Genomic DNA, 57,671 nt, shown 5'->3' on the forward strand with positions numbered 1-57,671 from the left:
AAAACCTCATGTCCATCAATCATAAGAACATCAGAGACCTGTATCCACAGAACTATAAGAAACTAATTGAGGCTGGCAAGCTGTAGTTCGTCGGGTGGATACGCGCATATCGCAGTACCCTTGATAAAGATAGTACTGGTGCGAGGAGTTCAGGCTGAACATTAATACAGATGAATGAGCCGGGAGAGAGTCCCTGGATCGGATGAGGAGACTTTAAGCCGAACGCCGTTGGGGTAAGTGATTTCTATTTCGCTTGCTGGATCTCTTTGTCCCGGACATAGTGGAACAAATCCAGTCTTGCTTTCTTCTTTGTTTCGCGATACCCAGTAGGCAAATGTGGCTACCTTTATTCCCAGCTGCTGGCTGAACTCTTTTTGCGTTAGTCCACTCTGGCGCCAACGCTCTACTTCTGCTTTCATGCGTGTTCTTTGATCCATTACTCTGTCTTTCCCGCAAAGTAAGTTCATTCAAGATGATCAATCAATACGCGGTTGGTCGGCCGGTTACGCATTTAAAGCCAAAGTGGCTTTGGAAGCCATTAAGAACGAGCAAACTTTAGCCGAATTGGGTAAGAAGTTTGATGTTAGTCCGATCGTTATTTCGAAGTGGAAGTCAGAGCTTCTAGAAAAGCGGGCATTTTGATCGTCCAGGATCTTCCGCTGAAGCGAGCGAAACAGTCGATACGGAGAAACTCTACGCACAGATCGAGCAGCTGAAGTGGAGAATGACTTTTTAAAAAAAGTCTCCGCCAAAATGGGAATATGAGGCAGCGTTCGGGATATATCCGTCCGGGCTTGCGGCGTCTATCGGTCCGTCGGCAATGTGATCTACTCTTCCCACAACATTGATGGGTTTACCTATTCTATTTGCCACATTTTGTATCCTTGCTAATTCTGCAGCATTTAACACCTTGCTAGCAAGCCTTCCAGCCTTTCCTAAATCTCCCTCATAGGGCAATATCCTTATTGCACTAATACCGGCATTTCCCCATTGCCCTCTACCTGCATAGATAGTAGCATTCGCCAAATCCGCAAGGCCTGTAGGATCGGCAATGCCGGCAACATCCAAGGTTGTTTGCAGGTTGTCCAGCCAATCTCCCCACTTGTTGTCTTATTCAAACATTATAGCCTTTATCACTGAATATTCTTTAAATAAAGACTCTACAATTGAATAAGATTTATTTTGGTTACAAATCATAATTGATTCACTTAACTGATTTTTCAACCTAAAGTGATCTAAATTTATTTTATAAAGCTCTCTACTAAGGACGATTTTATCTCCACTATAACTAATAATCTCAATATAGTCATTCGTTTGATTTATAACTGCTACAATCGATTGATATCTATTGATTGCTTTAAGAGGAAAAAAAATAGTAAAAAAAGAACTTATGATACTTAGAGGAATAAAAACTAGCCAGAATGCAGTATTGGCGATACTTACAGAGTCATATACGACCCTATAAGCAATCAAATAGTTAACTAAAATAAATAATGGCGTAACTAAAAATATGCTTCGCTTAAACGAAGAAATAGATTTTTGAATTACTTTTTTTCCTTCATCTGTTATCGTGAAGGTTCTACTATTTTCTAATTGCATCTAAAACAGATTTTGAATTATTATAAGTTCCATAAGTCCCACCGTAATACGATCCACCTAAGCCAATGAGATTATAAGGAGATGGATTACTCAGTACACTCTTCCATGCGCCTGCATTTCCTATAGGAGTTATCATTAATGCTACATCATTTCCTAATCCAAAAGATGACTGTGCTATTCCAATTTTTTGCATAGGAACACCATTAATCCTATCTATTCCTTTACCTAAAAGCGCTCCAATATTTGTAGGCATTGAATTAGCTCCGCGACTATCTCCTTGCATAGCAGCCATTAATTTAGAGCCATTTAAACCAATTCTTATTGCCCCATCTATCACTAAGGCAGTACTTAGGCCTCCTGTAAATACTTCTCCTCCTAATCCTAGAGCCACTTCTCCTACTCCTCCTAAAATTCCTAGTCCAGCATCTATTGCATTTGCTACATCTATTCCCCCCTTGTTAGCCACCCTAGCCGTAACTGTAACTTCCTTTAACTTGATACTGTTTTTATATGCTTCTGCAAAACCTTTCAATTCAGGATGGGCAGTCAAAATTACTTTCACAGCCTCCGACTTACCCCATAAAGCGTTATCATCCAAAAATTTTATTAAGCTAATATATGCATCTTCTTCGGTCTTTTCATGCCATCCCTTGTCCGCATTGTAACTATAGCCGTATTTGGATTCATTCAACATTTCAGTTAAGTAATCCTCTAGTGTCCGCCCCTCCAACTGTTCGTCCAATGGACGACTATCCTCCGGTGCTGCGCCTGTTGGGTCGTTGAGATTGACCGGGTTATTAAAAGAATAATTGTATGGATTCCAGGAAGCATAAGCATCTGCCAACGGGTCAACGCCATTCATCCTGCCGAGCACAGGGTCGTAGTCCCGGTAGGGCATGCTATACCAGTTGGGTTCGTCCGCGAAATCATCCTGTAGTTCACTTTCGCCATTGTACCGGCTTTTGTTTGGCGAGGTTGGCTGGGCGATACTGATGGCCATCCCCTTCATACTTAAACCAAATGGATAATAATGGTTCTCTTGAACAAGCCTGGCTACCGTAGTGCCGCCATTATTCCAGGCATCGAATGATACCCTAACGTTGCCCTGGTGATCCCGGATATAATATTCATAAACAAATAACCCACCATCTGTACGCACGCGGCCTTCTGGCATTGAAAAATAAGCCAGAGCACCGCCTTCGTACACAAAGTTGCCGAGATAATCAACTACCTTAAAGGCGGTATTGTTGCCTGCTGCATACACCTTCTTTTTAATGCGGGAACCAAAACCATCATAGCTATACTCTATCTTCCGACCATCGGTAAAATGAATGGTTTCGGCCTTGCCCAAGTCGTTATAGATTATTTGTGAAATTCCTTTGTTATTATCGCGGGTCAGGCTTCCCTCATCATTGTAACCATATTCATCCTGCGAATTGGCTCCATCCTTAAAACCTTCCTGGTTGCTGCTGACGTCTTCCACCTTTTTAAGCCAGTTACCGGAGCCACTGGCATAATGATAAATCAAATCGTCTATTAAAGTACGTTGCGAGCTTTGGTTGCTCAACTGATATCGTTTCAAAGACAAAATATTGCCATTATGATCATACGTGGCAGATTCATCGTAGCCGCCTACTTCCTCCGTCCAGCCGGTGCCTGAAAATCCCTGATAAAAAGCCGATACTAATCTGTTTACTTTATCATAGCGAAACTTGTAGCTGCGCTCTCTCACCGGATTTCCAGAACTTGTGGCGTAAGTACCGCTTGATTGTACTTTCCATTTAACAGCAGAAAGCGCTCCATTCCAGTTAAGCTTGTCTCCGCTCTGATCGTTAAGGCCCGCCTCAACCCGATTGTAGAGGAACTCCATGCCAAACAGGTCATTCGTATCATCGTTATTGTCATCCTCATGTAGTTTACTATTGTTGATGTGCGTTAACCAACCGCGGATGTGATACCGGTAATCTATAGATTGCAAAAAACCTGCAGCAATTGCATGCAATTTTTTGTCTACCACTTGCCCCAGCTCATTATAGTCATACTGTGCTACTAATTGGTCTGCTGAGCCATTATTGCTTTGATAAACTTTCTTTAACCGTCCATAATGTTCATACTCCAGTTTGTTCACCACGTTCACAACAGAACTGCCACTACTTCTGACGGTTTTTTTAGCAACTGTTGTCTGGCCTACAAAATTATAAATCGTTGTGTGAACATTATCCACTGTTGCAGAAAGATGGTTATTGGCCCGCACTTGTATCGGTCTGCCATCAGAATCATAAAAGGTGTACTTTACCGTCCAGTTGCTGGTACCTATAGTTCGCTTTTTTACACCTGTAGGTAAATCGAACGCAGAGCCTGCCGGATTAATCTTCTCGCCTGGCAAACTTTGTGCGGTATAAGAATAATCGTCATCTCCGTCTGCATTAAAATCATACCCATCGTAATAGTAAACCCTTAGATCTGATATGCCCGTCGTTGGAAAAACACGGTTTGAATATCCATGTTCTGTAGCAGCCTGCGTTTTTTCATAATAATGCGTTGTACTATAATTGATGCCGTCCAGATAGTCCTGTAGCTTTGCCTGCGGGGTGTTACCGGTGGTTCCGGGATCAGTATAGCTATAAACCCCTTCGCTTGTAACGCGTCCTTTGCTATCGTATTTAGAATAGAACCATTTATTTGAAGCCCTGAGTTGAGCGTTCTGAACCAAGACGGGTTGATCAAGCGTGTTATAGCAAATATAAACAGGGCCCGCGTCTGGTAGGTTTTTAGCAACAAGCCTGCCTTTAGCATCATACTTATATTCAAAAAGCCATTCATCGATAAAACCGGCATTCCAGGTAGCACCAGCTCTCAGTTTAGCAGTAGCTTTGGGAGGCACTTGGTAAATCAACCGGCTATAATCATCATAGACATAATATGTTTCCAGGTAGGCGACGTTGTTTGTTTGACCATTCTCAGTTATCGTTCCATCCAACTGCACTTTCTTCAACAGCAAACGCCCCTTATTATCATAAAACTGCAACACATGGTGCCCATTTTCGTCTGTTGTTTTATTAACGCCAAGAGCACCGGCCGCATACGTGCCGTTAAAGCCACTAGCTGTAGCTATCAACACACCGTCAGAACCTTTGTTCAGAGCCAGGTCAACCTTAAGGGTATGCCCGCTTCCAAGTTGCCAGTCGGCACCCGGTCCTCCTTGCTCTAACAATCGCGCAATCGGAGAATCATTGTACATGGCCGTAGAATACGGCTTGGCGTCATTGGCAATCTTATCGCCATTCCGGCTATAAAACTCCAATTGTTGCCCCCCTGCGTCTGCCTGGTAGGCTCCATTTCTGGTGTTGCTAACATAAGGCAAAAACTGAGCAGACTGATCCCCATATTGATCATAGGCAACATGCTGCACCATATCAAACCCAGAAGGGCTCGCGCCTGCATTCACTTGTTGAATTGGCCTTCCAAACCCATCTTCATATACGTAGGTTACTAGTTTATCGCTTAAAGGAGTGAGGATGATATCACTCGCCGTTTTTTTACCATCTTTTAATAAGATGGTGGTCTTGGTATAATTTAGTTGACTTAAATTAACTGGGGCCGGAGCTGACGGATTGTCTATAGTAGCGGTAAATGTAGCACCAGCTAGTACTTCAAAGCCATCCGTAAGGACGATCGAATTCAAAGCTTTTAATGACTTGCCATCGTACGCATCTTTATAAATATTGGTTCCATACTCCCAGGTAACCTGAGCGAAACTCTGAGTCAGGTTTACTAACAAAAATGTTAGTAACAGATAAATTCTGTTGGTTCTCATTTTATTTAGGTCTGTGATAGGTTTATGATTGATCAAGGTGTTATTGTACATTCAGTGAAGACAATGCCTAGCTTGTTGGAATAACCTCTTATATCATCTTGTCCAGATCCATTGGAAACCTCACAATACACCTTGTAGCTAAACGGGTAACTCAAAATAATGGAACTACCTGTTTGCGCCCAATTGGTCAATGCAATTTTTTCATTAGGATTGCTATCTTTCACGTAGTACCATTTATAGGTTAGTGTACCTAGTGATGTACCCGCAATAACCTGGGCATTAAAAGTTCTGTTCGCATTATTAAAGTTATCCTCATAATCACACCTTCTAATAATATTTGAGCCGGTAGTGGTTACAGCTACTATAATAGTTGTCGGTAATACTTGCTTTGTTACTTCAGTAGTCATTTCCCCGTAAACAGGATGGTTGGTTTTGTGCTTGAAGATGTAAGTACCAGCTGTTGTAAACTTATATTGCAGTGTGCTTGCGGAGCCCATAAGCGCATTGTTAATATACCAGGAATGGCTTACATCTGGTATACAAATATTAGTCGGGGAAAATAGCCAGGTATCTTCGGTATACATCTTACTATCTTCCTTTGTCATCCAGTCAGCATTTTCTGCAATCATTGAAGCATTGAATTCAGAAGAATACACCCAAGGAGTGTCATATTTATTTTTATACTCCATCTCCTTAAGTATATTTTTGTCCTTATCTTTTACATACTTAATTCTTCCTAAGTTGTCATATTCATAAAAGAAAGTAGATCCTCTCGAATCGGTTTCTGATGTTTTACCCAATACCGGGCTATAGTCGTAAGTTTTAATGGATGCATCGGCTGGGTATATCGCAAGGTCATCAATGCTGATGTAGTCTCCGGGATAAAGCGTGATAAGCAAAGAGCCGCTGAAGTCACTTAAATCCACAACGGTATCAAAACGATGCCATTTTTGATCGCCGCTATATTCGTGTATAATAAATTTAGACCCTCCGGTGGTTCCGTTTAGTGATATCACTAGTTGGCCAAGATCGTCTGACCAAATCCAGAAAGAAATCCGCACTTTCTTGTAAGCAGGTAGCGGAATTGTCTTTTCCAACCAGTAATCTTCTGTAAGCCCGACCCCGGAAGATCCAATGAAACCATGATAGGAGTGCCTGATGCCATCAGTCAAGTCAATCTCATTGCTTGACGCCATCTGTTCGCCAGCATTATAAACAACGTCTGCCCAGGATGCATTAGTAATTTCGGCCACGGGCAAACGTTTGTCATATCCCCAATGAAAAGAACGCTTAAACTTTTTACCATCAGATATGGTCAGAGGATTACCCACTTCATCATACTCTTCGATCTTCTTTACTAAAACATAATTTGGGTCGGCTGAGAAGCTTTGCATTGAACCCAAAGTTGTGATGCCTGAAGCCGTGAAACTTTGAACTACCGGTAATTCATAGATTGCGTCCAGCAAACCGGGTAATGAGGTACCGATGAACTTAAATTTGAAGAGCGTTGCCTGGGTGACCTTCTCCAATCCTGAACGGGTAACGGATTCAATGGTTTCAACCGGGATATTTATAAAGTTAGCTTGCATTCTTTGAAGCGCTTTGGTGGCATCATCGTTCGCGTTTACAATCGGATAATCCTGCACGTATTTAATCTTGGTTTGCGTGACAGACCCGTCGCTATTCTGCTGCGTTTTTCGGCTTATATGCTTATGATAAGGACTTTCATAGAAGTACGCTGTTTTACGTTCCGACTTTAGAGTGATATCTGTAGGATCGTAGGTGATTGTTTTCTCAGATTTGATTACGCGATCGGTGTTGGCTAAATGATAATACTCCGCCAAATACATATCATCAGAGTAAGTAAACCCTGCCCGTATCGCTTTTACTTTTATTGGGGTACCGGGTAATCGTTGATACTCATAATGTTGTTCCACCTCAATCTTACCCGATTCATTGTATATGATTTTCTTTTGTAGCAATGGATAATTGAAATCATAATTAGGATTCGGGGCGAAAGGATATTGATAAAGGCCATCACCGTAGAAACTTCTTTCTTCACACACATTAAAGCGTTGATGTCTCACCGGCCTTGACTTGGTTGCGCTCCACTGGTAGTCTGGTGTATTGGAGTCCAAATAGTAGTCAGACTGTGGAGACACTGGGGGAGACAGATATTCATATACTGTTTTTCCCCGGCCGCTTTCTTTGACGGTAGCTCGCTGATAAACTACATTTTCCTCTCCACCAAGGTTATTGGCGGTACGTAACATACCCAGAGAGGTATTTATTGTAAAGATGGTAGGATAAGACACGTGGCCGCTAGTCTGGCCATTTGCCATCTGATAATCGTATTCTACGGTTTTATTATTGACGTTAGTAACATCATCATAATAGATCATCTTTTTTATCCTCACTCCTGGACCATATACAGAGGTCGAACCATTCCAATAAGTATTTGGTTCATATTGAAATGCAACAGAGCCACCAGGAGGGAACACAACTTTTGCCAAACTCCCCGCGTTTACCGTATTTGGATTTACACTTCGGTCTATGCCCACTAAAGTTTGACCATTTATTATTAATTGTGGTGTAGGGTTAAAGGGGCTATCATAAAAATAGTCATTAAAGTAGTTCCAATAGTCCATCTTCACCGATGACGTCTTTGGAAAAACCGATTGGGTTCCATATACGCCATAATATTCAAACTGATAGGGTGGAAAGCTGTTACATTGTGCAGATGACTCTTGCACCGATTTAAGGAAAGTTCGTCTTGAAGGATTATTTTCTGTAGGGTCGCTAGTGACAAAGTAATCCAGAGCAAAGGTTTTGGATAGCTCCTGTTTAGCGGGGCCCGCACCTTTATAAAAGCTAATACGTCGACATACCCAGTTTAATTTTCGTTGCCCCTGCTCATTCGGATTATCGTGTTGGTCATCTTTGTAAAAATCGAAATAAATCAGGTCGCCACTTTCTGCAGAAATCTCCCTTACCCGCTTGCGAAGCGTACTTTCGCGGGTCACGATATTGGCGTCATGATCCGAAACACCGTCATGATCCCATAACTTGAGTGCATGAAAAACAGTATCCTTAATTTCAGGACCAAATCCGGAGTAAGGGGGCCTCGGATATGAATATTGAACATTATCGTAACTAAGAGATATCTTGCCTTTTTGCGGTGATATGATTTCTGTAAGGTACCAAGCCGATACAAAATGCACTCCTCGAAGTGATGGTTTGTAAGAATTGTTTGTTTCCGGGACTTCTCTATAAAAATAGTAATCTCTTTTAAATAGCCCTGAATAATCATTCAAGGTATAATCCGACTCAGTAACAAAACCATCTAAGTCGACAAAATATTTGGACCCTTTTAGTGTATATTGCCGTTCCTCGAAAACATACTTTTTCCCGTCATTAGTGATCACTTCAAACTTTGAAATCTGTGAGTTACCTCCGCTGTGCATGTAGTAAGGTATAATCTTAATGTCATCACAAGGCATCGTTCTAATAATTTTGTCCTGATCAAAAACGAATTTTATGGACTTCCCCGGCAGTTGGATAGTAAATTCATCTGGCTCTGTATCAACCAATAGGAATCCTGTTGGAGAGTTGAATTTGTCCCAATCTCCTGCTTCATCGGTACAGGTTGTTTGCGAATGGTCGGAGGTTATCACGTAGTCAGTAACTGCTTTCGCCGTATTATCGATAAGCCAGCCCTTTTTGCTTGCGGACATATAATCGTCCGGAAGACCGTTAACCTTACGGCTGACGCTGCCACCGGCATTAATATTCCAGTTGATGCCAACAAAGTCGGGCCCAGATTCCAAATCGGTTACCCTAACACCTTTTGAATTATAGCTTAGGGATATAGGGAGGGAAAGCCCACGGTCCGTAATTGTAGCAAGAGGAATATTTACATTAGTTGTACCGCTGTTCAGCTTAACTGGTATCTCAGGCTGACCATAAAGCACATTGGTAAAAAAGATGAATAGTGGTAAAATAATGTATTTGAGTTCCATTATTGAATTTTGTAGTTAATTATAAACTTGGTTTAGTATGCAATTCAGATAATTTGTCAAGCTGGCATCTCGGCTTCCAAGGGATTTTTTATTTATTCACGGTTTTATGCATAAGAGGTTATATCTAAGTAAGATTTAAAGTTCCAGACCAACACTAGCTAACTTCTAAGCTGAATCCACCTAAACAAGTTAACTAGTCGTAATAGGTTAGGTATTACTACTTGGAATTGGTGATAAAGCAATATTAAAAGACTTCACTGCAAACACACTGCAGTAAAGATATTTTTAGAATTTTTTTGAAATTTGTGGCTTTACATAATGGGATTCTGTTGATCCTGCTCTTCACAAGCCAGATTGGAGATGACATGATGTCTCCCCTAGATGCTGTTCCCCATCTATGACCACCCTAGGAAGTTAAAGGCTGGCCATCTACCGAGGCCTCAGAACGGTTAACAAGGTTGAGGTTAGATATGATTTCATGCTCAGGTTCTCACACAGGCAAGTTCGGAACTGTTTTATTGTTAAAAACCTTTTAATTGAATCATATAAATTTCAGGATAAAACAGGCTTTTTTTCTTGATATGTAAAGCTGGCTATGGGACACCAGATAAGAGAATACTTCATTACCAGTTAATTCTCGAATTATACGCTTTGAGTTATAGTTGTCTTCTTAATCACCTATTTTATCTGAATGCTGTTGTAATTAACCAGGTTACAGCGAAAGGCCGGCATTCGTTTCGGTCAGCGTGATTTTCCTAAAATGAGGCCGTTTAGTTATCTTCCGCAGGTAGAATTTTTCAGGTATATAAACGCAATAAAACTAACGAAAATCCCACAGTGAAGTTGTTATAAGAGTTTTCCTCACTTATCAAACAATTTAGCCCCATTCCTTACTCGATCATCGCTTAGATGACCGCCTGAATAAATCAAAACCTTAAACCTAAAACTCACCATCTGCCCCTTGGCTACCTTCAAATTAAGCTCCCTCGCTCCCTTACTAAACGCCTTCTGCCCTAGGGGATTCGCAGCAAACAAACCGTAGCCTCTCGCATGCCAATATGTGGGGTACCCCGGATTATCCTTATAATCAAGTATAGCCACCGAAATAGCTTCACCGGATATGGTCCCATCCACACGCACCCAATGCCCTCTGGTTCCCCATACATCATTCCCGATCTTCCCCTCACTACTCGTGTAAACCCCCGTAATCCCTTCATTATGGACAGCCGCCTTCTTGTTTACCCTTCCCAAAGAATCCGTAAAAACCCAGGGCTCTTCAGACCGGTGCTCCAGCTCCCGCGACAAGCGAATCCCGAACAACCCTTCCTTATCATCGGCAAAGGACACGTCCTCCCCAACAGCCCTTAACTTCGTCAGACGCTCTATAGTCCGCATATCTCCCTCTCCGGAAAATACAAACCGCGTATTTTCCTTCAACAGTACCTTCCCGTCAGGCTTCTCCCAATCAAGCTCAACCTCCAGCTCTGCATGTTCATCGCTACTCTTCATACTAACAACCCGACGGTGCCGGATAACACCATAAGCACTTCTTTTCTCCGCAGGCATATTCGGAACACTGTTCCAAAAATCCAGCCCGTTCACGTTCCCATAGTTGAACCACATCCCAACATGGTGCGGATGATCAACGCGTTCTCCCGGTCGCGGATCCATCGGCCATCCCCTGGTGATCAACGTACCGCGGGATGTACGTATTGGATACAAAACTGGTTTAGTCAGCACATCCGGATATATGTAGGATGTAAAAGGCTTATCATCTACGAATATGTCAATACGCTTTTCTGCGCTATTCTCTGAAATAGCAAAGCGTTTTTTTGAAGCTTGTTGAGCGACGGAAGTAATCATTAAAGAACAGCTGGCAAAGAGCAAAACGACTGACTTAATGTAGGTTTTCATAAGCAATAACTGGTTACAGAAGCAATTTTGCAGGATCCTGACGGTTGTCCCAGAATACCAAAAGCTCAATATAGTTAGTTTTCACCCTGTAAAGCAAACTCACTTGCCTTACTAAAACACATCGATGCGTATCGCTTTCTTTTGAATAAGGATATAGCAGGGGATTATCGCAGATATAGTTTATTACTTCTTCTGTACGGTTTATAAAAGCTTCTATCTCTTTTGCCGTCCATTTTTCATCGAGGTATTCGAGAATATAATTGTAGGAAACCCTAGCTGTGGGAGACCAGGTAACAGAATAATCCATTATCTGTTAAGATAACGTGCCTTCATTTCTGCCATAACTTGGTCATGGGGAACGCCCTCCCCCCGATCCAACTCTGCTTTTGCCTTATTTACAGCTTTTTGTACTTCCACAGGCAGATCGCCCCAAAAGTCTCCCTCTGAAAGACCAACCAATGACTTAATTTCATTAAGCAGGGTATCATCGTTGCTCTGAATGATCTTTTCTACTATTCTGTATTTTAATTCAATATCCATAATAACAACTTCCATAAAGTTAGCATTTATTATTTTCAATCTGTTCATTGCAAAAGTTGCAGACTTACTTTTCATTTACCCTCGACTGCTCCTGCTGGTTAGAGCTCTTATTATTTCCCACCTTCAAATCCTTTCCCCCACTGAAATTATACCTAACAGACAGCGATACCACCTGCGAATTCGAGAACTGCAGCGATTCACTCAGATACCCGTTATAAGCGGTTGTTTCTCTGAAATCGTTCAGCAAACCTGTTATATCTTCCATACTCAGCGAGACATTCAACTTCTTTTTATAAAAATCCCTGGAAATCCCGGCATCCAACATAAAGCCTCCCTGCTGTTTAATCATTGGTCCGGCTAAGGGACTGCTCATCACTGTTCCCGTGACCTCTAGATCCACATCAGCAGGTAACGAAAAAGAATGACCGGACCTCAACATCACCATCCGGTTCTTTGAAAAAAGCAAATATTCCTGGTCTTCAAAACGCTTATACCGGTAAAGCACATTGGTAAAGCTCTCCCACCATTCAAAAAGAACTAACGGAACACTCAGGTTTACGCTCAGAATCTGCCCCTCTTCAATATTCGCGTTTCTCCCATGCCGGATACCGGTCGCCGGATCGTACTCCGACAAATAATAGATATTATCAGAGATCTCATCGTAATTAAATGACAAAAAACACGACGAGTAGCCCATGTTGAAGCCGAAAGCGTGCACAATCGAAGGTTTTAGTCCCGGATTGCCCTCCTGAATAAAAAACGGCGTCGAGAAGGAAAAATAGGGGACCAGCGAACGGTAAGGCGCACGGTTAATCCGCTTTCCGTAATTGGCAGACAGATAGAACTTCTCACTGGCATTGTATTTCAACAAAAGTGTAGGAAACAAGGCCATACTATCATCTCCTTTCCCAACCGCATCACGGTGGTCATACTCAGCACGCAGTCCCATACTTCCTTCCCATTGCTTACTCTTATAATCCACGCTGAAGTAACCGGCCGCCAGATCCTCCTTGTACCGGTAAGAATAACGATATGCATCAAAAACTTCATCTATTGTGGCCTTCAGAATCGAATACTTCGCTCCCACGGAAAACTTAAAACTGTTACCAAGCGGTTGTATAAAATCTAATTGTGAGCTGAAAATATAATAGTCGTTGTCCGAGATCTGTTCTTTCCGCACATTATACTCACCGCTCCCGGAATACTCATAATAGTTAACCGGAGAATTCTTCACCGTGGTATAATCACTCAGGAAGGTTAGGCTACGACCCCTTGCATCCTTATACCGGTAGTTTAGGCTATAAGAAGCTGTCGCCTTCTCCTGTTCTCTATCGGAACTTAAAATCAGCACTGAATCAACCTGAGGCGAGCGGACACGCACCGAAGAGTAACCGTCGGATTGACTTCTTCCCAAATTACCGTAAGCCTCCAGACTGAACGTATGTTCCGTCGACGGCGAGAACTGCACACCGCCGCGATAATTATAGGTATTTCCCAAAGACTTATTTCTTTCAGCCGAAGACTGGGTTTCAAAAGCCAAAGGATAACTGACCTCCTCACTCTGCCTGGTAAAATCCCTGTCGCGACGATAGGCCAGTGAACCGTAAAAAGTCCATTGATCCCGACCGTAACTCAGTGATGTTCCTACAGACGGCGACAGATAGTGCGCCTGGTCCTGAGTACTGTAAATGCTTCCGCTGATTCCTCTTCGCACACTTTTCTTCAGGTAAATATCAATAACCCCTCCCTGACCTTCCGAGTCGTACTGAGCGCCCGGTGCTGATATCACCTCTATCCGTTCGATATCGTCACCACGCAAGCCACCAAGAAAAGAGGAAACATCACTCTGCGTCATATTCATTTTCCTACCGTTCAGCATTACCACCACGTTATCCTTTCCATTCAGCGTAATGATGTTGTTTCTGCCCACAATGACGCCTGGAGAATAGTTCAATGCCTGAAGCGCATTTTTATTTTTAGCTACTATGGTATTTTGCATGTCGACGATATACCTGTCCGCTCCCCGCCGGATGCCAGGCATACGAGTTGATACGACTACCTCTTCCAAACCTGTGGCTGATTGCGTAAACCGAAGCGGTTTCAGCATTATCGATTCTTTTAAGCTGATGGCCTGACTGATGCTTTCGTATCCGAGGTATGAAGCTGTTATCGTGTAAGATCCTGCAGACAAACTGCCGAACTCGTATTGTCCTAAAGAATCTGTGATACAAACTCTTTTAACTAGCGAATCCTGATAAAGCGAAATGGTTGAATAAGGCAGGGCTACTTCATCCGGGTCGTTCACAGCTCCCTTTATCGAAAAGGACTGCCCGTAGCCCTGACTTACATAAAAAAGTAGCGATAAAAACCAAACCAAAACCCTATTCATCAAATAGTTATGAAAAGATTTACGATGTCAATGTATAAAAAACAAACGATGGTCTATACAACGCTTTGTCATTCGAAACAATGACGTATATCATAAACAAAGTAATGCCTGGTAAGAATATAATGAAAGTTTAGAGCTTATCCCTGTGCGTATCCTGGAATCGACGAATGGAAAGAACTGAAAAAGCAATACCGGAATTTGGAATCTCTCTAATATGAGAAGAGCCTACCAAAGGACAGATATTACAGGAACTCAAAGAAGGAGTTCCTGAACTTAAATTAATAGAACAGGGAAAGCTTAAGGCTCGACCCGCGAAAGATCTACTGAATGAGCTATAATGTTTCGTCAATCCCGCTTTTTGACAAACAGGCTAAAAGGTTGGCCAAAAAATATCCATCGCTTAAAAAGGATTTGGCGGAACTGATCGAAAGCCTTGCTGATAATCCCGAGAAGGGAATAGCTCTAGACAACGGCTTCTATAAAATACGACTCGCTATCGCTTCCAAAGGCAAAGGTAAAACGGGCCGGGCAAGGGTAATCACTTACGTGAAAAGCTTGTATCAATGATACAAGCTCTCATTTATCTTATTCGATAATCGCGAATCTGTTCGCTGTATGAATATCCTTAGTTTCCTCTATATGTGGAATAACCATACGCAGAAAGCGTTATCGGCACATGATAGTGATCACCATCTTTAATCTGGAACACAACCTCGATAAAGGGGTAAAAGCTCTCTGTATTGCTACGTTTAAAGTAGTCGCTTGTATAATAGGTAAGTTTGTAAATCCCCCTGTTTTTCTTTTCAGCGCTTAGAAATTTCGTGATTCTCCCGTTCTTGTCGGTAATTTTCTCATCTACAAAAGACCACTTATTTTTCTGCTTACAATATTGCTCCAATCTGATTTTCACTCCACTTGCCGGAGAACCCTTCGAAACGTCCAGTATATGACTAGATAGCTGATAACTGGTATTCTGAGCGAATGTCATCAGAGAGAACATGGCCAGAATGGCTGTAAACATTAGTTTTTTCATCTGTTTTTTGTTTTATTTTGTTGAAGTAATACCCAATTCAGTTAGACCGGCAGATTTCGCGATGAGGTCATCATTTTCCGGACTCCCACCCCCAGCTACACCAATGCTCCCTATCACATTTCCTTTGTACCAAAGAGGCACTCCGCCGCTTAGCAATAACAGCTCGGGCAGACTGTTTAGGTTTTTTGTATCAACGTTTGATTCCGCCTTTCGTAGCAATACAAGTGTGGGCGTTTTAGTCGACAAAGCGGTAAATGCCTTTCTCCTGGCCGCTTCGGTATTATGAGGACCAACACCATCACCTTTCATCAGTAAGAGCGTTGTTCCTGAAGCATCCAGAACGGCAATAGAAACGTTCTTATCTAATGAAGATGCAGATTGAGTCGCACGTGCGGCTATTTCGAATGCCGCTTTCAATGTTAAGTTGTCCGACGTCTTCACATAGCTGTCGGCGGTAATCGGAGTCAACGGCTTCTCAGGGCGCTGTTGCCCCAAACACACTGTTGAAGATAATAAAAGAGCGAGCAGAATTTTCATAGAAGATTTTTAACAAAGCTAATGGTGTTAAGATTAGCAATGCTTGTCCTATGTCAACGTTTTAGAGTTTTGCTTTTATTCTGCTTAAGGTAGAAGGGGAAATGCCGAGGTAAGAAGCGGCCAGCTTATTGGATACTCTGACTAATATTTTAGGTTGGTTTTGAATGATCCATCTAACCTTTTGCATGGCATCAGATCCTTGAAATCCGTAAATCCTCTTTTGAGCCACGATAAATCCGAGTTCTAATATTTCGGTATATATTTTAGTGAAGCCGGGCATGGTATCAACCAAGTGATAAAAATCTTCCCTGGAGATGCGAAGCAGTTCGGAACTTTCAATAGCCTGCATGAACTCTTCCGCAGGTTGCTGATCAATAAAGCTGGGCAGAGCTGTGACGAAATTACCTTCAAATGCAAAATATCTCGAGATCTCATGCCCCTCCTGAGTATTGGTAAACAACCGGATACTGCCCTTGTTAATAAAGTAGTAATGCCGGGACACCTGATTGTAATTCAGGAGGATTTCATTTCTCTTCGCTTTGAATGGCTTGAAATAGGAACAAACCGCATCAAGCGTTTGGCTGTCGATCTCCATCTTACTTTCAAGAAACTTTCTTAGTATTAAATACATACCTATCAACCGGCCAAAATCAAACGTCGATAAATCTAGCAAAAAGGCTTGAGGTTTATGCAGCTTTAGCAAGCTGGACACGTGGCTTTGGACAACTTTTGGTCAGCTTCTCCTTCCAACCACATCTCTCCCAGCTTGCTCCCACGGTGAGGCCACGTTTTTCCGCGAAAAGGTGGCCTCACTGTGGCCTCACTGCGGCCTCACTCTGGCTTTACCCACTCCCTGCCCCCAATTTGGTCACCATGCCTCCACTAACTAAATTTTCATTTATAATAACTTTTTGAAACCAGATTATGTTTCTTATTAAATAAACCAACCTAAACTTATCATGGCCATTCGAGACAAAGACGGATTTTGGCGCGGCAAAAAAGGCGACAGCATTTTACGTCGGGTCAATAACCAGCAAGTCTTATCACAAGCGACTAAAAGCCAGACGCAAACCGGACCATCTATAGCTTCGAGTTCCGAATTCGGTTTAGCCAGTAACACGGCCAGAGCGATGCGCATGGCGCTCGCCACATACCACACTGGACTGGACGGCAGTTTGAACAATCGTTTTAACGGAGCTGTGATCGCAGCGCTCTGCCAGTCTCCTGAGGCCGAATCCGGGCGGCGCGACATACACGATGCGAGCACCCAGCCGCTGATCGGGCTTCAATTCAACCAGCATGCACCATTGAATAAGCTACTGAAAGTGCGTCCCCTGGTTACCATTCTTGATAACAACATGCTGAATGTCACCCTACCAGGGTTCCAGGTTAGAAAAGAACTCAGCTATCCCAAGTCGGGCTTCAACATCGGTTGCACCGTCAGGATAACACAATACGCTTTCGACTTCCGGAATGAATTCTATATACCACTGGGGTTCAGGGAAGTGGAGATCAGGCAGCCGCAATTCGAGGGTTTTGACTGGAATTTCGATGAATGCCTTCCTCCCGGTTCACTCGCAATCGCCTGCATGTCGCTTCACTATTATATTCAGGGCGCGGCGGGAGAATACAAAGTACTTAATATCAAAGAGTTTTCACCCGCAGAATTGATCGCCGCGTACCATATTCCGCCTGATCCCAGCCAGCCAGCGACAGCGTACCAAGACAACTACCTGCCCCTCGACGGCTACCGGGGTAATGAAATGCTCAGAAATAAAGATCCACGTTGGGCGTGGTAAACGAATCAGAATCAAGAAAATACAACGATGGCAATTTTAAAAGGCGGACCAAATGGTCCATATAGTGGCAAGGTGGGCAGCGTAATAGGTAGTAACTGGCGGGATATTGACTATATAAAGGGATTGACGCTGGTTAAAAAACGAAAGCCTTCTGAGGCGCAGATCATCCAGAGACAACGCTTTCCGGATTTAACGACCTTCCTTTATCAGGTTCAGGATGCACTAAACAAAGGCTGGGATAAAAAAAAGAAAACCAGAGGAACCATCACGAACGAGGCCATAAGTTATAATTCACGGTATGCGCTTCATCCAGGATGCGGAGGAATTATCTTTTCGCGTATCAAACTTAGTGACGGGGCCTTACCGAAGCCGTCGGACGCCAGAGTACAGCGCCTGAGCCCTGACTCGGTACGAATAAGCTGGAATCCTGAGGTACGCTCCTTCAGTTCCTCTCCGGAAGATGAGGCAACTATCGTGATCTTCTGTCCGAAAAAATGGCTCCCGCTGGTGTTGGTAGGGCAATACCTGCGCAGGGATGCACAGGCGGAAATTAGCTCATCCGCGATTGGCGAGGAGGAAATCTGCCATGCGTATATTTTCTTCACTTCACCCAGGGGCATCAGCTCTCCAACCTTCTATATGAAGGTTTGTGCGAAGACGGAATCAGAAAACGAGATCGAAAAGTTTGGGTAACAGAATTACAGCGGATACAACAATGGCAAATATTGCAGCTACCAGAACGGCTCCGGCAGCGACGTCCTTGATGACCTTGATCCTGGGGTCATAGTTTTTGTTCAGATAGTCCATGATCCGCTCTATGCAGGTATTGAACATCTCCGTAACGATCACCAGGGTAAGGGAAAGAAGAATGAAGAGCCACTCCAGCGCATTTAATCCGCAGAGAAATGATAGGGAGATAGCGATCAGCGCCAGGATCAGGTGAAGCCTGCCATGCACTTCCTTGCTGAAAAACGTTCGGATTCCAGCCACCGCAAAGAGGATACTTTTATACCGGGCCATCCAATACCGGCTCATGACTAGTACAGGGCGCTAATGGTTTTCCACATCGTACGTACACTGGAAATAATAACCAACACACCTACGCTGATCAGCATGGTTTTTGTCTTAAGCTTTCCGGCTAGTCGCGCTGCCAGAGGCGCCGCAAGAAGTCCGCCGATGATCAGTCCTGCTATAGTTTCGATGTGACTGGTACCCAGAATAATGAAGAAGGTAAGCGCACTTCCGAAAGTAACAAAGAACTCCGTAAGGCTGACCGTTCCGATGATATAGCGCGGGGTTTTTCCCTTGGATATCAGGGTACTGGTAACGAGCGGTCCCCAGCCTCCTCCTCCGAAGGAATCCAGAAAACCACCTGCTCCTGCTAACCAGCCGGCGTTTTTAACTTTTTGTGATTCTCTGCGCTTCTTGAAGGCGTTCACCAGGATGCGTAAACCGAGTAAGAGGGTGTACAGAGATAGAACGGGACGAAGCCATTCGCCGTACTCTTCGCCCAGGTAGGCGAGTAAGGTGGCTCCTATTACAGCTCCTAATACGCCTGGAAGAACCAGAGCTTTAAAGAGCTTTTTATTGATATTGCCGAAGCGGTAATGGCTATAACCTGATGCGCCGCTGGAAAACATCTCAGCGGTATGTATACTCCCGCTAATAGCTGCGGGGTTAAGTCCTGTCGAAAGCAATACCGTTGTGGATATTACGCCGTAACCCATCCCTAAGGCTCCATCGACCATCTGCGCTACGAAACCGGCAAGCACCATCCAGCCGAAGGCTGCATCGAGATCGAGGTTCTGAACAAATATTCTGAAGTCGCCCGCAAAATTGTGCAGCGGGTAGTAGGATGAAACTACATGGCCAAGCAGAATGAATGCCAGTGCAAAGAGGCATCTGTTGGCAATCTTGCGCCAATAGTTTTCTTCTTTATTTCGTGCAGCTACGGCCTCTTTTTGATGTGTATTTACTGCTGCGGTGTTAGCTGAGGGTGCGGGTGCGTTAAGTGTCGATACCATTACGCCGGCGTCGCTGGCGTCTTTTAATATGGTTCTGACCAATGCTGTATCGGCGTACTGCAAAACGATCAGGTCGTAATACGTTATGAGATCATCCGTGTAGGCGTTGTGAAAAGCGCGAATTTCCGGTGCGAGGTTCTCAGCGTCCAAAGCAAAGTCTTCACCCTCTACCTTCAGGAGGTCGACGACGATGTCTTTGTTTTTATAAGCTAAGGCAGAGATGGCTTTCGAGACTTCAGAGCTCTCTCCGACTGCTAAGATCTCAAAACTCTTATTTTCTACACCATTGAGCTTTGATATCTCCGGAACTTGCTGCATCTGGTAAATTTTAGTCAAAAAAAAGAGGGACACATGCCCTCTTCACAAAAGTATATAAATTCTACCATAATGATAGATTGAAATTTTATTTATTTCTTTACCCTACTTTCCAGGTCTGAAACAGAGATCGTCATCATCCTTCCAATCGGTTTTTTATCTCTGTAGGTAATGACCCGCATGGTCGATGCGTCTTTTGGAACGACCAACGGTGCGGCATATTTCGGATAAAAATGATCGGGAAAAGAGTTGTCGAAACTGGTGTAAATATCGAGTCCTTCAATCTGGGGCGTGAGGCTTACTACCAGCTCTCTGTTCTTGTTGCGACTTGCACTCACGATTGGATCGTACATGGAGGGGGCGTATTTTACTTCGGCAATGTCCATCCGTTCGAAGTGCTTTTCTACGCGGCCAATAAAATCGTTCCAGTTTCTTTTCCTGGTCGGCGACCACAGTGCTTCGGAAATTGCCCATCCGCGTGGCCAGGCCATGTATTCAGCCTGCCGCATATTATAGACTTGTTCGGTCCACAGGTTGGCTTGCCCCCCTTTTATCAGTTTGGGATCTACACCGTCTGGTAGTGCTTCCAGCTGGTAGGACTGACTGAGTAATACAGTAGCGTAATTTCTGGGCTCTATCGCCGGGTCTCCCTGCATCAGATCGATATAGGCGTTTTGCATAGGGGTCATCACCACTTCATGACCTGCCTTCGCCGCCTCTATTCCGTTCTTCACCCCTCTCCAGCTCATTACCGCTGCACTCGAAGGTACTCCCCCGGGTACTATTTCGTCCCATCCGATAAACTTTTTACCTTTCGACGCGACAATTTTTTCTACTCTCCTGGTGAAATAGCCCTGTACTTGTTCCATGGTTTTCAAGTTTTCGCGCTGCATGAGGGCTTTCACCTGCGGGTTTTTCGCCCAGAAATTGTGGGCTGCTTCATCGCCTCCCATGTGAATGTATTCAAATGGGAAAAGCTCTGCCAGTTCGGTCACGACTTTATCGACAAACTCGTATACTTTCTCGTTTGCCGGGCATAGCGCATTGTCGACCAGGGCAATCGGAGGTGCACCGCGTGACCAGTCCATAATTTGTTCTCCTGAGCGTACTACGTAGTTCTTTGCTTCCGGAGTGCAGGATAGTTCAGGATATGAAGCAATTGCGGCCAGACTATGTCCGGGTACATCAATCTCAGGCATGATGTCTACAAAGCGGGCCTTGGCATATTCTACGAGCTCTTTTATGTCTTCGTGGGTGTAGAAGCCTCCGTAGTTACGGGGCTCATTGGCTGTGGGGGGACTGAACTTTCCGAAATACCCTACTTTCTTGACGCTCCATGCACCTACTTCTGTTAGCTTGGGCAGGCTTTTGATTTGGATTCTCCAGCCTTCGTCATCAGACAGGTGCAGATGCAGCAGGTTGTATTTATAGCGTACCATGTTGTCGATAAAGCGCTTTACCTCTTCCTTGGTAAAGAAGTGGCGCGACACGTCGAACATCATCCCTCTCCATCCGAAGCGCGGATAATCGGTCACTTCCATACAAGGGATCTCCCAATTGACTTTCTGCATTTCTTTCGCGCTTTCAATCTCTTTGGGAAGAAGCTGTATCAGGGTTTGGGACGCGTAAAACAGTCCGGCCGCCTTATTTGCCTTGATCATGATCTGTTTCGGGCCCACTTCAAGGCGATAACCTTCGTCGCCGATCAGCGTATCGGGTTCTCTGTTGATCTGGAAATAGATGGTTGCGGAGTGGTTCTGCGGACTAAGGGTGATGTGTGATCCGGTAGGCACTCTCAGTCGCTCCTTGAGGAAATCGGCTACATGCTGCAAACCGGGGCTGGTACCGATCCTGATAATCACGTGTTCGGGAAGTGTGAACGTTCCGGTGTGTTTGATGATTTCCACCGGCTCGGGGATGATGGCTACGTCTCTGGTTCGCTGCTGGGCGGAGGCCGTAAAGGCGCAGCACAGTAGTGCGATAATCAGTTTCTTCTTCATATTCTTTTGGATGTGTTTCTGTATTTAGTTATTCCTTGTACCGTTTAACCATACCTGCTGTACCTTAAAGTCTTCGTCGAAGATCAGCAGATCTGCCTTGGCGCCTGCTGAGATGCTTCCCAGATCGGGCCTTCCGAGGATCTGCGCGGGATACAGGCTGGCCATTCGAAGTGCCTCCTCGAGGCTAATGCCCACGTGTTTCACTGCGTTTTCAACAGCTTTCAGCAGCGTAAGACCAGATCCTGATAAGGTTCCGTCGGGGAGCGTGAAGCGATCAGACTGCCTGATGTGGATATATGGACCTTCTAAGGATTCTTCTATGGCATCGGTAATAAAAAACAGACGCTCTTGCATGATCTTTTTGGCAATGGACACCGCCTGGTAGTCGACGTGAATACCATCGACGATAATACTGGCTCTTACCTTGTCTGACTGGAAGGTTGCACCGGGCAAGCCCGTATCGCGATGGTGCAGAGGCGACATCGCATTAAAGAGATGCGTGGTGCAGCTGATCCCCTGCCTGAACCCTGCCGCTGCCTGCTCGTAGGTTGCAGAGCTGTGACCTGCGGAAACGATAACCTGGTTTCGGCTAAGCAAGCGGATGATTTCCTGACTGCATACCTCTGGAGCAAGTGTCATCATTTTGATAACTCCTTCTGCTTCCTGAAGGAGCGCTTCTACTTCTTTTATTTCGGGCGGTTTTACATACTCCCGGATATGTGCTCCACGTTTCTCCGGATTGATATAAGGACCTTCCAGATGGAGTCCCAGTACCGCCGGATGCGGGTTATCTCTCACTACCCGGATCGCCTCCATAAATACCTCCATGGAGTTTGTAGCCAGGGTAATCAGGAAGCCGGTCGTTCCCTTGGCGACAAGTGCATCGGCTATCGCGTGAAGCGCCTCGGCTGTGGGCTTGGCGGAAAACAGGTATCCGCCTCCTCCGTAGATCTGCAGATCGAGAAGTCCCGGGGCAATGATGGCGCCTTGACAGTCGGTCACCTTTGCTTGTTGGGGAATGCCGGCGGTATCAATCAGGCCCTGGATAATGCCATCTTTTATCAGAATGGATTTATCTTTTACCAGCGTTTGGCCAGTATATATACGTCCATTACTTAATACTTCTATCATGCTATAGTTTTAAACGCACTCTTCTTTTTTCCAAAAGAGCCGCTATTTGTATGATTAACAACGAAAATAAGAAAGATTTAGTGAGCCCTATCGCCCCTGTACGAAGTTCGACCGGCAGGCGGTAGTCTATTGTCTGAAGAAAAGCAGAGTGAATATAGGGCAGCAGAAAACAGGTTAAGGTGCTGACTCCTGCCGGTTTTATCCATTTATACCACGCCGTAATTCCTTTCAGATCGGTGAGGTAGACAAAAAAAGCAAAGGCCAGGATACTGATGCCTATACAAATAGCTGTCCAGGACGGAGTGGCAAGAATCTTTGAAATTCCCCAAAGTGGTCTGGTAACGAGTCCGAAACCGATCATAAGGATAGCAGCCAACGGCACAAAGATCCAGAACTTTTTGGCGGACTGACGACTATCTGCGTAGACCATCGAGGTGATGACCCCCGCCATGACTAAGGCGGGTAAAGAGCCGCTTTCCACCATCCAAACGTAGCTCCTGATCCCATCCAGAGCATGCAGCCAGCCTGAATGGTTCGCTATGCTGAAGAACAGGAAAAAAGTAAAGGCCAGAAGTTGTCTCTTGAATTTCCCTTTGGAAATTAAGAACACCATACTGCTCAAGAGGTATGACCATCCGATTAAGCCGAGAATTCCCCACCAGCGCGGACGCATCCAGATGTGGCCATCCGGCGCGTCGCCTTTATAGATAATGAGCAGGATACTGAGAAGGATGATGCCAGTAATCTGAAGCACCAGGGGCCTTTTACTTCCGCTATCTTTGCTATAGTCGAGCCAAATGAGGAAGAAGGAAATCGTAATGAGGAACTCCCACAGCGGCTTGGGAAGTAGTGCTTCGCTACTGTAGTTTCCGAGGTTCACATGGCAGAAACCGATAATCAGGAGGGCTAAAGACCTCATCAGGATGTGGCCGCCCGTGGCCATAAGTGAGGAGCCTTTCTTCAGCCGGTTTTGAATAGCAACAGGAATGGAAAGCCCCACAATGAAGAGAAACGCAGGAAAGATGACATCTGAAAAACCCATTGCGTCCTCGTCTGCCCGGGAATGCCCCAACCATGCGGGAATCTCCTTCAGAGTCCAGAAGTCGTTTACAAAAATCATCAGTAGCAACGTAACTGCCCTGAAGGCGTCAATTGAAATCAATCGGTTTGAATTTGGGTTCTCTATCATACCTTTAGTCCAATAGCTTATTGATTTTTACGAAAGTATACTGCTTGGCTTTCAACTCCGTCAGAAGCTGATCAAGCTTATCGTAGAATTTATCCTTGCGCCGCGGATCAGTTCCGATGTGGACCAGCAGAATAAATCCGTTTAGTCCATGAGGGTCGCCCTTCTCGAAATCGAGAATCGAATCATAGATCTCCGCGGAGCTTCTGTAGCTTTTACCCATCTCCGGATAGGTATAGTCGGCAGTAGAGCTGGTGCCCGGAGAGAAGTTAACGACCTGCAGGCCGAGATCTTCCGTCCAACTAACGATTTGCTTATTGTACCACTCATAGGGTGGTATAAAATAGGGCGCATCTTTGCTTCCTACACCAAAAGGCAACATCTTGCTATAGTTTGCGAGCAGATCCTTTTTGAATTCATCTTCTGTAACCAGCAAACTGTCCCGCTTTACCCAGTCCGCATACAGCAAATGCTTATCGGAATGAGCTCCCAGATAGTGGCCGGACTTCCGAATATCCCTGATCAGTGATCGGAATGCGGGTTTTGCATAGAAGTTTCCCGTTAGAAAGAATGATGCCTGCGTGCGGTGCTTTTTCAGCGTTCTTAGAATTTCGGGACTACCATCTGCAAATTCATCGCCCGTGAAGACAAGTGCGATGGTTTTTTGGCTCAGGTCACCACGTATGACAGCGCCCTGGGCATCCTTCGTTACTTTTTTGGCTTCAGTACCTCCCCGGACTGGCTTTCTTTCGCTGCAAGGAGGTAAACGAGCGACGCTGTCCCGTCCATAGTGGGTTCATTGGTACTAAAATCGCCTGTATCGTCATGGTACACCGCCAGCTGAGACTGAAACTCGGCATATTCATCTTCACCTTTCATATGAATGCCGAGGAGATTGTTGAAGATGCTTCCGTATACGGGCCCATCAACGAGTCCTCCATCCAGCGGGTAATTGTGCAGCACGGTAAAGGAGGAGTGCGGATCGACAGGAGTATCACCATGTGCAGGCAAACCATAAACCATGGATGTCCCCCAGGGATTGAGTCCGAAGAGCCAGTCGAAAGCGGCTTGCTCCAGCTCCAGATAGGTATTATCACCAGTCAATCGGCGGTAGAGGACGCATTGAATGGCAAAAGATGTAGTCAGGTTATTGGAACACCAGATAAATGGAATACCGCGGTAGAAAGCGTTATTTTTTGATTTTGCCCATACCTTTTCAATGCCTTCTTTGTAGTAACTGATCAGTTTGGCTTTGTTTATGGCATCGCTCTTTACCGCCAGCTCATAGTGGCCAAAATTATGGAAAGGGTACCATTGGTAATGCCTGGCAGTATCAGCGCCCATCCAGGGAGTAATTTTCTCCTGTGCACCGTAATTCAGGGCCTGGTCAAAGTATTTTTTATCATCAGTAAGCTGATAAACGGCTGCTGCACCCAGCTCCATGTCGTCTACCCAGTTGTCTTCTTCGTAAAAATAAGGAGCAGAGCCCGGCGCTGTTTGCGACACCCCCGGCTTGATGAGACCGTACTGATAGGCAGAGAGCGACTTATCTATCAGCTCCTGAGCAAGGGCATTATCGTAATTTGTGAAGAGCTGAGCCCCCAGAGCAAAGGCGCTGGCAAACTTTCCGGCGGTAGAAGATGTGCCTGTAGCCCGGTTTTTATACTTGTTGTAACCCTGCACTTCTCCGGTGATGAAATAGACGGGCCGGCCTTTGCCCCTGCCATATCCATAGTCCACGGAGTCTTTGTTAGGTAAGCGGTAACCGGAATGGTCGCGGTCGTCTGCTATCTGATTGAACATCCAGTCGTTGCGGGGATGCATCTTCATCAGCCAGTCGAGTCCCCATTTAGCTTCATCCAGCACATCAGCCCTGCCATTGCCGCCCTCGAGGCCGTTGGTTTGATGGCGGTCTGAAAAAACGTTTTTAAAGTCGCGATATGCAGCAAGCAAATGGTAAGTAGCGTTTGCCGATGTGGTTGAATATTGCAGGTAATCGGATGCGTCGTGCCAGCCGCCAACTACGTTAATATGGGTTTTCTCTGGCATCGGGCCATATAGTGAGTAACCGTCGTGTGTATGACAAGAGTCTTTGAGGTAGGGGTTGAAGCCGCATCGCTGTTGACGCATGTAGCGCAGGGCGAAGTCGGCAGTTCCCTTATAGACATCCGGAGAGATGCTGAATTCCGGCGAGCGTGCGGAGCCGGCTTTTATAAAGTAGGTTCCTGATTGGTTGAAGTCGGAGAAGTCCAGACGAAAGGAGGCTCTGAAAGGACCATAGGATCCGAAGTCTTTTCCCGTCTTCCTTTTCAGTACGGATTTTCCTGTTTTGGCATCTATGAGCTCAAAGGACTTGAAGTTGCGGGATTCTTTGGAGCCTAGGACCGCTACTTTGACGCTTCCCGGACTGTAGCCTAATTGGTTAATCCTAATCCAGGACTTATCAGCCTCTGCCGAGGAGAATTTTGCAAGAAATAGCAGGATTAAAGCAAAAAAAATAGAAGACTTGTTCATTAGTTTGCTGTTTTATGCGATAGTTCATTACCAGTTATATAAAACAACGCAAAAAACAGCATATAAACAAGTCTTCCCTTCTTAATTTACCGCAATGGATAAAATTCTATAAATTCCTGCTTTTAAATCTCCTCTGCCTGATAGCCTGCAGATTGGAGAGCTGATATTACTTTTTCTGCCGGGACTGCCTCAGAGATCGTCAGGGTCCGCTGCGGATCCTTCAAATCAACCTCCCAGTTACTATCTCCCACTGCATTGTTTAACGCATCCGTCACTTTCGCCACGCAGGCATCACACTTGATATTGGTTTTGAACTTTGTTGTATCCATGATATTTATAATAAATTGATTCTGTATTGATATTGTATTACAGCCTTAGAGCTTGGTTGTTTTGAGTCGAAGACTATTGCTGACGACAGAAACGGAGCTGAGAGCCATAGCCGCCCCCGCAATCATCGGATCGAGGAGGAAGCCGTTGTATGCATATAGCACGCCGGCTGCAAGCGGAATGCCGATGATGTTATAGATAAACGCCCAGAAAAGGTTCTGATGGATTGTTCGCACGGTTTGCCGGGAAAGCCGCAGCGCCTTGGGGATAGACTGCAGATCTGAGGTGATGAGTGTAATCTTCGCCACGTCCATCGCGATATCAGAGCCCTTGCCCATAGCAATACTCACATCAGCCTGTGCCAGTGCCTGCGAGTCGTTTATCCCATCGCCCACCATGGCAACCACCTTGCCCTGCTTTTGGAGTTCTTTAACAAAGTCGGCTTTTTCTGAAGGGAGCACTTCTGCCGTATATCGGGAAATCCCAACCTCTGCCGCTATAGCTGCGGCGGTTTGTTTGTTATCTCCGGTAAGCATGTAAACGTCTATTCCCATCTCCTTCAAGGTTCGGACGGCGTTCTTAGATCCGGCTTTGACTTTGTCGGAGATGGCTATTAACGCAAGGACATTATCCTCATCAGCAAAGTAAATGACCGTATTTGCTTTTTCATGAAGAGCCTTTGCACGGTCGGCAAGGAAAACGTCGAGGTGGATCTGCTGTTCGTCAATCAGCTGTCGATTACCTGCGAAGTAGCTCTCTCCAAGGAAGCTTGCCCTTACGCCGCGTGCAGTAAGGCTTTCGAACGAGTCGTACGGAATAGCGGTTGCACCCTTATCTCTTAAATGGCCGACTATGGCTTCCGCCAGCGGATGTTCAGAGTGCATTTCCAGGCTGTACAGAAGATTGCTCACCTGTTCTTTGTGGGCTTCAGAAAGGGCGCTCCAGACCACTTCGGTCACTCTAGGTTTCCCTTCGGTGATGGTACCGGTTTTATCCAGGATCAGGGCATTCACTTTATGTCCGAGTTCCAGACTTTCTGCATCCTTAATCAGTATGTTATTTTCGGCACCTTTCCCCACTCCCACCATAATGGCCGTAGGTGTGGCGAGACCCAGGGCACAGGGACAAGCAATCACCAGTACCGTGATGGAGGTGAGCAGCGCATGGGTAAAAGCATCCTCTCCACCGAAAATCATCCAGGCGATAAAAGTCAGAATGGCTATGGAGATGACCACCGGCACGAATATCCCGGCAACTTTATCTACTAACTTTTGTACGGGGGCCTTGCTGCCCTGAGCCTCACCCACCATCTTGATGATATTTGCCAGGAGCGTTTCACTTCCTACCTTTTCGGCTACGAACTGGAGACTGCCCTTTTGGTTGATCGTTCCGGCAAAGAGCTTGTCGTCTTTTTCCTTTCTGACCGGGACCGGTTCTCCGGTGATCATACTTTCATCGACATAGGAGCTTCCTGATAGAATAAGACCATCGACCGGAATACGCTCACCCGGACGAAGCACGATGACGCTGCCTGTTTCCACTTCGGCGATGGGCACTTCCTTCTCTTGTCCGCTTTCAAGAACCCTAACGGTGTTTGGCTGCAGCCCCATCAGCTTTTTAATGGCCGAGGAGGTATTTGACTTGGCCTTTTCTTCCAGAAGCTTGCCGAGGAGAATAAACGCCACGATGACGGCAGCCGCTTCGAAATAGACGTGCGGATGTATGCCCCTATTGTGCCAGAACTCCGGATAGAGCGTGTTGAATACGCTGAAAATATAGGCTATGCCCGTACTAAGCGCTACCAGGGTATCCATGTTGGCCTTCCCGTGCCGGGCCTGCTTCCAGGCGTTGATATAGAAAGAGCGACCGAACCAGAAAAGCACCGGCAGGGTGAGCACCATGGAAATCCAGTTCGCATAGGGCATATCCATAAAGAACATACCGATCAGGAATACCGGAAACGCGAGAGCTGAAGCCCATATCGTACGTTGCCGCGTTTCTTTATAGTGCTGCAACTGCAGGTCATGCTGGACTTTGGACGGATCCTCTACATTGACAATGATATCATACCCTGCTGACCTGATCGTTTGCTGAAGCGCAAGAGGGTTGGTCTGCGTTTCATCAAATTCAGCCCAGGCAGTTTCATTGGCGAAGTTGACCCCGGCATCCTGCACCCCGGGCGCTGTCTTCAGCGTAGACTCGACGCTGGAGGCGCAGGCAGCACAACTCATTCCAGTTACGGGGAAAGTTTGCCTGACGACTGATTTGCTTGCTGCTGATTGATTCTTCATACCTGTTATCTTACATTACAAAGGTACGAACGTAGACTATCGATGGTTTTACATAATTCGTATGAAGCTTTATATCTTATTTCGATGGTAGTTTGGCTGCGGATAAAGAACGAATTGGGGAGCAGTTTAACTGTTATGGGGCAGTTCAAATAGATTTTGAAAAAATATTTGAATTGTAATTCACACATTATCTTGGTGTTGATTACAAAAAGGACTTACAGCCCTGTTTTTAGCCATAAAATGTTTTGGAAAACCCAATAAAGCGCTTACATTTGCTCCCGCTGAGAGAGAAACAAAGCGTTTTAAACAGCAAAATATATTTTAAAATATATTTGCAAGAAAAAACAAAGTTACTATCTTTGCAGACCCTCAACGAAGAGATCATTTAAAAGATCAAAAGAGTTGAAATTCGGGGTGTAGCGTAGCCCGGTATCGCGCCACATTTGGGATGTGGAGGTCGTAGGTTCGAATCCTGCCACCCCGACATCAGGGAATAAAAATCCGGAAAGATTAAACCTCTAAGTTTTACTACTTAGAGGTTTTTTTGTGCTTAAACATCACACTCCACTTACCAGATCTTCACAAAATAACCACGTAAGCTACTAATATCGAACTTGGTAACACCGTAAGTGATATATTAGTTCTGTAAAAAAGAATCGCACATGATTAACGTCATGCTGATCATGAAGGAGTGGATTATGTAAATCTTGTTAAACTAACAATACTAACCCAATTGACATAAAAGCATCGTTCCATTTTAACAGCTCAAAACCATTATGCTTTTTAATTCGCTGCACTTTTTTTTCTTTTTTATTGTCGTTACACCTGCCTTCTTTCTATTAGCTCATCAGCACAGGTGGAAATTGCTGCTAGCTGCAAGCTGCTATTTCTATATGACGTTTGTTCCGGTTTATATTTTGATCCTGGGCTTCACGATCGTTGTAGACTATTTCGCAGGGATACTGATAGAGACGAGCAAGGGGAAAAAGAGAAAATTCTTTTTGATCTTGAGCCTAATCGCCAATATCGGAGTTCTTGCCATTTTTAAATACTACAACTTCCTCAATGAGAATCTCTCTCTCTTGTTGGGTAATTTTGACTATAATAATAAAATACCATATCTGAATATCTTGCTGCCCATTGGCCTTTCATTCCATACATTTCAGGCAATGAGCTATACCATTGAGGTGTATCGCGGCAATCAAAAAGCCGAGCGCCATTTTGGGATCTATTCATTGTATGTGATGTTTTACCCGCAGTTGGTTGCAGGGCCAATCGAAAGGCCCCAGAATATTCTGCCTCAACTGCACGAGAAAAAGGAGTTTTCCTACGAGAACGTAGTGGAAGGGTTAAAACACATCGTTTGGGGACTGTTTAAAAAAGTTGTCATAGCAGATAGATTGTCTCTTTACGTTGATGCAGTTTATAATAACTCCGATCAGCACAGTGGCCTAACACTTATTGTCGCCACTGTCTTTTTTGCATTCCAGATTTATTGTGATTTCTCGGGATATTCTGACATCGCTATAGGCTGTGCAAGAGTTATGGGCTATCGCCTGATGATGAATTTCAGACGGCCTTATCTTGCTGCAAGCATCAAAGAGTTTTGGTCCAGATGGCATATTTCGCTCTCAACCTGGTTCCGAGATTACCTTTATTTCCCTTTAGGTGGAAGTAAAGTATCTAAGTTAAGATGGTACAGTAATCTCTTCATTGTGTTTATGGTGAGTGGCCTCTGGCATGGTGCGAACTGGACTTTTATCGTTTGGGGAGCTCTACACGGGACTTATCAGATCTTCAGCGTATCGTTTAAAAATTTTAATGATCGTAATTATCTGGGATACCGGCCTCTGACCAACGCTTTCCAGGTTTTGCTGACGTTTACGTTAGTGTGCTTCGCCTGGATATTTTTCAGGGCGAATAACGTTAACCAGGCATTCGCTATCTGCGAAAGCATCTTCACGTTTAAACCTGGCGACCTGTTTATTGGCACGCCCGAAACTTTCGCCTATTCAGTGATCTGGATTTTGTTCCTCCTCATTGTGGAATATATCACGGAATACTATTGTGACATCATACAAGTGTTTCATAGTCCGAACCGGGCGTTGAGATACGCCGGATATACAATCATGGTATTGTGCATCATTCTGTTCGGGGTGTTTAACGGGGGGCAGTTTATCTATTTTCAATTTTAGACATGAAAGCATTTTACAAATTATGTTTAAATGGAATTCTGCTCCTGGCTTTGTTATTAGCGACAGACAGAACGCTGGGCAAATTAATTGAACATTATTTTTTTAATGAAAAGCAAGGAGACTCCGCCATAACTACACATGCCCTGCTACACGCCAAAGAAGATATTTTAATTTTCGGCAGCTCCAGAGCTAGCCATCATTATATCCCTGAACTTATTCGCCGAAAAACAGGCCTGTCCTGCTACAATCTCGGACGCGATGGGATGAAGATGAAGTATTACGAAACGCTTTTGAAAGCAGTTTTGAGCTACCATACGCCTAAAATTGTGATACTGGATTTAAATATCAACGACTTCGAGGTTGAAAATAACGAAGAGGAGCGCTTGACGACTGTCTTTATGCCCTATATTAATAAAAACAAAGAGGTGCATGATTTGATCTACAAAGAGAGCAAAAAGGATTATTCACTGGCAAATATCTCTACTCTTTACCGGGTTAATTCTTTACCTGTTTCCATCTTACAGCACCATTTGGGAATGGGACAGAAGCACTTTAATGGATACGAGCCACTTGTTGGTAAGATGCACAATATAGCCAAAGCAAGGCATGTTGAAAACAACCATTATAAGGAGTCGGAAGAGAAACTTGCTGCCTTTGAAAATTTTGTTGAAGAAACTCAAAGGCGTAATATAAAGCTCTATGTTATGGTCTCACCAGACATGAAGACTTACAAGCATAACTCGATACAAACGGCAAATCAGACCTTGAATAAATATAAGCTCAGAGCTTACGATTATTCAGAGCTATTCAAGCCGGATGCATACGATATGTTTTATGATGGTGCGCACCTAAACGATGCGGGTGCAAAAGCATTTACGTCTGCTATAATTGCAGCACATCTTCAGTGATGCAATTACAGCAGACGTGACAGGCAATCCCCCCGCACTGAATTTTATTCGTAACAGAATTTGAAGAAGTCGCTGCTTCCATCGATACGGGAGGCTCCATATGGCATAACTAAACATTTGTACCATAAAACGGGCGAAAAGTGTCCTTTTTACAGATATACGTCTGCTACATTTGGTCTTAGTTACAACCATTAAGACCTGACAACGTGAAAGAAAAAGCAGCACTTTTGACGATGGCGTTTGCGGCTCTGCTACTAACCAATTGCAGCAGCCTCAGTAAAACCTCGGAAACCAAACAATTATCGACGCTAAAGGACGCCTACAAGAACGATTTCCTGATTGGAACAGCGGTAAACGTAAACCAAATCAAAGAAACGGACCCCCGGATGGCAGAAGTTGAGGTGACACATTTCAATGCTGTCACCCCCGAAAACATCATGAAAGCGGAGATGTTACAACCTGAAAAAGGACGGTACGACTTCGAATTGGCCGACCAGCTGGTTGAGCAGGCAAAACGCCGGAACATGGTGATTAATGCTCATGCTTTGATCTGGCATAGCCAATTACCCAGCTTCGTGAGAAGAATGAAAGACGCTGATTCGGTAAAACACTTCTTCAAAGACCACATTACTACGGTTGCAACACGCTACAAAGACAAAGTTTATTCATGGGACGTTGTGAACGAAGCCTTGAATGAAGACGGCACTATGCGCAAATCGGTCTTTTTAGACAAGATGGGAGAAGATTTCGTAGTGGAAGCATTCCGGCTAACGGAGGCTGTTTCGCCGAAAACGAAGTTGTATTATAATGATTATAATATTGAACAGCCAAAAAAACGTGCCGGCGCAATACGCTTAATCAAGCAAATCCAGGCGGCCGGCGTCCGTATCGACGGTGTAGGCATACAGGGGCACTGGAATGTAAATAACATTCCGATGAAAGACATTGAAGATTCTATTCTGGAGTTTGCTGCCCTTGGCGTCGATGTGATGTTCACCGAGCTTGATATCAGTGTACTACCTCATCCTTTTCAATCTGCCACCGCGGATGTAAGTGCCCGCGCAGAGTATCAGGCCAAGATGAACCCTTATGCCGCTGGTTTACCCGACAGCGTTCAGAATAAACTGGCTGATGGCTACGAAGCATTGTTCCGCCTCTTCCTGAAGCATAAAGATAAAGTTGGGCGGGTTACCTTATGGGGTGTGAGCGACGCTGACTCATGGCTGAATAACTGGCCGGTTAGAGGGAGAACCAACTACCCACTGCTTTTCGACCGGGAACTACAACCGAAGCGTGCTTTCCACCAGATTATGAATATCAAAAAAGACGTATCTTTAACCCAAGGAACTAACCATGGAAAGCTCAACTAGCGAAACCGCCAATTCTGTAAAGACCCCGAATGAATTATTGCCTCCTGAACTCCAGAAACTATCTGTAGTCGAAAAAATCGGCTATAGCTTGGGAGATCTCGCTGCGAATCTTATTTTCCAGACACTGATGGCCTTCCTGGCTTTCTTTTATACGGATATATATAAGATACCCCCTGCTGCTGCTAGTCTGGTAATTTTGATCGGTGGTATAGTGGGTGCCTTTTTTAATCTGGCGATGGGCGCAATCGCGGACAGGACCAATACCCGCTGGGGCAAGTTCCGGCCATGGATATTGTGGACCGCTATTCCTTTTGGTGTGATTTCACTACTTGCTTTTTCCACACCGAATTTTAATGAGAATGGTAAGATCGCGTATGCGTTCATCACTTACTTTTTACTTGTGCTTGTTTATTCAGCCAATAACCTGCCCTACTCAGCACTGAGCGGTGTATTGACGGGGAGTATGAAAGAGCGAAACAGCCTGGCTTCTTATCGTTTTACCGCGGTAATGGTGGCACAGTTTATCATCCAGGTACTATTGCTTCCTTTGGCACTCTCGCTGGGCGACGGGGATAAGGCTAATGGATTTGAAAAGGTGATGCTGGTATTCGCAATAACAGGAGTTATTTGCTTCATTATCACGTTCTTCACTACGAGGGAAAGAGTAATACCGGCGAAAGAACAGAAAACCCCGATCTTACAGGATCTGGCTGACCTTTCGAAGAACAAGCCCTGGATCATCATGCTTGTCCTCACGATATTGGTATTTATCACGCTTGCGACAAGGGGGGGGATGAACATCTTCTATTTCAAATATTACCTTACAGAAGCTAGTCAGGTGCAGTTCCTGGAGCTGATAGGATTTGAAGGCATCATTGCCTGGCTCGGTACGATATTTACACCTGAAGCATTTACGGAATTCTCGAAATCAGATAATGCGCCGTATGCGGTTGCGAGTTTAAGCAGCGCATTGAGTACCATATCGATGATCGTGGGTATCGCCTTTTCCAAGCCGCTTGCGGATAGATTTGGAAAACGGAACATCTTCGGATGGTTTCTGACAGCATCGGCAATCACTTTAATTGCCCTCAATTTCCTATCACCAACTGCTGTAATATCGGTATTTGTTGCCCAGATTTGCTTCGGTTTCCTGTACGGTATTACGACTCCTTTACTGTGGACGATGATCGCAGACGTTGCTGACTATAGTGAGTGGAAAAATAACCGGAGGGCGACGGCTATCATATTTTCGGCCATGATCTTTGGTCTGAAAGTGGGTTTGAGCGTCGGCGGAGCGCTTTCCGCCTGGTTGCTTGGCGTATTTGGCTACATACCTGATGCGGCGGTACAACCAGAATCTGCAACAACTGGTATCCGGCTGCTGATGAGCGTAATTCCGGGCTTGATATTTTTAACAGCGGCATCCCTGCTATTCTGGTATCCGATCCGTAAAGAGACCGAAGTCGAGATAGAAAGGGATCTCGCGGCGCGACGCTCCAAATATGCAGCTGACCAAGTAGTTTAACAGTATTTTCTAACAAAATTTAATAATATGCCTGAAGATAACATTGACCACATTGACTTTGAAGAATTAAACGCGTCAGCGATTTCCAGCCCTCTGGTTAAGCATATCTATACAGCAGACCCTTCAGCTCACGTCTTCGAAGGAAAGATTTACATCTACCCTTCTCATGACGTTGATGCGGGAGAAGCTTTCGACGATTTAGGAAGTCACTTCGCCATGGAGGATTATCATGTACTGTCTATGGATAGTCCGGAAGGTGAAGTTACCGATCATGGCATGGCTTTGCATGTGAATGACGTACCCTGGGCAGAGCGACAGATGTGGGCTCCTGATGCTGCACATAAGGACGGAACATATTATCTGTATTTCCCCGCAAAAAAGGCTGATAACATCTTTCAGATCGGTGTAGCGACAAGCAGCTCGCCGGCGGGTCCTTTCGTTCCCGAACCGGAAGCTATTGAGGGAAGCTATTCCATTGACCCTGCGGTTTTCCAGGATGATGACGGGAAGTATTACATGTATTTCGGCGGTATTTGGGGCGGACAGCTTCAGCACTACCGCGACAATCAGTATGATACCGCTTATGCGGAACCTGAAGCGCACGAAGTCGCTCTGGGCCCGCGGGTTGCCCTACTGACTGATGATATGAAGCAGTTTGCGGAACCTGTTAAAGAGCTCGTCATAACGGATGAAGACGGGAATCCGCTTTTAGCGGGGGACAATAGCCGCCGGTTTTTTGAAGCTGCCTGGGTGTATAAACACAACGGCAAATATTACTTCACCTATTCTACCGGCGATACGCATCTGATCTGTTATGCGATAGGAGACAGTCCGTATGGGCCGTTTAAATATACAGGAGTAATTCTTGAGCCTGTTGTTGGATGGACCTCCCATCATTCGGTAGTCGAATTCCAAGGCACTTGGTATTTATTCTATCATGACTCATCCCTGTCAAGCGGGGTTACTCACCTTCGCTCCATAAAGATGACCCCTCTCATTCATAATGAAGATGGCACGATTCAGACAATAGTTCCTTACAAACAAAAAAACGCGTAACAAGAAGTTGTACTAATGAAAATTTTTATTCTCGCAGCAATTCAATGCTTGTTGCTATCAACTGTTATTGCTCAGGAGGCTGTGATCTCGAGTCCGGACAAACATCTGAAGCTTAACGTTTACATTCAAGATGGAAAACCAACTTATTCCGTCACTTACAAAGAAAAAGCAATGCTGGAGCAATCTCCTCTTGGTCTGAAGACCAATGAAGGAGACTTTAGTTCCGGGATGACTTATCTAAACAAAAAAGAGGGCACTGTAAATAAAAAATACAGTCAGGATAGGATAAAGCAATCAGAGATTGAATATACTGCCAACAGCCTCACCTGTACATTTGAGAACGCACAGAAGAAAAAACTCAATATCGTATTCCAGGTAAGTAATAACGATGTCGCTTTCCGGTATGAGTTACCTTCTTGGGGAGAAAGGATGTCCTGTGTCGTGGAAAGTGAAAGTACGGGATTTAAGTTTCCCGCTACGACAACGACTTTCCTGTCACCGGTGATGAGCCCTATGACTGGTTTCGCAAGAACGGCACCGAGCTATGAAAGCTCATATTCTGCAGATGCTCCAATGGCGAGGAACAATAGGCACGATAGAGGATATGTCTTTCCGGGACTTTTCCGGTTAGCCAATAACGGATGGGTGCTATTGTCGGAAACCGGGGTTAGCAGTCTATATTGTGCATCGCACCTTAGCGAATATTCAAAAGACGGAGTCTATACCATTGAGTATCCAAATATGAAGGAGAACAATGGATTCGGGAGTTCGGGAGCTGCTATCTCCCTTCCTGGGGCGACACCATGGAGAACGATTACCCTGGGTGAAGACTTAAAACCTATCGTTGAAACCACTATTCCTTTTGACGTAGTCGATCCTTTGTATGAGCCGTCTCAGAAGTATAAGTTGGGACGTTCGACCTGGAGTTGGATCGTGTGGCAGGACGCCAGTATGAACTACGAAGACCAGGTGAAATACATCGACCTGGCTGCCTCTCTGAAGTATGAGTACATTCTTATAGATGCGCTTTGGGATACGAACATCGGTAAAGAGAAAATGGCCGAATTAATCAAATACGCCAATTCCAAAGGTGTGGATGTATTTCTTTGGTATAACTCCAACGGTTCCTTCAATGATGCTCCTCAAGGGCCTAGAAACAAAATGAACACCGCGATCGCGAGGAAAAAGGAGATGAAGTGGTTACAGGACGTAGGCGTCAAGGGTCTGAAAGTTGATTTCTTTGGAGGCGACAAACAGGAGACTATGCGTTTGTATGAAGATATCTTATCTGACGGTAACGACCACGGCTTAATGATCATTTTCCACGGAGCTACCTTACCGAGGGGCTGGGAAAGAATGTATCCTAACTTCGTAGGAAGTGAAGCTGTTGTGGCGTCTGAGATGCTTATTTTCGTTCAGGGTGTGCGCGAGTCGGAAGCCTATAACGCAACCTTACACCCCTTCATAAGGAACACTGTGGGAAGCATGGAGTTTGGCGGAACCTTTCTGAATAAATATTTGGTTAAAAGCAACCAAGACAAAAATAAACGTCTGACAACTGATGCTTTTCAACTGGCTACGGCAGTATTGTTCCAGAATCCGGTGCAAGTGTTTGCCCTTACACCGAATAATTTGACAGACGCTCCTGCCTTTGAAATTGATTTCATGAAGCAAGTGCCCACTACCTGGGATGAGACACTCTATATTGACGGGTATCCGGGCAAGTATTGTGTTATAGCCCGACGCCATGGAAACGACTGGTATATAGCCGGCGCCAATGCAGAAAAGCAGGTATTGAAGAAAAAGATCAAGCTGCCCATGCTAGCGGGAAAGAAGGTTCGCCTATATGGTGACGATAAAAACAAGGAGCCTTACACCAAAGTAATTGAGATAAAGAAAGGTGGAGAGTTGGAGATTGAAATGCAGCCTTCAGGCGGATTTGTCTTAGCACCTGTCAAATAAAACACCGGTAGATAGAAAATACCGGCAAATGAAAAAGCCCCTGGTATCGTTGAATATCAGGGGCTTTTCTATGCGTTAACCGCTAGGCATTAACGGATGGATATCTTATCACTTATCCGGAAATAATCGAAGTCTGCATAACCTCCGGTAGTCTTGGTTGCATAGTTGAACAGCCCGAACCTGTATCCCATAAAGTGAGGCATGGTATAAGACATCTTAAGCTCAGAACCAATTAAATTCCATGTTTTACCGTCGAGACTATAGTAAAACCAGGCTTTATCTGCCCTTTGCTTGAAGTCACACTCCGCTTTAAGATATATTGTTTTCTGTGTTAATGGGATCTTCTGAGACGCTGTAACCTTACTTCCCTTGCCTTGCACCATTACGATGGACTTAACTCCGTTTTCTGATTGCACACCTACCCATCCATAGTCCCTTTGAAGCAGTATGAGTCCGGCACAATCACCATCTTTCATACTGGAAACATCTAGGGCTGTTATTGCGGACGACTCTGGTCCGAAAGTCCGCTGAGTTAACGTATTGCGCGCCATCAGAACACCGCTGTCAAGTCGCCCGGTAGTCAATCTAAGATAGCCTTTGCGCTGTGTCACAGACCACAGGCTATTCACAGGATTGTGATTCCATTGCCAAACTAATGGGAGAGCCCGGTCATTCTTCGCTCTGGTAAACTCGTCGGAAGCAACAATACCTGGAGAAAGTCCCTTGCTTGCCGGCAGATCCAGCACTTCGGGAACTTTACCATTCACTCCTAACACCGGCCAGCCGTCTTCCCACTTCACAGGAACAAGGTATGGAATACGACCTACTGCTCCATAGTCGCGGAAAAGGTAAGAGTACCAGGTACCATCGGGTCTGTCAATCAAGCCTCCCTGCGCAACTCCAAGATCCTGCAGAGCCACCCTTCCCTCCCAGGGACCGGTGAGTTTATCTGCCCGGTGTATCACCACTGTCCGCATTCCGCCACTTGGCCAGGTAATATTGAAAAGGTAGTACTTCCCATTTACTTTGAAGAGTTGGGAACCCTCGCCGAGGCCACTATTTCCGACTGTCTTGCTCGGCTCTGTGGAGTCCTTAATAATGATCTGATTCACGCCACCTTCTTTGATGCCTGAGAGATCGTCTTTTAGTTCGACAAGCCTCAATTCTCTGTTGCCGTAAATCATATATGCTTTACCGTCGTTGTCAAAGAAGAGGGAATGGTCATGCAGGGAAGGGCTAAAAGCGATTTCTTTCCAGGGGCCCTTCTCGATGTCCTTCGTGGTGTAGATATGCGTTTTGCCACTTGTAGCAGCGAACGTAGAGACATAAAAAGTACCGTTATGGTGCCGTATGCTGCTGGCCCAAGAACCTCTTCCATAAGTGGACTTCCCATTGTTGAGGTTCATGTCGTCATTGTCTACCAGGGTATCATAGGCGTAACTGACCATCGTCCAGTTCACCAGGTCTTTCGACTTCATGATGGGTACGCCCGGACTCATGTGCATGGTTGTGCTACTCATGTAGTAGGTGTCTCCGACACGAATTATGGCGATGTCCGGAACGTCTGCGTGGATAATCGGATTTTTAGCCTGCTGTGCAACTGAACTGTAACTGGCGAACAGTATCAAAGTAAGCAGGCTCAATAAGAATTTATTCATAATTATACATTTAAGGTTATACAATGAATTAGTAGGGGGCGAAGTCTAGAAAAACCCGCGTCCATAATTATTTTTCGATAATCTGGATAGCCTTATCCCTGCGTTTGAGAGTGATATATTCAGACGGTAGCATATTAAACTTCGCTTTGAAGGCTCTGGCGAAATAATTCGGTGTAGCAAACCCTACCGAGTAACATATCTGGCCGACGTTCATATCACTCTTTTCGAGAAGCACTGCAGCTTTGTCTAATTTAACGGAACGGATAAACTCTACAGGAGTTTCCCCCGTCATCTCAAGCACCTTAGAATACAGCGAACCTCTGCTCATACCCATATGTCTACTTAGTTCTTCAACAGAAAGCAGAGGACTGGTCAGGTTATCTTCAATATACTGCAGTATTTTTTCTAAAAACTTTTCATTGTCAGACTCGACCACCGGCTCCGGTGTAAGCATCTTAATCTGCTTGCTGTATGCGCTCTTCAACTGCTGACTTTGCGTGAGAAGATTGCGGATCTTGATATGCAGGATTTCGAAATTAAAAGGCTTTGTCATATAGTCACTGGCGCCCGTTCCCAGACCAATCAGCTGATTATCCTCTCCGGCCAAAGCAGTTAGCAGAATAACCGGGATATGATTGGTTCGTTTATCAGCTTTGATCTTCTTACATAGTTCAGTTCCGGAAACATGTGGCATGCTAATGTCAGAAACAACCAGCTGCGGGTGGGTAGACAATACTTTCTGCCAACCATCTTTACCATTGCTGGCCTCTACTACCCGGTAATAAGCACTCAGATTATCCTTAAGATAAAACCTGAAATCCTCATTATCTTCGACTAAAAGAATGGTCGGTAATGCAGTGCTTGCTGCGATTTCCGGTAGTGAATTGTATTGCGTTTCTTCCTCGGTCTGGTCCTCGTCTACGATAGAAGCGTCCTGTATCTTGCTTAATGGTAAATGAACAATAAACGTGGATCCTTCTCCAGCGATGCTATTCACCTGGATCGTACCTCCATGTAGTTTGACAAATTCTCTCGCGATAGATAGGCCAATTCCACTTCCCTGGTTTAGTACCGAGCCATCCGTCTCGGTCTGAAAAAACCGTTCGAAAATATGTTCTTGTTCCTCCGCTTTCATACCAATCCCCGAGTCTGAGAGACTAATCTGCAAGCCTTCAACTTCCTGAATCTTCAGCGAGATCTCCCCTCCTTCTAAGGTGAATTTGAAAGCATTAGATAGAAGATTAAAAAATATGCGTTCAATCTTATTGGCGTCAAAGGCAGTAAAATAAGATCTGACCTCACTATTAAAGGAGAAATTTATTTTCTTCCTGTCTGCAAGATCTTTAAAAGATTCGGCTACCTCTCTAACAAAGACCACGAAGTCCTGCTCAGTGGCATGAAGCTTTTGTTCCTTTTCTTTGATGTTACGGAAATCGAGCAACTGATTGACGAGGTTAAGCAACCTGCGGCTGTTACGCTTGATCATTTGTAACTGCTGGTTCCGCGGCGAATTCGTCTCCTGTTGTATCAACTGTTCCACAGGTCCAACAATTAAAGAGATCGGTGTCCGGAACTCATGACTCAGGTTTGTTAGAAATTTTATTTTAAGCTGATCAAATTCCCTGAGACGCTCCGATTCAAGCCTTTCCTGCTCTATCATCTGCTTCACCCTAAGGCGTTCCTGCTCTTGCGCAAACCGATCTTTAAGCTTACGGATTCCGGCGCGACGAACGTAAACCAAAATTGAACCAGCAACTAACAGATAGAACGCATACGCATAATACGTTAACCAAAACGGTGGATGAACGATTATCTTAACCGACTTAACAGGACTAGTCCACTCGTCTGTATCACTTGTTGCCTTTACATAAAAGACGTACTCCCCCGGATCCAGGTTGGTGTATATGGCGGTGTTCGACTTCCCCACCATATTCCATTCCTTGTCAAAATTCTCCAGTTTATAGGAATAGCGACTTTCATGAGGTGATGTATAATTCAGGGCGACAAAGCTCAAAGAAAAGTTCTGTTTATAGTCGAGATTGATCACTTCTGCTACAGATATATGCTCCTTGATTGGCGAATCTTCTGAAGGCTTAACAGTTTGATTAGATATTTTCAACTCCGTCAATACAATCTTCGGAATACTTTTATTCGCGTAAAGATCTTTCGGATGGAAGTAGTTGAACCCGTCCGTCCCCCCAAAAAATAACCGGCCATCCGAAAGCCTTAGTCCGGCCCCTATCACAAATGGGCTACGTTGCACCCCGTTGTACGAAGAGTAATTTTTAAAACGTTTCGTCGCCGGGTCGAAACTACTGATCCCTTTGTTGGTACTAACCCAGATTTTACCATTTTCATCTTCCATGACCTTGTAAACAACACCGTTTGCAAGTCCGTCTTCTTCAGAGAAGGTAACTATCTTATTAGCATTTTGATCATAAGAACTAAGACCCGTCGTAGTTCCTATCCATACCCGCCCATCTCGCGCGGCATATATACAGTTGATAAAATCGTTGGGAAGATCCGTATTACCCTTGTTCATCAATTTCGTGTACCTGTTCAAGGGGTTATATACCGCAATGCCGGCCCCGTTAGATCCGATCCATATATTCCCTTCCGCATCCTCTTCAATTGCCCTGATATATCCATTCAACTGAATTCTATCCCTGCCAATTCCGACTCTGTTGAAATGCACAAAAGTCTTGCTCTCGCCATCATAGCGATCTACACCCTGACCGTTGGTCCCTATCCAGACGTTCCCCCTACTGTCGGCCTTCATGCAAAATATATCACTTCCGCTGATGTTGTCCGGTCCGTTTCCAGATTTTACATGTCGTGTTTGTCCGGTTTTAGTGTCTAAAATATACAGACCGTTCAAATATGTTCCAACCCAAACTTCAGATCCCCGCTTTTCCATCGCCAAGATAGACAAGGCGTTCGGAGCAGATTCTCCCAAAGAAATATGCCTGAAGATACCTGTTTCTGTATCGAATAGGTTGAGACCTCCTCCATCTGTACCCACATACACGCGATTAGTCCCTGCTTCTACAAAAGAAGTCACTACAGAAGCGCTAAGGCCAGCCGGGTCGAACCGGTTACTTTGTCTCAGATTAAAAAACGCCAGATTTCTGTCGTATTTATTCACACCTCCCCGAAACGTGGCGACCCAGAAAACCCCTTGTTTGTCGATGAATATCGATTTCACCGACTTGCCAATGAGGCTAAACCGGCTCCTGCCGTCATGTTCCACCCTGGAGATTTCACCTGTAGAAGGATTCAGGATATTTAATCCGTTTTCTGTTCCAATCCAGATCTTGCCATTGCGTTCAGAAGCGATGGTATATACGATGTTATTACTGAGGGAATTTTTGTCGATTGCCGAATGACGGTAGTTGACAAACTCTCTTCCGTTAGATTTTAAAAGACTTAAACCGTTATTCGTACCTACCCAAATATTTCCCTTAACGTCTTCCGATACGGCAGAAACGGAAGACCCGGATAAGCTTGAGGGATCTTCACTATGCAAAAAACGCTGTAGTATCCCCCCCCTTGGTTGGCAAACATACAGACCTCTTCTGGTTCCAAGCCACATACGGTTGCGGCGGTCAAAAAACATGTTCATAATCGGCTGACTGCGAATAGCTTCACGGTCTTCCTTCTTTTTAAAATTGATGGGCGCCAAAAGTCCCGTTTTTGAACTCACAACATACAGACCACCATAGCCTGCTACCCAAATATCACCATATCCATCACCGCTGATAGCGGTGATGGCCATAGTTTTAGTTTCGCGGTAGTTTTTAAAAGAATCCGTTTTTCGGTTGTACAAAACAAGGCCAGACCCTGTCCCGATCCATAAGTTCCGGGAACGATCTTCATAAATAGCCAGGACCTCATTAGATGCGATGCTCGTAGAGTCATCACCTTTGTGACGGTAAACAGTAAACTTCTCACCGTCAAACCGATTCAGTCCATCATCGGAGCCGAACCACATATATCCAAAGCTATCCTTATGGATTATATTTACCACATTGGAAGACAACCCTTCCTTGCTACTGAGGTTCATAAAATTCAGGTTATTTTCCTGAGAGAACACTAGAGAGGGCAGCAGAAACAAGAGCAATAACCGGATTAACGATCCAGGGGTACTTGTAATCATAAAAATAAAGCCAGATCTAACTAAAGATTGTATATGTTGCTAAGCTCTTAAACCATCATTTATAGTCAGCCCGGAAGGTTTCATCGTCACCTCTATATCCAAACCACCTGAACGCGGCTTTATTCTCAGAAGTCTCACCTTCGGAAGTAGCATACATCGCGAATAACGATCCTACAAAGCCTCCGGCTTGAAGGGTGCTCAAATACTTTCCATCAAGGTCGCCCTGCAGCAAATTCCATTTGGTTGTCTTGGTCGCAAACCAAAAAGAGCACTTATCCTTATTTGTACTGATTTTAAGGTATAACGGACCTTTTGATTTCGCAAGAACTTCCTGTTTAACCAAAACCATGCTCTTAGTTGCCCGATCTGCCTTGAACAACTGAACAACAGGCTTACCTCCGGAAATTGACTTACAGATATAGTAGAAATGCGTTTCGTTCTGGAAAATCAACATTCCCGCCTTCTCATGCTCAGCGGTAGCTTTAAAATGGAGTTCTGTAGCAGCCTCAGCAGTAAGGTGTTGCTGACGCTTGCCTATAAACGCCGGATTTCCCGTTCCCATAACGGTTTCTGGCAGCAGTTTCATTGTAAGATAATCTTTTCTTTCCTTCAAACTATACCATGAAGTGTCGAGGGTTCTCAGAAAAAGAAACTGTGAATGCAGACTGTCTTTGAAATCGAGGGTGTATTTGAAGTTTCCGTTCATAGGTAATGCGCCCGGATGCTTCACTTCCTTCCAGCTTACAGGATAGTTGTACAATACTTCTTCATGATCAGGGTTGATAACCGGCCATCCATCAATCCACCTTACAGGGGCTATGAAAGTTTCCCGTCCCGTATTATAGTAGTCGCCTTCGTAAGGTCTGACAGCGATAAAAATGGCGTAATCTTTCCCGTCAGGTCCTTCAACGATATCGGCGTGACCTGTCGATGTGATCGGATTCTTCCTGTTTGGATCCAAATGACGCTGGGTAAGGATAGGATTCTTTTCGTATGGAATATAGGGGCCTCTTACATTCTTGCTTCTAAGAATAACCTCTGAGTGATTGATCGCTGTTCCACCCTCTGCAGCCATCAGATAATACCATCCGTCCCTTTTGTAGATATGAGGTCCTTCGATCCACACCGGCTTGGTGCTAATATCAACACCTCCGTTAACCAGCAAGGTCTCCTCGCCTACCACTTTCATATTTACACGGTCAAATTCGAACATTCTCAAGGTCCGGTGTCCGGGATATAAAGACTTATTTTCGGGTGGATTACTGTTGTAGATGATATAGGCCTTGTCTCCTTCAAAATACAATGAAGGATCGATCCCATGAACTTCCTTAATCCAGACCGGGTCGCTCCACGGACCGGCAGGATTCTTCGCAGTGACCACAAAGTTGCCCCCATTGTCGATATCCGTACAAGTAACGTAAAACAAGCCCTCATGGTAGCTGATCGATGGTGCAAAGAGTCCCCTGCTCACCGTCTCTCCCATGAAGTCCATCTGAGATGGGCGACTAATAACGTTTCCAATTTGACGCCAGTTTTTTAAGTCCTGGCTATGTAAGACCGGAATCCCCGGAAAATAGGAAAATGTAGAATTGACTATATAGTAGTCTGGTCCAACCTTACATATTGCCGGGTCTGGGTAGAAGCCTGCCAGAATCGGATTGGGTAGGGTCATTTGTGCAAATCCCTGGTAGAACAGAGACATAAACGATATCAAAAGCAAAGAAGAAAAACGGTTCATAAGCGACAAAGTGTCTTTGGTTAATTAATAGTCATAAATGTAGCCCGACTAACGATATTACTGTTGCCATTATTGTAGGAATAAGTAGTACAAATGTTCAACAGTAATGTGTTTTGCTGAAATATCTCGTATCTCGATTGTCAAATCAACCTCATGGCTCTCAGAATATCATTTCCTTTAGAACTAAGGCTAATCCCAAAAACCGGCGGATCAAGGTCTAAATATAACCAGAAAGTCTGAAATAGCTATCGATAGCTATTTCAATGAGGAGCCGAATTCCCTAGCTTTGGTAACCAGAATAACTATTTGTAAACCCCTTAAAAACAAAATTTCCACCACCTGCTTCGGCCCCATGACCCGAGAGCGGAATCATTTTCAGGTATTCACATATCGATGCGCGGATCAGCGACATTTTGGTAAATCATCATTTCCCAAGAAGAAAAGTAATAAGTGCAAAACATGAAAAATCCAGTAAAAGTATTGGTAGCTACGGCATTTCTGGCTACCACATTTCTCAGCAACACTTCTGCAATCGCTCCTGACAAGACTACGATCAAAAAAATTATCATAAAGGGCAATGCAAACGTAATACTGGTTCAGAGAGACCAGGAAGAAGTCGTAATAGCTGAAACCTATAATTCAGCAAAAACCACCGTCTCTAAAGACGGAATATCTCTTGTTATTAACTCGCAGGAACAAACGCCCCTAACGATCAGGGTATATGCGAAGGCCCCATTCAGAATTGAAGCTTTTAACACCGCAACGGTGGAGACTGTAGGCAGCTTCGATTTGCAATATCTCCAGATCTTTCTGAACGACAAAGCAACTGCACGTATAAATTCAAACACTGAAGGTCTCTATACGCGAATAAACCATTCAGCAAAATTAACGCTGGGAGGCAAATCAGAAGACCATGTGTCGGTGCGTAGTATCGGAGCCAGAATAAGAACAGAAAGTCTTGTTTGCCTCAATACAAACACATCTTACTTCGTCCCTACTGCATATACCAGGAAACTTACGGCAAAAAATCTTTCACGCTAAGCAATACCTGGATCGCTGATTCCCCGGGCAAAGCCACTTGCATTCTTAGCTGAACACAAGCTATTCAGACCACATTTTTGAGAAATGTGGTCTGAATATACCGACTACTTCAACACCCCTAACTCTTTTCCTACTTCTGTAAAGGCAGCAACAGCCTTTTCCAGATTTTCGCGTGTATGAGCCGCAGAAAGCTGGACTCTAATGCGCGCCTGTCCCTTTGGCACCACCGGATAGAAGAATCCGATCACGTAGATACCTCTGGAAAGCAATCTGCTGGCAAACTCTTGCGCAAGCTCTGCTTCGTACAACATCACGGGAACGATGGGATGTTCACCCGGCCTTATATCAAAACCGGCGGATGTCATCTTCTCTCTGAAGTACAGGGTATTTTGTTCCAGTTGATCACGCAGTTCTGTAGTCTCCGACAGCATATCCAGGACGGCAATCGAAGCTCCGACTATCGATGGTGCCAGCGAATTCGAGAACAGATAAGGCCGGGACCTTTGTCTGAGCATTTCAATAATCTCCTTTTTACCGGAAGTAAAGCCTCCCATGGCCCCTCCCAGCGCCTTTCCCAATGTACCGGTGATGATGTCTACCCTATCCATCACACCGCGGTATTCATGCGTACCGCGACCGGTTTTGCCAATGAATCCCGACGAATGACTTTCGTCTACCATCACCAGGGCCTGGTAACGGTCTGCCAGATCGCAGATCTTGTCCAGCTGCGCAATAGTTCCGTCCATGGAGAACGACCCATCAGTAACGATTATGCGGTGCCTGCATGCTGAGCTCTCCTGCAAACATCTCTCCAGATCTGCCATATCGTTATGGTTATAACGAAATCGCTGCGCCTTGCAAAGTCGCACGCCGTCTATAATAGATGCATGATTCAGCGCGTCAGAAATTATCGCGTCCCGCTCATTAAACAGCGGTTCAAACACCCCCCCGTTCGCATCAAATGCAGCCGCGTAGAGTATAGTATCTTCCGTTCCCAAAAACTGAGCGAGTTTGTCCTCAAGCTTCTTATGAATATCCTGAGTACCGCAAATGAACCGTACGGACGACATCCCATAGCCGTGCTCGTCGATCGCCTTTTTCGCAGCTTCAACCACCAGTGGGTGAGAGGAAAGCCCGAGATAGTTGTTTGCGCAAAAGTTTAGCACTTCTTCGGATTCGGTAGTGCTGATCTCAGCACCCTGCGCCGTTGTAATGATCCGCTCTTTTTTGAACAGGCCGGCTGCTTTTATTTCAGCCAGTTCTTTTTCCAAAACTGGTTTTAGGGTTTCATACATATCGTTAATGTTAGCTTTTTCTAAACAGTTATTTTCATGCCTTTCAGCATCTCCTCTACCATGGCTTCCAAATCAAACTTTGGCTTCCAGCCCCAGTCCTTCCTCGCGACACTATCATCAATACTTCCCGGCCAGCTTTCAGCAATCTGCTGACGGAAGTCAGGAGCATAGGAAATCCGGAAGCCCGGAATGTGCTTTTTTATAGCCTGCGCAATTTCAGCCGGTGTAAAACTAAGTCCCGCCAGATTATACGATGTGCGCACCCCGATATTTTCCGCATTCGCGTCCATCAGCTCCAAAGTCGCTCTTATCGCGTCATGCATATACATCATCGGAAGCGGAGTATCAGCCTCCAGGTAACACTCGTATTCAGCTGTCTCCACCGCTTTGTGAAATATGTCTACCGCATAATCGGTTGTACCTCCACCCGGAGCCGCCAGATAGCTGATCAGGCCGGGGAAACGCAAACTACGAACATCCAAACCAAACTTTTGATGGTAATAATTGCACCAGTATTCGCCCGCACACTTACTTATGCCATAAACGGTTGTTGGTTCAGTAACGGCTTGCTGCGGACAGTTCTTTTTAGGAGAATCGGGACCGAATACAGCAATACTGCTTGGCCAGAAAACTTTCTCCAACCCAGCTGAAACTGCGATATCCAGCACATTCAACAATCCCTGCATATTGATCTGCCAGGCCAGTTGAGGTTCTTTCTCCCCTGTGGCCGAAAGCACAGCCGCCAGATGGTAGATCTGCGTTATATTCTCGTCCGCTACGATTTGCGAAAGGTGTGCTTTATCCAGGACATCCAACTGAACGTAGGGCTGAGCCTGACCGGCATGGCTACCGGCACTTAGCCTGTCTCCAGCTATCACCTGCGCGTTTCCATAACGCTCCCGAAGCGCAGAAGTCAATTCACTTCCGATCTGGCCACATGCACCGATCACTAATATCTTCCCTGTTTTGTTCATGAATATGCTTTTGTTTAACATCCGCATCAGGACAATTGTTCGGATGCCTGATGAGTACAAAACTGAGGATTGCTAGTGTTTAATCCTACAGGAGGTAAATAAATTAGAATATTTTTCTATCTCACTATCTACATCCGATCATTTATTCTGAATTTTGACACTAACATTCATCAATAGCAGAAATTTCATCTTATGAACCTCGACCCTACAGACCTTAAAATCCTCGAATTACTACAGAAAGATGCCCGAATGACTATCAAACAGCTTGCTTTAGAACTTAAGCGATCCCATACGCCGGTTTTCGAAAGAGTGAAGCGTCTGGAGGAAAAGGGATATATCAAACGTTATGTAGCGATCGTAGACCGCAGGCTGATCGGCAAAAATCTGATCGCATTCACCCATGTTCAACTTAAGGAACATTCCCAGGAAATATTAAGCACCTTCGAAGCGGAAGTGATCAAATTTTCGGAGGTAATGGAATGCTATCACATGACGGGTGCCTTCGATTTCATTCTTAAGATCGCCTTGAAAGATATGGACGCCTATCATCAGTTCCTGATGGGTAAGCTGTCCAAACTACCAAACATCGGGACGCTTCAAAGCTTATTCGTCATGTCGGAAGCCAAGAATGAAACCGCTTATGAGCTGGGGGAATTTTAGCGCAATTCCGGCTTTATTCTGAGGGGTTTTTTTGAATCTCCCCCTCCTTTACCGGCTTGCCGAAATTGGGGGTACCATCTGCATTCCAGCCAAACTTCTGCGCCCTGGGCGACCGGTGTATGCCGCAGCCCTGCCCGGGTTCTGAATTTGCATGATATAAAATCCAGTCTTCGGTTCCGTCGGGCGACTTGAAGAATGAGTTATGTCCCGGAGCATAAACCTTATTTTCAGGCGACTGCTTAAAAACAGGCTCCGGTTTTTTTCTCCAGGACGAAGCCTTCATCAAGCTCCTGCCTTCCAGAGTAAGCATTCCCAAAGCATAAAAATCCGTCCAGCAGCCACTTGCCGAATAGATTAGGAACGTTTTCCCATTTTGATTTCTCAAGATCTGCGGACCTTCGTTCACATTTACATGCGGCGGATTCTCCGGATCGTTTAGATCGCCATGCTTTTCCCATTCATATAGGGGACTGGAGATCTTCACACGCTTCCCTTTTATGGTCCATGGGTTTTTCATCCTGGCGATGTAGATCTCCTGCGTATGGTTTACGTCACCTTCCCAACCGGCCCAAACCATATAAAGCTTGTTCTTATGTTTAAATACAGAGCCGTCAATTGCCCATTTATCCGTGCGGTCTCCCACCTTTCCTTTCAGCACCCAGTTGCCGTTCATCGGGTCGCCTGATGTATTCTCGAGCACATACATCCGATGGTTGTTATTATTGCCGTCGTCAGCCGCAAAATAGACATACCAGTTGCCATTTATAAAGTGAATTTCGGGTGCCCAGAGCTGTTTAGAATACATCGTGCCGGGAGGCGGAATGAAAATCGTTTTTTTCTGCGCGTCCTTCAGCTCCGCGAGGTTGTCCGTTTTCCAGATGACGATGCTATCCTGAAGGGTGTGCGTATAGTAATAAAACCCGTCCTGATGTATGCTCCATGGATCTGCTCCCGAAGGAAGAAGCGGATTAGTGAAGGTCTGTCCGAAGGATAAGCCCCAAAGCAGTGTGAGGATGCAGGTTAATACCGTTAGTTTTCTTCTCATGATGTCAGTAATTGGCTTTGACAGTTTCTCTTACAGGTATGGCAGCTTGATTAACTACAAAATACGAAGAAGCATTTACAAGTTCGTATTGGAAAATAAATAAGACCCGGAGCAGCGGTACATGATAGCTCAGAGAGTGGTCACCAGGTCTGATAGTACGTTTTTGCGTTTCATCGATTCTTCTTGGTCGCTACGCTGTCAAAATCAATGCGTCAGTAGTTAGGAAGTGTTGCAGGTACAGATTTTTCTTAGCAACTTCACGAAGATACCGGAGAAATCGCGTATCGGTAAACCAAACACGTCATGGAACTTGGCTTAATTACGTTCGCAGATATGCAACCTGAATCGCTGTCAGGGGGCTCAGCAAACGCACACCAACGAATAAAAGATCTGCTTGAAGAAATTAAGCTGGCTGACGAACTGGGCCTGGATGTTTTTGGAATAGGAGAACATCACCGGCCAGATTATGCTGTGTCTACGCCTGCGGTAGTACTCGCTGCCGCTGCGGCAATCACGAAAAACATCAGACTTGCGAGCGCCGTAACCGTCTTAAGTTCAGATGATCCGGTACGGGTATATCAGGATTTTGCCACGTTGGACCTGCTGTCTGACGGCAGAGCAGAGATAATGGCCGGCCGAGGGTCGTTCATTGAGTCCTTTCCTCTGTTCGGCTATGACCTGAACGACTACAACGAGCTCTTTACAGAGAAACTTGAACTGCTGTTAAAAATAAACGCAAGCGAAACAGTATCCTGGCAGGGAAAGCACACCCAATCGATCAACAATCTTGGTGTATACCCCAGGGCCAAGCAGGAGGCTTTACCTATATGGCTGGCTGCAGGAGGAACACCTGCTTCCGCCGTACGGGCCGCCACATTGGGAATGCCGCTCATGCTGGCCATTATCGGCGGGCGACCGGAGCAGTTTGTGCCCTTTGTTAAGCTCTACCGAGACACCGCAGCAAAGTTGGGGAGAGATATCAGCAAGCTTCAGACGGGGATCAACAACCATGTGTACATCGGAGAAGATTCTCAAAAAGCGGGGGACGAGTTTTATCCCTATTACGCAGCCATGATGAACAGGGTAGGTCGAGACCGCGGATGGCCTCCACTCTCCCGTCAGCAATTTGACTATTCCAGATCCGCCGAAGGCGCTCTGATGGTGGGTAGCGTTCAACAAGTGATTGATAAGATAATGTACGAGCATGAGTTGTTTGGAAACACCCGCTTTCTTGCACAGGCAAGCGTGGGCAATGTTCCGCACAAGATGACCATGAAGTCAATTGAACTCTTTGGAACTCAAGTCGCCCCCGTCATCAGGAAGGTAACATCCGGAAACATCGCAGCCAACAAATGAATGAGATGTCGATTTGAGTGCACTTCATTAAAGAACTGACAATTTTTTGTCACTTTTCCCTCTTATTTGATACAATTCAGGCCTTTAGAAAAATAAATAATCATTTACCTTTGCTTACCGGGGATGAAGGCCTGTACTTTTCCCCTCCTTTAAACAGTTACTATTAATAATCACCTCAAACACTTTTATAACGCATGGATGTACTGATTCAAGAATTTATGAAGAAAATCGAATTACGAAACGCTAACGAGCCCGAGTTTTTGCAGTCGGTGTTCGAAGTAGCAGAATCGATAATTCCATTTGCTGAGGAACATCCAAAATACAAAAAGCACAAAATTCTTGAACGAATAGCGGAACCGGAAAGAGCGATCATCTTCCGTGTACCCTGGCTTAATGACGAGGGTGAGGTGGAAATAAATCGTGGATTCAGAGTCCAGATGAATAGTGCCATCGGCCCTTATAAAGGAGGCCTTCGCTTTCACCCATCTGTAAATCTCGGCGTGTTAAAGTTTCTTGCCTTCGAGCAGGTATTCAAAAACAGCCTTACAGGTCTCCCTATGGGAGGTGGAAAAGGAGGATCTGATTTCAATCCACGGGACAAGTCAGACAATGAAGTAATGAAGTTCTGCCAGAGCTTTATGACGGAGCTATATCGCCATGTGGGTCCGGATATCGACGTTCCGGCAGGAGACATTGGTGTTGGGGCACGTGAAATAGGTTTTATGTTTGGCCAGTACAAGCGTATAAAGGGCGAATTCACCGGTGTACTGACAGGCAAAGGACATGAATGGGGCGGTAGCCTTATCCGCCCGGAAGCAACAGGTTACGGTGTAGTTTATTTTGCACAGCAAATGCTCCATACCAGAGGCGACTCGATGGAAGGCAAAACCGTTATTATTTCAGGATCAGGAAATGTAGCACAATACACTGCTGAAAAATGCATAGAAGTTGGTGCCACGGTACTGACGATGTCTGACTCCGAAGGATATATCTACGATCCTGCAGGTATCGACAAGGAAAAGCTCGCCTACATTATGGAACTAAAAAATGTACGAAGAGGCCGGATCAGAGAATACGCTCTTAAGTACGGATGCGAATTCTTTGAGGGACAAAAACCATGGAACGTAAAATGCGATGTCGCATTCCCTAACGCTACTCAAAACGAACTTGATGGTATAGATGCTCAAACCTTGGTAGATAACGGCTGCTTCTGCGTAGCAGAGGGTGCTAACATGCCGTCTACCCCGGAAGCTATCCACGTGTTCGAACAAACGAGAATCCTGTATGCTCCAGGAAAAGCAGCGAATGCGGGTGGAGTTGCTGTATCTGGTTTGGAGATGTCGCAGAACTCTTTGCGTTACTCCTGGAGCCGCGAAAAGATCGACAGCAAACTCAAACTCATCATCGAGCAGATTCACCACGTGTGCGTGAAATACGGACGCATCGACAAGGACTACATCAACTATGAAAAAGGTGCAAACATTGCCGGCTTCGTTAAAGTAGCTGACGCAATGATTGCTCAAGGTGTAGTATAAACGCTAGTCGCTCTACATAAAATTCCTGGGGGCTGTATCTGATAAGGATATAGCCTCTTTTTTTATGCCCTCTTGAAGAGTTTATGCCCCTTTAAAAGAGAACCTAGGCTTTAGACGAAAACGACACCCGCTTCCCTGGTTGGAAATGCACTTTATTCTCATCTACTTTCGGTCGTTGCTTCGTCGTTATTGTCGTCGTCGTCGCGGGCATTTTTATATTTCTTCGTTCCTGATCCCTTAGCAGTCTGTTGCCTTCGTAACACATATTGCATATAGATTCTCCCCTTAGTTGCTGCGCCTCGTCAAGCGTCATATTCACCGGACCCGCTGGGTATTCTCCCGGTTCTTCAGCATGAAACGCGGCAATGATCGAACATGGACTGAACTCCTTGCTGTTGAGCAATACATAGCCTTCTTCCATTCGGGTTTCGCTATAGGCCAGCAGTGACACGCTGAGCATCAGCAACTGATCCGCTTCCGGCCGGGTATCAAAGCGGATCTCCTGGGCTTCCAGCTTTCCCTGCCAGCGAAACTCCACATCTTTCACTTCCAGATATTCATAGTACTCCTTCCTGAAATTGAAGCCGATCAAACTGAAACGGATCCTGTACTTGCTCACCGGTTTACTGATGCTTAGCGGTACCCTCAGGTCGGTTTTGGCGTTCAAAACTCCCATAAAAACGCTTAAGCGCCCTTCCTCATCCCGCTCCACTCGCTGACTGACCTGCAGCACTTCGCTCAGCCGGCTTTTGATATTGAAGTCCATTCCGATGATACTGTTCAGGTCTGCATCATGCAAATCACGCTGACCTGAACTTGCTGTGAGGCTACCCCGAAGACCCCGGTACACCAGCTGCGTACTGCGGCTCACCGCCTCTCCATCCCGGTGCACATAAGCCGGCTCAAAGGCCTGCCTGATCACTGCCGCCGTGGTACTGGAGAGACCAAACTCCGTGGAGGCCTGGATGCTTGCGCTGGTCTGTTCGAATTTGCGGGGCTTCCCCTGGATGATGTTCAATTCGCGGTAGCCGCGATATACAACGGAACCCGCCTTGCCGCGAACGATTCCTTTCTTGTCTACTTTTGCCATAACCTTGTTTGAATTGGAGAACAAGGTAGCGCGGCAGAAAACCTGTGACGATTTTTTCGCCAAAATCGACAAAATTTTATGGATTTTTTAAAATAAGGCACCTCAAAAGCAGTCAAGCGGAGAAGAGGCTGAGCTTAGACATTCCTTAAATGAGGCTTATTATTCCTTCAAAGAACCTCCGCAACAACGCTATATTCAGCTTACACCATCTTTATATAAAGGGCTAAACAACTGAATGTAGAACCGTAATAAGTCCGACGTTAAGCATCTCAGGTGGGACTTATTACGGGATAACGATTGGCTGTTATCGCCTGGATAAGAATGGTTGTCTTTGTTCGCTAAATCATATGATTCGCGGCCTTTTACCGACAGAATGCCATCATCAACAAGAAATCTACTGGTCAACAAGTACATCTTACAACAGCTAAAACGCAAAGCCCCCTCCTACGGCTCTTGAACTTTATTTGGCTATTTATCACTCACGCAACGGAAACCGAGGTGCTGAAAGCTGCTGTCTTCTGTACTCTTCATCCGCCTGGCGGACCTGTAGCCAGAGCAGTAACTGTCATTACATAGATAGGACCCTCCCCTCATGACTCTTTTCGAAGCGTCTGGCTCTGCCGGATCAAAGCTTGTTGAAGGCCCTTTGGGGTTTACTGTCCCGGAACTCACATCTTCATAATACTTATGATGGTATAGGTCTGCACACCATTCCCAAACATTTCCTGCCATATCATACAAACCGTACCCGTTCGGGCTAAATGATTTAACGGGAGCTGAGTAGTAGAAGCTATCCTTCAAGGTATTTTTACTCGGGAATTTGCCTTGCCAGAAGTTTGCCTTGGGTACACCGCTACTGACCGGCTCATTTCCCCAGGGATAAATACTATTTTTCAGTCCTCCGCGGGAGGCATATTCCCATTCCGCTTCAGTTGGCAATCGTTTGCCCGCCCACTTTGCATAAGCTTGTGCATCATACCAGGACACGTGAACAACCGGATAATTCTCTTTCCCTTTAATGTCGCTCCCCGGCCCCTCAGGATGCCTCCAGTCTGCGCCTTCCTTCCACTCCCACCACTGAGAATAGTCGTCCAGAGATACCTCCGTTGGCGTTGGTTTAAAAACTAATGAAGCTGCTACAAGTACGCTCTCGTCGGGCTTTGGAGTGCCGGGTGGGAGTTGTTGTTTTATCTCCTCCCAATCGGGCTTCTTCTCAGCTGTAGTAATATAGCCGGTTGCCTTTACAAATTCAGCGAACTGAGCGTTCGTAACTTCCGTTACGTCAATCCAGAATCCGTCCAGTTTCACTTTATGCCGGGGAAACTCGTCTTCTGCCGCCTGATCGTTGTTCCCACCCTGTTCGAACTCCCCCGAAGGGATCCATACCATTCCTGTTCGTTCTTCATCCTTATCTACGCTCGCGTTTACCTCTGTATCTTCGATAGTACCGACAGAACCTGTTTCATTTGCCTGCCCCTTCTGCTGACAGGAATTTATAAGTGGAAGTGCAGTCAACAGCATAAACAAACCCAGTTGACTGGCTGTCCTTTTTGGTGATAAGGTCGATTTATATTTCATTTTATGTTCCGATATGTTCAAGGTTTTGACAACTCCGTCTTGCCTGCCACGTAAGAGGCGGCCAGAGAATGCATCTTAGCAACGACATCCTTATATTTCGGATCATGAACCAGATTTACCAGCTCGTGTGGGTCATTGATTGGATCTGTCAGATAGACACCGGCTCCATGACCAAAGAATTCAGCATATCGCCAGTTTTCTGTTCTTACGCACACACCTGTTATTCCTTTACCATGTTCATTCCAAATGGTATATGCCGGTCGGTCGCTGGGCTTATCAGGATTATTCAGCAGCGGGGAAAGGCTTACTCCGTCAAGCCCCTCCGGTCTTGGAAGCCCACACAGATCAGCCAGAGTAGGATAAATATCCAGTAGCTCGACAATACGTGGCGAGGATTTTCCATTCCCTTTAGCTCTTGGGTCATGAATAATGAAAGGAACCCTGGCTCCCTGCTCCCACAGCGATCCTGCCTTGGACCACTTGCCCTTCTCTCCCAGCTGATAGCCGTGATCAGACCAGAAAACGATGATTGTGTTTTCCCTAAGCCCCTGGCGGTCCAGTTCGGCAAGAACACGTCCTATATTCCAGTCCGCGTAACTCACGCAAGCCAGATATGCACGGGTCATATCCTTCGCTTCTTCGGGAGACGCAGAACGGCCAACAAATAAATCGGCATTTCTTTTTCTTATGGCTCCTTCAGGAAAGCCCACCGGAACGGATGGAAGAGAAGCAAAATCGGGAGGAAGAACGATCTTGTCAGCCGGATAGAGATCAAAAAATTCCCTGGGAGCAATTAAGGGTGAGTGAGGTTTTGAAAACCCGCAGGCAATAAAGAATGGCTTCCCGCTTTTTTTGCTTTCCTGAATGTATTGTATCGTACGATCAGCCACTTTTGTATCTCCGAGGTTCTTAACTGAATCTCCTTCTATAGCAGCCCATCGGTCAGAGTGGGAATATCCTTCTGTACCGGGAGTGAGTTTAGGGGGACTTTCCGTGTACTTGGCCCAATATTCTTCAGGTGACACATAGGACGGTGCGGTGGTGTCGATCGGATTACTCCATAAACGCTTTTCACCTCCCTGGTTCCAGGCTTC

43 protein-coding genes and 1 tRNA gene (1 of these 44 running past the window's edge) are annotated in these 57,671 nt (G+C 45.3%); 14 read left to right on the forward strand and 30 right to left on the reverse strand.

All coding sequences use genetic code 11. The annotated features are described in order from the left end of the window. Window positions 1-161: 161 nt before the first annotated feature. The 9 genes from tnpA to B0I27_RS13005 form a co-directional block, all read right to left on the reverse strand. A complete protein-coding gene (tnpA, locus tag B0I27_RS12965; protein WP_146133132.1) occupies window positions 162-467 on the reverse strand; it encodes an IS66 family insertion sequence element accessory protein TnpA in 306 nt (101 codons plus the stop codon). A 265-nt stretch (window positions 468-732) separates the two neighbouring features. Next, a complete protein-coding gene (locus B0I27_RS12970) occupies window positions 733-1,068 on the reverse strand; it encodes a hypothetical protein (protein WP_106294036.1) in 336 nt (111 codons plus the stop codon). A 42-nt stretch (window positions 1,069-1,110) separates the two neighbouring features. After that, window positions 1,111-1,599, reverse strand: a complete 489-nt coding sequence (locus B0I27_RS12975) for a hypothetical protein (protein WP_106294038.1) — start codon at window positions 1,597-1,599, stop codon at window positions 1,111-1,113. Further along, window positions 1,583-5,416, reverse strand: coding sequence for a DUF6443 domain-containing protein (locus B0I27_RS12980; RefSeq protein WP_181276776.1), 3,834 nt, complete (start codon window positions 5,414-5,416; stop codon window positions 1,583-1,585). Before B0I27_RS12980 ends, B0I27_RS12975 begins: the two co-directional genes overlap by 17 nt. A gap of 32 nt (window positions 5,417-5,448) precedes the next feature. Further along, window positions 5,449-9,435, reverse strand: coding sequence for a hypothetical protein (locus tag B0I27_RS12985; RefSeq protein ID WP_106294042.1), 3,987 nt, complete (start codon window positions 9,433-9,435; stop codon window positions 5,449-5,451). A gap of 861 nt (window positions 9,436-10,296) precedes the next feature. Beyond that, window positions 10,297-11,349 carry a DUF6807 domain-containing protein gene (locus B0I27_RS12990; protein WP_106294044.1) on the reverse strand — a complete coding sequence of 351 codons (1,053 nt, stop codon included), beginning with the start codon at window positions 11,347-11,349 and terminating at the stop codon, window positions 10,297-10,299. Between the two features lie 13 nt (window positions 11,350-11,362). Next, window positions 11,363-11,656: a type II toxin-antitoxin system RelE/ParE family toxin gene (locus B0I27_RS12995; protein WP_106294046.1), complete on the reverse strand. Its 294-nt coding sequence runs from the start codon at window positions 11,654-11,656 to the stop codon at window positions 11,363-11,365. Continuing rightward, on the reverse strand, window positions 11,656-11,964 hold the full coding sequence (locus B0I27_RS13000) for a hypothetical protein (RefSeq protein WP_146133133.1): 309 nt from the start codon (window positions 11,962-11,964) through the stop codon (window positions 11,656-11,658). The genes B0I27_RS12995 and B0I27_RS13000 overlap by 1 nt, the downstream gene beginning before the upstream one ends. Continuing rightward, complete coding sequence (locus tag B0I27_RS13005; RefSeq protein WP_106294050.1) at window positions 11,954-14,278, reverse strand: TonB dependent receptor; 2,325 nt, start codon at window positions 14,276-14,278, stop codon at window positions 11,954-11,956. The genes B0I27_RS13000 and B0I27_RS13005 overlap by 11 nt, the downstream gene beginning before the upstream one ends. A gap of 327 nt (window positions 14,279-14,605) precedes the next feature. Here B0I27_RS13005 and B0I27_RS13010 point away from each other — a divergent pair, with 327 nt between their 5' ends. Continuing rightward, window positions 14,606-14,845 carry a hypothetical protein gene (locus B0I27_RS13010; protein ID WP_106294052.1) on the forward strand — a complete coding sequence of 80 codons (240 nt, stop codon included), beginning with the start codon at window positions 14,606-14,608 and terminating at the stop codon, window positions 14,843-14,845. Between the two features lie 58 nt (window positions 14,846-14,903). Here the strand turns inward: B0I27_RS13010 and uraH are convergent, their stop codons facing one another. The 3 genes from uraH to B0I27_RS13025 form a co-directional block, all read right to left on the reverse strand. Next, on the reverse strand, window positions 14,904-15,311 hold the full coding sequence (uraH, locus tag B0I27_RS13015; RefSeq protein ID WP_106294054.1) for a hydroxyisourate hydrolase: 408 nt from the start codon (window positions 15,309-15,311) through the stop codon (window positions 14,904-14,906). A gap of 12 nt (window positions 15,312-15,323) precedes the next feature. After that, window positions 15,324-15,848, reverse strand: coding sequence for a heme-binding protein (locus B0I27_RS13020; protein ID WP_106294056.1), 525 nt, complete (start codon window positions 15,846-15,848; stop codon window positions 15,324-15,326). Window positions 15,849-15,909: 61 nt separating this feature from the next. Further along, a complete protein-coding gene (locus B0I27_RS13025) occupies window positions 15,910-16,479 on the reverse strand; it encodes a Crp/Fnr family transcriptional regulator (protein ID WP_106294058.1) in 570 nt (189 codons plus the stop codon). Window positions 16,480-16,984: 505 nt separating this feature from the next. On the opposite strand from B0I27_RS13025, the gene B0I27_RS13030 reads away from it, so the two are divergent. Next, a complete protein-coding gene (locus tag B0I27_RS13030) occupies window positions 16,985-17,647 on the forward strand; it encodes a hypothetical protein (protein WP_146133134.1) in 663 nt (220 codons plus the stop codon). Between the two features lie 27 nt (window positions 17,648-17,674). Next, on the forward strand, window positions 17,675-18,340 hold the full coding sequence (locus tag B0I27_RS13035; protein ID WP_106294062.1) for a DUF6266 family protein: 666 nt from the start codon (window positions 17,675-17,677) through the stop codon (window positions 18,338-18,340). Here the strand turns inward: B0I27_RS13035 and B0I27_RS13040 are convergent. From B0I27_RS13040 to B0I27_RS13075, 9 genes are all read right to left on the reverse strand, one after another. Further along, on the reverse strand, window positions 18,311-18,667 hold the full coding sequence (locus B0I27_RS13040; protein ID WP_181276777.1) for a diacylglycerol kinase family protein: 357 nt from the start codon (window positions 18,665-18,667) through the stop codon (window positions 18,311-18,313). The genes B0I27_RS13035 and B0I27_RS13040 overlap by 30 nt on opposite strands. 17 nt (window positions 18,668-18,684) lie before the next feature. Beyond that, window positions 18,685-19,989 carry a sulfite exporter TauE/SafE family protein gene (locus B0I27_RS13045; protein WP_245925512.1) on the reverse strand — a complete coding sequence of 435 codons (1,305 nt, stop codon included), beginning with the start codon at window positions 19,987-19,989 and terminating at the stop codon, window positions 18,685-18,687. A gap of 89 nt (window positions 19,990-20,078) precedes the next feature. Next, window positions 20,079-21,986, reverse strand: a complete 1,908-nt coding sequence (locus tag B0I27_RS13050) for a beta-N-acetylhexosaminidase (protein ID WP_106294066.1) — start codon at window positions 21,984-21,986, stop codon at window positions 20,079-20,081. A 24-nt stretch (window positions 21,987-22,010) separates the two neighbouring features. Further along, window positions 22,011-23,117 (reverse strand): N-acetylglucosamine-6-phosphate deacetylase, encoded by a 1,107-nt coding sequence (nagA, locus tag B0I27_RS13055; protein WP_106294068.1) that lies wholly within the window; start codon window positions 23,115-23,117, stop codon window positions 22,011-22,013. 1 nt (window position 23,118) lies between these two features. After that, window positions 23,119-24,306, reverse strand: coding sequence for a heparan-alpha-glucosaminide N-acetyltransferase domain-containing protein (locus tag B0I27_RS13060; protein ID WP_106294070.1), 1,188 nt, complete (start codon window positions 24,304-24,306; stop codon window positions 23,119-23,121). Window positions 24,307-24,310: 4 nt separating this feature from the next. Next, entirely contained in the window at window positions 24,311-24,988 is a 678-nt protein-coding gene (locus B0I27_RS17750) for a polysaccharide deacetylase family protein (RefSeq protein WP_342751878.1), read from the reverse strand. Window positions 24,989-25,011: 23 nt separating this feature from the next. After that, the gene (locus tag B0I27_RS13065) at window positions 25,012-26,817 is read right to left on the reverse strand and encodes a glycoside hydrolase family 9 protein (protein WP_245925513.1); all 1,806 of its coding nucleotides are present in this window, start codon (window positions 26,815-26,817) and stop codon (window positions 25,012-25,014) included. Window positions 26,818-26,939: 122 nt separating this feature from the next. After that, complete coding sequence (locus B0I27_RS13070) at window positions 26,940-27,146, reverse strand: heavy-metal-associated domain-containing protein (protein ID WP_106294072.1); 207 nt, start codon at window positions 27,144-27,146, stop codon at window positions 26,940-26,942. Between the two features lie 45 nt (window positions 27,147-27,191). Then, on the reverse strand, window positions 27,192-29,435 hold the full coding sequence (locus tag B0I27_RS13075; protein ID WP_106294074.1) for a heavy metal translocating P-type ATPase: 2,244 nt from the start codon (window positions 29,433-29,435) through the stop codon (window positions 27,192-27,194). A gap of 410 nt (window positions 29,436-29,845) precedes the next feature. Between B0I27_RS13075 and B0I27_RS13080 the strand changes: the two genes are divergently transcribed. The 7 genes from B0I27_RS13080 to B0I27_RS13110 all read left to right on the forward strand — a co-directional run bounded on the left by B0I27_RS13080 (window position 29,846) and on the right by B0I27_RS13110 (window position 38,451). Then, a tRNA-Pro gene (locus tag B0I27_RS13080) sits at window positions 29,846-29,919 on the forward strand. 292 nt (window positions 29,920-30,211) lie between these two features. After that, window positions 30,212-31,630 carry an MBOAT family O-acyltransferase gene (locus tag B0I27_RS13085; protein ID WP_106294076.1) on the forward strand — a complete coding sequence of 473 codons (1,419 nt, stop codon included), beginning with the start codon at window positions 30,212-30,214 and terminating at the stop codon, window positions 31,628-31,630. Window positions 31,631-31,632: 2 nt separating this feature from the next. Beyond that, window positions 31,633-32,538, forward strand: coding sequence for an SGNH/GDSL hydrolase family protein (locus B0I27_RS13090; protein WP_106294078.1), 906 nt, complete (start codon window positions 31,633-31,635; stop codon window positions 32,536-32,538). A gap of 206 nt (window positions 32,539-32,744) precedes the next feature. Beyond that, entirely contained in the window at window positions 32,745-33,908 is a 1,164-nt protein-coding gene (locus B0I27_RS13095) for an endo-1,4-beta-xylanase (RefSeq protein ID WP_219905024.1), read from the forward strand. Continuing rightward, window positions 33,892-35,433 carry an MFS transporter gene (locus tag B0I27_RS13100; protein ID WP_106294082.1) on the forward strand — a complete coding sequence of 514 codons (1,542 nt, stop codon included), beginning with the start codon at window positions 33,892-33,894 and terminating at the stop codon, window positions 35,431-35,433. Before B0I27_RS13095 ends, B0I27_RS13100 begins: the two co-directional genes overlap by 17 nt. Before the next feature lie 27 nt (window positions 35,434-35,460). Continuing rightward, window positions 35,461-36,489, forward strand: a complete 1,029-nt coding sequence (locus B0I27_RS13105) for a glycoside hydrolase family 43 protein (RefSeq protein ID WP_106294084.1) — start codon at window positions 35,461-35,463, stop codon at window positions 36,487-36,489. 15 nt (window positions 36,490-36,504) lie between these two features. Further along, entirely contained in the window at window positions 36,505-38,451 is a 1,947-nt protein-coding gene (locus B0I27_RS13110) for a glycoside hydrolase family 97 protein (protein WP_106294086.1), read from the forward strand. Window positions 38,452-38,540: 89 nt separating this feature from the next. On the opposite strand, the gene B0I27_RS13115 is transcribed toward B0I27_RS13110, so the two are convergent. The 3 genes from B0I27_RS13115 to B0I27_RS13125 all read right to left on the reverse strand — a co-directional run bounded on the left by B0I27_RS13115 (window position 38,541) and on the right by B0I27_RS13125 (window position 46,003). Then, window positions 38,541-40,109: a glycoside hydrolase family 43 protein gene (locus B0I27_RS13115; protein ID WP_106294088.1), complete on the reverse strand. Its 1,569-nt coding sequence runs from the start codon at window positions 40,107-40,109 to the stop codon at window positions 38,541-38,543. Window positions 40,110-40,176: 67 nt separating this feature from the next. After that, the gene (locus B0I27_RS13120) at window positions 40,177-44,172 is read right to left on the reverse strand and encodes a hybrid sensor histidine kinase/response regulator transcription factor (RefSeq protein ID WP_181276778.1); all 3,996 of its coding nucleotides are present in this window, start codon (window positions 44,170-44,172) and stop codon (window positions 40,177-40,179) included. 148 nt (window positions 44,173-44,320) lie between these two features. Next, window positions 44,321-46,003 (reverse strand): glycoside hydrolase family 43 protein, encoded by a 1,683-nt coding sequence (locus B0I27_RS13125; protein WP_106294092.1) that lies wholly within the window; start codon window positions 46,001-46,003, stop codon window positions 44,321-44,323. Window positions 46,004-46,462: 459 nt separating this feature from the next. Here B0I27_RS13125 and B0I27_RS13130 point away from each other — a divergent pair, with 459 nt between their 5' ends. Then, window positions 46,463-47,044 (forward strand): GIN domain-containing protein, encoded by a 582-nt coding sequence (locus B0I27_RS13130; protein WP_106294094.1) that lies wholly within the window; start codon window positions 46,463-46,465, stop codon window positions 47,042-47,044. A 104-nt stretch (window positions 47,045-47,148) separates the two neighbouring features. Here B0I27_RS13130 and kbl read toward each other — a convergent pair whose 3' ends face one another. Both kbl and B0I27_RS13140 read right to left on the reverse strand, forming a co-directional pair. Beyond that, window positions 47,149-48,339, reverse strand: a complete 1,191-nt coding sequence (kbl, locus tag B0I27_RS13135; protein WP_106294096.1) for a glycine C-acetyltransferase — start codon at window positions 48,337-48,339, stop codon at window positions 47,149-47,151. 20 nt (window positions 48,340-48,359) lie between these two features. After that, complete coding sequence (locus B0I27_RS13140) at window positions 48,360-49,313, reverse strand: NAD-dependent epimerase/dehydratase family protein (RefSeq protein WP_106294251.1); 954 nt, start codon at window positions 49,311-49,313, stop codon at window positions 48,360-48,362. 192 nt (window positions 49,314-49,505) lie between these two features. On the opposite strand from B0I27_RS13140, the gene B0I27_RS13145 reads away from it, so the two are divergent. Beyond that, the gene (locus B0I27_RS13145; RefSeq protein ID WP_106294098.1) at window positions 49,506-49,973 is read left to right on the forward strand and encodes an Lrp/AsnC family transcriptional regulator; all 468 of its coding nucleotides are present in this window, start codon (window positions 49,506-49,508) and stop codon (window positions 49,971-49,973) included. A 13-nt stretch (window positions 49,974-49,986) separates the two neighbouring features. On the opposite strand, the gene B0I27_RS13150 is transcribed toward B0I27_RS13145, so the two are convergent. Continuing rightward, window positions 49,987-51,018 carry a glycoside hydrolase family 43 protein gene (locus tag B0I27_RS13150; protein ID WP_106294100.1) on the reverse strand — a complete coding sequence of 344 codons (1,032 nt, stop codon included), beginning with the start codon at window positions 51,016-51,018 and terminating at the stop codon, window positions 49,987-49,989. A gap of 303 nt (window positions 51,019-51,321) precedes the next feature. On the opposite strand from B0I27_RS13150, the gene B0I27_RS13155 reads away from it, so the two are divergent. Next, window positions 51,322-52,374, forward strand: coding sequence for an LLM class flavin-dependent oxidoreductase (locus tag B0I27_RS13155; RefSeq protein WP_106294102.1), 1,053 nt, complete (start codon window positions 51,322-51,324; stop codon window positions 52,372-52,374). Between the two features lie 194 nt (window positions 52,375-52,568). After that, window positions 52,569-53,909, forward strand: coding sequence for an NADP-specific glutamate dehydrogenase (gene gdhA, locus B0I27_RS13160; protein WP_106294104.1), 1,341 nt, complete (start codon window positions 52,569-52,571; stop codon window positions 53,907-53,909). A gap of 103 nt (window positions 53,910-54,012) precedes the next feature. Here gdhA and B0I27_RS13165 read toward each other — a convergent pair whose 3' ends face one another. From B0I27_RS13165 to B0I27_RS13180, 3 genes are all read right to left on the reverse strand, one after another. Beyond that, complete coding sequence (locus B0I27_RS13165; protein ID WP_106294106.1) at window positions 54,013-54,999, reverse strand: hypothetical protein; 987 nt, start codon at window positions 54,997-54,999, stop codon at window positions 54,013-54,015. Window positions 55,000-55,467: 468 nt separating this feature from the next. Beyond that, on the reverse strand, window positions 55,468-56,577 hold the full coding sequence (locus B0I27_RS13175; RefSeq protein WP_106294110.1) for a formylglycine-generating enzyme family protein: 1,110 nt from the start codon (window positions 56,575-56,577) through the stop codon (window positions 55,468-55,470). Between the two features lie 17 nt (window positions 56,578-56,594). Continuing rightward, window positions 56,595-57,671, reverse strand: partial view of a sulfatase gene (locus B0I27_RS13180; RefSeq protein WP_181276779.1) — the 3' portion only. It continues 426 nt past the right edge of the window; 1,077 of the gene's 1,503 nt are visible here — the last part of the coding sequence; its start codon lies beyond the right edge, outside the window; the stop codon is at window positions 56,595-56,597.

This window comes from Arcticibacter pallidicorallinus, from assembly GCF_003002875.1.
Taxonomy (GTDB): domain Bacteria; phylum Bacteroidota; class Bacteroidia; order Sphingobacteriales; family Sphingobacteriaceae; genus Arcticibacter; species Arcticibacter pallidicorallinus.

What these genes read in the sequence shown, in the direction of transcription:
- B0I27_RS13175 (WP_106294110.1), bottom strand. Translation starts at nt 56,577, where the DNA reads ATGAAATATAAATCGACCTTATCACCAAAAAGGACAGCCAGTCAACTG.
- B0I27_RS13120 (WP_181276778.1), bottom strand. Translation starts at nt 44,172, where the DNA reads ATGAACCTCAGTAGCAAGGAAGGGTTGTCTTCCAATGTGGTAAATATA.
- B0I27_RS13150 (WP_106294100.1), bottom strand. Translation starts at nt 51,018, where the DNA reads ATGAGAAGAAAACTAACGGTATTAACCTGCATCCTCACACTGCTTTGG.
- B0I27_RS13050 (WP_106294066.1), bottom strand. Translation starts at nt 21,986, where the DNA reads ATGAAGAAGAAACTGATTATCGCACTACTGTGCTGCGCCTTTACGGCC.
- B0I27_RS13085 (WP_106294076.1), top strand. Translation starts at nt 30,212, where the DNA reads ATGCTTTTTAATTCGCTGCACTTTTTTTTCTTTTTTATTGTCGTTACA.
- B0I27_RS13000 (WP_146133133.1), bottom strand. Translation starts at nt 11,964, where the DNA reads ATGAAAAGTAAGTCTGCAACTTTTGCAATGAACAGATTGAAAATAATA.
- B0I27_RS13145 (WP_106294098.1), top strand. Translation starts at nt 49,506, where the DNA reads ATGAACCTCGACCCTACAGACCTTAAAATCCTCGAATTACTACAGAAA.
- B0I27_RS12995 (WP_106294046.1), bottom strand. Translation starts at nt 11,656, where the DNA reads ATGGATTATTCTGTTACCTGGTCTCCCACAGCTAGGGTTTCCTACAAT.
- gdhA (WP_106294104.1), top strand. Translation starts at nt 52,569, where the DNA reads ATGGATGTACTGATTCAAGAATTTATGAAGAAAATCGAATTACGAAAC.
- B0I27_RS13070 (WP_106294072.1), bottom strand. Translation starts at nt 27,146, where the DNA reads ATGGATACAACAAAGTTCAAAACCAATATCAAGTGTGATGCCTGCGTG.
- tnpA (WP_146133132.1), bottom strand. Translation starts at nt 467, where the DNA reads ATGAACTTACTTTGCGGGAAAGACAGAGTAATGGATCAAAGAACACGC.
- B0I27_RS12990 (WP_106294044.1), bottom strand. Translation starts at nt 11,349, where the DNA reads ATGAAAACCTACATTAAGTCAGTCGTTTTGCTCTTTGCCAGCTGTTCT.
- kbl (WP_106294096.1), bottom strand. Translation starts at nt 48,339, where the DNA reads ATGTATGAAACCCTAAAACCAGTTTTGGAAAAAGAACTGGCTGAAATA.
- B0I27_RS12985 (WP_106294042.1), bottom strand. Translation starts at nt 9,435, where the DNA reads ATGGAACTCAAATACATTATTTTACCACTATTCATCTTTTTTACCAAT.
- B0I27_RS13035 (WP_106294062.1), top strand. Translation starts at nt 17,675, where the DNA reads ATGGCAATTTTAAAAGGCGGACCAAATGGTCCATATAGTGGCAAGGTG.
- B0I27_RS13025 (WP_106294058.1), bottom strand. Translation starts at nt 16,479, where the DNA reads ATGTATTTAATACTAAGAAAGTTTCTTGAAAGTAAGATGGAGATCGAC.
- B0I27_RS13090 (WP_106294078.1), top strand. Translation starts at nt 31,633, where the DNA reads ATGAAAGCATTTTACAAATTATGTTTAAATGGAATTCTGCTCCTGGCT.
- B0I27_RS13030 (WP_146133134.1), top strand. Translation starts at nt 16,985, where the DNA reads ATGGCGCTCGCCACATACCACACTGGACTGGACGGCAGTTTGAACAAT.
- B0I27_RS13130 (WP_106294094.1), top strand. Translation starts at nt 46,463, where the DNA reads ATGAAAAATCCAGTAAAAGTATTGGTAGCTACGGCATTTCTGGCTACC.
- B0I27_RS13165 (WP_106294106.1), bottom strand. Translation starts at nt 54,999, where the DNA reads ATGGCAAAAGTAGACAAGAAAGGAATCGTTCGCGGCAAGGCGGGTTCC.
- B0I27_RS13060 (WP_106294070.1), bottom strand. Translation starts at nt 24,306, where the DNA reads ATGATAGAGAACCCAAATTCAAACCGATTGATTTCAATTGACGCCTTC.
- B0I27_RS13115 (WP_106294088.1), bottom strand. Translation starts at nt 40,109, where the DNA reads ATGAATAAATTCTTATTGAGCCTGCTTACTTTGATACTGTTCGCCAGT.
- B0I27_RS12975 (WP_106294038.1), bottom strand. Translation starts at nt 1,599, where the DNA reads ATGCAATTAGAAAATAGTAGAACCTTCACGATAACAGATGAAGGAAAA.
- B0I27_RS13155 (WP_106294102.1), top strand. Translation starts at nt 51,322, where the DNA reads ATGGAACTTGGCTTAATTACGTTCGCAGATATGCAACCTGAATCGCTG.
- B0I27_RS13065 (WP_245925513.1), bottom strand. Translation starts at nt 26,817, where the DNA reads ATGAACAAGTCTTCTATTTTTTTTGCTTTAATCCTGCTATTTCTTGCA.
- B0I27_RS13075 (WP_106294074.1), bottom strand. Translation starts at nt 29,435, where the DNA reads ATGAAGAATCAATCAGCAGCAAGCAAATCAGTCGTCAGGCAAACTTTC.
- B0I27_RS13045 (WP_245925512.1), bottom strand. Translation starts at nt 19,989, where the DNA reads ATGCAGCAAGTTCCGGAGATATCAAAGCTCAATGGTGTAGAAAATAAG.
- B0I27_RS13110 (WP_106294086.1), top strand. Translation starts at nt 36,505, where the DNA reads ATGAAAATTTTTATTCTCGCAGCAATTCAATGCTTGTTGCTATCAACT.
- B0I27_RS13040 (WP_181276777.1), bottom strand. Translation starts at nt 18,667, where the DNA reads ATGGCCCGGTATAAAAGTATCCTCTTTGCGGTGGCTGGAATCCGAACG.
- B0I27_RS13100 (WP_106294082.1), top strand. Translation starts at nt 33,892, where the DNA reads ATGGAAAGCTCAACTAGCGAAACCGCCAATTCTGTAAAGACCCCGAAT.
- B0I27_RS13140 (WP_106294251.1), bottom strand. Translation starts at nt 49,313, where the DNA reads ATGAACAAAACAGGGAAGATATTAGTGATCGGTGCATGTGGCCAGATC.
- B0I27_RS12980 (WP_181276776.1), bottom strand. Translation starts at nt 5,416, where the DNA reads ATGAGAACCAACAGAATTTATCTGTTACTAACATTTTTGTTAGTAAAC.
- uraH (WP_106294054.1), bottom strand. Translation starts at nt 15,311, where the DNA reads ATGAAAAAACTAATGTTTACAGCCATTCTGGCCATGTTCTCTCTGATG.
- B0I27_RS13125 (WP_106294092.1), bottom strand. Translation starts at nt 46,003, where the DNA reads ATGAACCGTTTTTCTTCTTTGCTTTTGATATCGTTTATGTCTCTGTTC.
- B0I27_RS13010 (WP_106294052.1), top strand. Translation starts at nt 14,606, where the DNA reads ATGAGCTATAATGTTTCGTCAATCCCGCTTTTTGACAAACAGGCTAAA.
- nagA (WP_106294068.1), bottom strand. Translation starts at nt 23,117, where the DNA reads ATGATAGAAGTATTAAGTAATGGACGTATATATACTGGCCAAACGCTG.
- B0I27_RS13005 (WP_106294050.1), bottom strand. Translation starts at nt 14,278, where the DNA reads ATGAATAGGGTTTTGGTTTGGTTTTTATCGCTACTTTTTTATGTAAGT.
- B0I27_RS13105 (WP_106294084.1), top strand. Translation starts at nt 35,461, where the DNA reads ATGCCTGAAGATAACATTGACCACATTGACTTTGAAGAATTAAACGCG.
- B0I27_RS13020 (WP_106294056.1), bottom strand. Translation starts at nt 15,848, where the DNA reads ATGAAAATTCTGCTCGCTCTTTTATTATCTTCAACAGTGTGTTTGGGG.